Annotated in this window: 51 protein-coding genes (2 of these 51 cut by a window edge); 28 read left to right on the top strand and 23 right to left on the bottom strand. The window is 61.2% G+C overall.

Going from position 1 to position 57,671, the window contains the following annotated elements; all coding sequences use genetic code 11:
• The 9 genes from bamA to rpsB all read right to left on the bottom strand — a co-directional run.
• Positions 1-800: the beginning of an outer membrane protein assembly factor BamA gene (bamA, locus tag GM668_RS21925; protein ID WP_155441080.1), read on the bottom strand. Its footprint begins 1,537 nt before the window's first position; 800 of the gene's 2,337 nt are visible here — the first part of the coding sequence; the start codon lies at positions 798-800; its stop codon lies beyond the left edge, outside the window.
• Positions 801-882: 82 nt separating this feature from the next.
• Positions 883-2,229, bottom strand: a complete 1,347-nt coding sequence (rseP, locus tag GM668_RS21920; protein ID WP_155441079.1) for an RIP metalloprotease RseP — start codon at positions 2,227-2,229, stop codon at positions 883-885.
• A 43-nt stretch (positions 2,230-2,272) separates the two neighbouring features.
• Positions 2,273-3,457 carry a 1-deoxy-D-xylulose-5-phosphate reductoisomerase gene (ispC, locus tag GM668_RS21915; RefSeq protein WP_155441078.1) on the bottom strand — a complete coding sequence of 395 codons (1,185 nt, stop codon included), beginning with the start codon at positions 3,455-3,457 and terminating at the stop codon, positions 2,273-2,275.
• 19 nt (positions 3,458-3,476) lie between these two features.
• Positions 3,477-4,313 (bottom strand): phosphatidate cytidylyltransferase, encoded by an 837-nt coding sequence (locus GM668_RS21910; protein ID WP_155441077.1) that lies wholly within the window; start codon positions 4,311-4,313, stop codon positions 3,477-3,479.
• On the bottom strand, positions 4,313-5,065 hold the full coding sequence (gene uppS / locus GM668_RS21905; protein ID WP_155441076.1) for an undecaprenyl pyrophosphate synthase: 753 nt from the start codon (positions 5,063-5,065) through the stop codon (positions 4,313-4,315). The genes GM668_RS21910 and uppS overlap by 1 nt, the downstream gene beginning before the upstream one ends.
• 151 nt (positions 5,066-5,216) lie before the next feature.
• Positions 5,217-5,777, bottom strand: a complete 561-nt coding sequence (gene frr / locus GM668_RS21900; RefSeq protein WP_155441075.1) for a ribosome recycling factor — start codon at positions 5,775-5,777, stop codon at positions 5,217-5,219.
• A 27-nt stretch (positions 5,778-5,804) separates the two neighbouring features.
• Positions 5,805-6,521, bottom strand: coding sequence for a UMP kinase (gene pyrH, locus GM668_RS21895; protein ID WP_155441074.1), 717 nt, complete (start codon positions 6,519-6,521; stop codon positions 5,805-5,807).
• 126 nt (positions 6,522-6,647) lie between these two features.
• Entirely contained in the window at positions 6,648-7,559 is a 912-nt protein-coding gene (gene tsf, locus GM668_RS21890) for a translation elongation factor Ts (RefSeq protein WP_155441073.1), read from the bottom strand.
• Between the two features lie 166 nt (positions 7,560-7,725).
• Positions 7,726-8,478, bottom strand: coding sequence for a 30S ribosomal protein S2 (gene rpsB / locus GM668_RS21885; RefSeq protein ID WP_155441134.1), 753 nt, complete (start codon positions 8,476-8,478; stop codon positions 7,726-7,728).
• A 267-nt stretch (positions 8,479-8,745) separates the two neighbouring features.
• Here rpsB and map point away from each other — a divergent pair, with 267 nt between their 5' ends.
• From map to GM668_RS21865, 4 genes are all read left to right on the top strand, one after another.
• Positions 8,746-9,564, top strand: coding sequence for a type I methionyl aminopeptidase (map, locus tag GM668_RS21880; RefSeq protein ID WP_155441072.1), 819 nt, complete (start codon positions 8,746-8,748; stop codon positions 9,562-9,564).
• Positions 9,565-9,599: 35 nt separating this feature from the next.
• Positions 9,600-12,167 carry a [protein-PII] uridylyltransferase gene (locus GM668_RS21875; protein ID WP_155441071.1) on the top strand — a complete coding sequence of 856 codons (2,568 nt, stop codon included), beginning with the start codon at positions 9,600-9,602 and terminating at the stop codon, positions 12,165-12,167.
• A 32-nt stretch (positions 12,168-12,199) separates the two neighbouring features.
• Positions 12,200-12,937 (top strand): pseudouridine synthase, encoded by a 738-nt coding sequence (locus GM668_RS21870; protein WP_260115602.1) that lies wholly within the window; start codon positions 12,200-12,202, stop codon positions 12,935-12,937.
• A gap of 237 nt (positions 12,938-13,174) precedes the next feature.
• Positions 13,175-13,846 carry a flagellar brake protein gene (locus GM668_RS21865; protein ID WP_155441132.1) on the top strand — a complete coding sequence of 224 codons (672 nt, stop codon included), beginning with the start codon at positions 13,175-13,177 and terminating at the stop codon, positions 13,844-13,846.
• Between the two features lie 33 nt (positions 13,847-13,879).
• On the opposite strand, the gene GM668_RS21860 is transcribed toward GM668_RS21865, so the two are convergent.
• The 4 genes from GM668_RS21860 to GM668_RS21845 form a co-directional block, all read right to left on the bottom strand.
• Entirely contained in the window at positions 13,880-15,322 is a 1,443-nt protein-coding gene (locus GM668_RS21860; protein ID WP_155441070.1) for an ATP-binding protein, read from the bottom strand.
• Positions 15,319-15,984, bottom strand: coding sequence for a response regulator (locus GM668_RS21855; protein ID WP_155441069.1), 666 nt, complete (start codon positions 15,982-15,984; stop codon positions 15,319-15,321). The genes GM668_RS21860 and GM668_RS21855 overlap by 4 nt, the downstream gene beginning before the upstream one ends.
• A 74-nt stretch (positions 15,985-16,058) precedes the next feature.
• A complete protein-coding gene (locus tag GM668_RS21850; RefSeq protein WP_155441068.1) occupies positions 16,059-16,460 on the bottom strand; it encodes a hypothetical protein in 402 nt (133 codons plus the stop codon).
• A 71-nt stretch (positions 16,461-16,531) separates the two neighbouring features.
• Complete coding sequence (locus GM668_RS21845; RefSeq protein WP_155441067.1) at positions 16,532-16,981, bottom strand: YybH family protein; 450 nt, start codon at positions 16,979-16,981, stop codon at positions 16,532-16,534.
• Positions 16,982-17,082: 101 nt separating this feature from the next.
• Between GM668_RS21845 and GM668_RS21840 the strand changes: the two genes are divergently transcribed.
• Entirely contained in the window at positions 17,083-17,403 is a 321-nt protein-coding gene (locus GM668_RS21840) for a DUF2288 domain-containing protein (protein ID WP_155441131.1), read from the top strand.
• Positions 17,404-17,583: 180 nt separating this feature from the next.
• Here GM668_RS21840 and GM668_RS21835 read toward each other — a convergent pair whose 3' ends face one another.
• Positions 17,584-18,564 carry a choice-of-anchor A family protein gene (locus GM668_RS21835; protein ID WP_155441066.1) on the bottom strand — a complete coding sequence of 327 codons (981 nt, stop codon included), beginning with the start codon at positions 18,562-18,564 and terminating at the stop codon, positions 17,584-17,586.
• An 87-nt stretch (positions 18,565-18,651) separates the two neighbouring features.
• A complete protein-coding gene (locus GM668_RS21830; RefSeq protein ID WP_155441065.1) occupies positions 18,652-20,595 on the bottom strand; it encodes a bifunctional 2',3'-cyclic-nucleotide 2'-phosphodiesterase/3'-nucleotidase in 1,944 nt (647 codons plus the stop codon).
• Positions 20,596-20,761: 166 nt separating this feature from the next.
• Between GM668_RS21830 and prfB the strand changes: the two genes are divergently transcribed.
• The 3 genes from prfB (at position 20,762) to lysS (ending at position 24,119) form a co-directional block, all read left to right on the top strand.
• A protein-coding gene (gene prfB / locus GM668_RS21825) for a peptide chain release factor 2 (RefSeq protein ID WP_155441064.1) occupies positions 20,762-21,866 on the top strand; the annotation gives its coding sequence in 2 pieces (ribosomal slippage) (positions 20,762-20,842 and positions 20,844-21,866; 1,104 coding nt in all).
• Between the two features lie 3 nt (positions 21,867-21,869).
• On the top strand, positions 21,870-22,556 hold the full coding sequence (locus tag GM668_RS21820) for an HAD family hydrolase (RefSeq protein ID WP_155441063.1): 687 nt from the start codon (positions 21,870-21,872) through the stop codon (positions 22,554-22,556).
• An 18-nt stretch (positions 22,557-22,574) separates the two neighbouring features.
• On the top strand, positions 22,575-24,119 hold the full coding sequence (gene lysS, locus GM668_RS21815) for a lysine--tRNA ligase (protein ID WP_155441062.1): 1,545 nt from the start codon (positions 22,575-22,577) through the stop codon (positions 24,117-24,119).
• Between the two features lie 43 nt (positions 24,120-24,162).
• Here lysS and ppnN read toward each other — a convergent pair whose 3' ends face one another.
• Positions 24,163-25,533 (bottom strand): nucleotide 5'-monophosphate nucleosidase PpnN, encoded by a 1,371-nt coding sequence (gene ppnN / locus GM668_RS21810; RefSeq protein WP_155441061.1) that lies wholly within the window; start codon positions 25,531-25,533, stop codon positions 24,163-24,165.
• 301 nt (positions 25,534-25,834) lie between these two features.
• Here ppnN and GM668_RS21805 point away from each other — a divergent pair, with 301 nt between their 5' ends.
• Together GM668_RS21805 and GM668_RS21800 are read left to right on the top strand one after the other, a co-directional pair.
• Positions 25,835-27,343, top strand: coding sequence for a peptide MFS transporter (locus tag GM668_RS21805; RefSeq protein WP_371868755.1), 1,509 nt, complete (start codon positions 25,835-25,837; stop codon positions 27,341-27,343).
• Between the two features lie 69 nt (positions 27,344-27,412).
• Positions 27,413-28,189 (top strand): hypothetical protein, encoded by a 777-nt coding sequence (locus tag GM668_RS21800; protein WP_155441060.1) that lies wholly within the window; start codon positions 27,413-27,415, stop codon positions 28,187-28,189.
• A 25-nt stretch (positions 28,190-28,214) separates the two neighbouring features.
• On the opposite strand, the gene glpD is transcribed toward GM668_RS21800, so the two are convergent.
• Both glpD and GM668_RS21790 read right to left on the bottom strand, forming a co-directional pair.
• Positions 28,215-29,807, bottom strand: a complete 1,593-nt coding sequence (gene glpD, locus GM668_RS21795; RefSeq protein WP_229499693.1) for a glycerol-3-phosphate dehydrogenase — start codon at positions 29,805-29,807, stop codon at positions 28,215-28,217.
• 82 nt (positions 29,808-29,889) lie between these two features.
• Positions 29,890-30,804 carry a helix-turn-helix domain-containing protein gene (locus GM668_RS21790; RefSeq protein WP_155441059.1) on the bottom strand — a complete coding sequence of 305 codons (915 nt, stop codon included), beginning with the start codon at positions 30,802-30,804 and terminating at the stop codon, positions 29,890-29,892.
• A gap of 87 nt (positions 30,805-30,891) precedes the next feature.
• Between GM668_RS21790 and GM668_RS21785 the strand changes: the two genes are divergently transcribed.
• From GM668_RS21785 to fos, 6 genes are all read left to right on the top strand, one after another.
• On the top strand, positions 30,892-32,298 hold the full coding sequence (locus GM668_RS21785; protein WP_155441058.1) for a cytochrome P450: 1,407 nt from the start codon (positions 30,892-30,894) through the stop codon (positions 32,296-32,298).
• A gap of 9 nt (positions 32,299-32,307) precedes the next feature.
• Entirely contained in the window at positions 32,308-32,751 is a 444-nt protein-coding gene (locus GM668_RS21780; protein ID WP_170305757.1) for a GNAT family N-acetyltransferase, read from the top strand.
• A gap of 177 nt (positions 32,752-32,928) precedes the next feature.
• Complete coding sequence (locus GM668_RS21775) at positions 32,929-33,963, top strand: sensor histidine kinase (protein WP_371868754.1); 1,035 nt, start codon at positions 32,929-32,931, stop codon at positions 33,961-33,963.
• A complete protein-coding gene (locus GM668_RS21770; protein ID WP_229499691.1) occupies positions 33,960-34,742 on the top strand; it encodes a LytR/AlgR family response regulator transcription factor in 783 nt (260 codons plus the stop codon). The genes GM668_RS21775 and GM668_RS21770 overlap by 4 nt, the downstream gene beginning before the upstream one ends.
• Entirely contained in the window at positions 34,732-35,826 is a 1,095-nt protein-coding gene (locus GM668_RS21765; protein WP_155441057.1) for a S41 family peptidase, read from the top strand. Before GM668_RS21770 ends, GM668_RS21765 begins: the two co-directional genes overlap by 11 nt.
• 73 nt (positions 35,827-35,899) lie before the next feature.
• Complete coding sequence (fos, locus tag GM668_RS21760; protein WP_155441126.1) at positions 35,900-36,310, top strand: fosfomycin resistance glutathione transferase; 411 nt, start codon at positions 35,900-35,902, stop codon at positions 36,308-36,310.
• Here fos and GM668_RS21755 read toward each other — a convergent pair whose 3' ends face one another.
• Complete coding sequence (locus GM668_RS21755; RefSeq protein WP_155441056.1) at positions 36,311-37,258, bottom strand: LysR substrate-binding domain-containing protein; 948 nt, start codon at positions 37,256-37,258, stop codon at positions 36,311-36,313. It lies immediately after the preceding gene.
• A 108-nt stretch (positions 37,259-37,366) separates the two neighbouring features.
• On the opposite strand from GM668_RS21755, the gene GM668_RS21750 reads away from it, so the two are divergent.
• On the top strand, positions 37,367-38,401 hold the full coding sequence (locus tag GM668_RS21750) for an NAD-dependent epimerase/dehydratase family protein (RefSeq protein ID WP_170305756.1): 1,035 nt from the start codon (positions 37,367-37,369) through the stop codon (positions 38,399-38,401).
• On the opposite strand, the gene GM668_RS21745 is transcribed toward GM668_RS21750, so the two are convergent.
• On the bottom strand, positions 38,343-39,623 hold the full coding sequence (locus GM668_RS21745) for a metal-dependent hydrolase family protein (RefSeq protein WP_155441054.1): 1,281 nt from the start codon (positions 39,621-39,623) through the stop codon (positions 38,343-38,345). The two genes, GM668_RS21750 and GM668_RS21745, sit on opposite strands and share 59 nt — an antisense overlap.
• A gap of 121 nt (positions 39,624-39,744) precedes the next feature.
• Here GM668_RS21745 and GM668_RS21740 point away from each other — a divergent pair, with 121 nt between their 5' ends.
• From GM668_RS21740 to GM668_RS21710, 7 genes are all read left to right on the top strand, one after another.
• Positions 39,745-42,072 carry a penicillin-binding protein 1A gene (locus tag GM668_RS21740; protein ID WP_371868753.1) on the top strand — a complete coding sequence of 776 codons (2,328 nt, stop codon included), beginning with the start codon at positions 39,745-39,747 and terminating at the stop codon, positions 42,070-42,072.
• 154 nt (positions 42,073-42,226) lie between these two features.
• A complete protein-coding gene (locus tag GM668_RS21735) occupies positions 42,227-43,141 on the top strand; it encodes a lipase family alpha/beta hydrolase (RefSeq protein WP_155441053.1) in 915 nt (304 codons plus the stop codon).
• Positions 43,142-43,153: 12 nt separating this feature from the next.
• Positions 43,154-44,083 (top strand): lipase secretion chaperone, encoded by a 930-nt coding sequence (locus tag GM668_RS21730; RefSeq protein ID WP_155441052.1) that lies wholly within the window; start codon positions 43,154-43,156, stop codon positions 44,081-44,083.
• A gap of 162 nt (positions 44,084-44,245) precedes the next feature.
• Positions 44,246-44,944: a hypothetical protein gene (locus GM668_RS21725; RefSeq protein ID WP_155441051.1), complete on the top strand. Its 699-nt coding sequence runs from the start codon at positions 44,246-44,248 to the stop codon at positions 44,942-44,944.
• Entirely contained in the window at positions 44,941-46,998 is a 2,058-nt protein-coding gene (locus GM668_RS31290) for an MFS transporter (protein ID WP_155441050.1), read from the top strand. The genes GM668_RS21725 and GM668_RS31290 overlap by 4 nt, the downstream gene beginning before the upstream one ends.
• Positions 46,995-47,987 carry an ABC transporter substrate-binding protein gene (locus GM668_RS21715; RefSeq protein WP_155441049.1) on the top strand — a complete coding sequence of 331 codons (993 nt, stop codon included), beginning with the start codon at positions 46,995-46,997 and terminating at the stop codon, positions 47,985-47,987. The genes GM668_RS31290 and GM668_RS21715 overlap by 4 nt, the downstream gene beginning before the upstream one ends.
• Complete coding sequence (locus GM668_RS21710; protein ID WP_155441048.1) at positions 47,984-48,652, top strand: hypothetical protein; 669 nt, start codon at positions 47,984-47,986, stop codon at positions 48,650-48,652. The genes GM668_RS21715 and GM668_RS21710 overlap by 4 nt, the downstream gene beginning before the upstream one ends.
• Positions 48,653-48,670: 18 nt before the next feature.
• Here GM668_RS21710 and GM668_RS21705 read toward each other — a convergent pair whose 3' ends face one another.
• Both GM668_RS21705 and GM668_RS21700 read right to left on the bottom strand, forming a co-directional pair.
• Positions 48,671-52,084 carry a DUF4214 domain-containing protein gene (locus tag GM668_RS21705; RefSeq protein WP_155441047.1) on the bottom strand — a complete coding sequence of 1,138 codons (3,414 nt, stop codon included), beginning with the start codon at positions 52,082-52,084 and terminating at the stop codon, positions 48,671-48,673.
• A 69-nt stretch (positions 52,085-52,153) separates the two neighbouring features.
• On the bottom strand, positions 52,154-54,649 hold the full coding sequence (locus tag GM668_RS21700; protein ID WP_170305755.1) for a protein kinase domain-containing protein: 2,496 nt from the start codon (positions 54,647-54,649) through the stop codon (positions 52,154-52,156).
• Between the two features lie 81 nt (positions 54,650-54,730).
• Between GM668_RS21700 and GM668_RS21695 the strand changes: the two genes are divergently transcribed.
• Complete coding sequence (locus GM668_RS21695) at positions 54,731-55,528, top strand: PP2C family protein-serine/threonine phosphatase (protein ID WP_170305754.1); 798 nt, start codon at positions 54,731-54,733, stop codon at positions 55,526-55,528.
• Between the two features lie 51 nt (positions 55,529-55,579).
• On the opposite strand, the gene GM668_RS21690 is transcribed toward GM668_RS21695, so the two are convergent.
• Positions 55,580-55,969, bottom strand: a complete 390-nt coding sequence (locus tag GM668_RS21690) for a DUF4280 domain-containing protein (RefSeq protein WP_155441044.1) — start codon at positions 55,967-55,969, stop codon at positions 55,580-55,582.
• 57 nt (positions 55,970-56,026) lie between these two features.
• Between GM668_RS21690 and GM668_RS21685 the strand changes: the two genes are divergently transcribed.
• The 3 genes from GM668_RS21685 to GM668_RS31620 form a co-directional block, all read left to right on the top strand.
• Positions 56,027-56,827: a serine/threonine-protein kinase gene (locus tag GM668_RS21685; protein WP_170305753.1), complete on the top strand. Its 801-nt coding sequence runs from the start codon at positions 56,027-56,029 to the stop codon at positions 56,825-56,827.
• Complete coding sequence (locus GM668_RS21680; RefSeq protein ID WP_170305752.1) at positions 56,824-57,528, top strand: GAF domain-containing protein; 705 nt, start codon at positions 56,824-56,826, stop codon at positions 57,526-57,528. Before GM668_RS21685 ends, GM668_RS21680 begins: the two co-directional genes overlap by 4 nt.
• A 133-nt stretch (positions 57,529-57,661) precedes the next feature.
• Positions 57,662-57,671: the start of a methyl-accepting chemotaxis protein gene (locus GM668_RS31620; protein WP_155441041.1), read on the top strand. The gene runs 1,625 nt beyond the window's last position; the window shows 10 of its 1,635 coding nt (coding positions 1-10); it begins with the start codon at positions 57,662-57,664; the stop codon falls past the right edge of the window.

The raw sequence follows: 57,671 nt of genomic DNA, 5'->3' as shown, positions 1-57,671 counted from the left end.
TAAATGTCTTTCTTGTCCGGCGTGATGGAAACCTGGGTCGAATCGACCTGCATTTCAATGTAGCCGCGGTTCAGGTAATACGATTTCAGCGATTCCAGGTCGCCCGTCAGCTTGGTCTTCGAATACTGGTTGGCTTTTGTGTACCAGCTGAACCAGCCTCCCGTATTCAATGCGATCTGGTCGCGCAATTCGCTGTCGGAAAACACTTTGTTGCCGACGAAGTTGATTTGCTTGATCTTCGCGACATCGCCTTCATCGACGGCAAAGACGATATTGACGCGGTTACGCTCGATTGGCGTCACGGTGGTCGTGACTTTCACGCCGTACAGGCCGCGCGACAGGTACTGGCGCTTCAATTCCTGCTCGGCGCGGTCCACCGACGCCTTGTCGAAGGTCTTCGCTTCGCCGACGCCGATATCTTTCAGCGCCTTGACCAGCGTATCTTTTTCAAATTCCTTGGTGCCCGTGAAATCCACCTTGGCGATGGCCGGACGTTCTTCCACGATCACCACCAGCACGTCGCCGTCCTGTTCCAGGCGCACGTCCTTGAAAATGCCCGTCGCATACAGGGCTTTGATCGTGGTAATGCTCTTGCTGTCATCGAAAGTTTCGCCTACGCGCACCGGCAGATAGCTGAACACGGTGCCCGCTTCCGTACGCTGGATGCCTTCGACACGAATGTCTTTGACGGTAAACGGGTTAATGGCATAGGCACTGCCGGAGCATGCCGCCAAAACAGCGGCGCCGATCAAGCTGCGGCGAAAGGATGGCAAAGCAAAACGTTCGGAATGTAATTTCATCGGCAAAAATCAGTGATTCAAATTCTTCGGTTGACGTCGTAAAACGAATAACGCCGTGCGCCGTCCCGTAAATACCGCGTATTTACAGTAACCGCACGACGTCGTTAAATACGGCCAGCGCCATTAATGTGACCAATATTCCCACGCCTATACGCTGCGCTATATCGCCTACGCGTTCCGGCAATGGACGTCCGGTCAAAACTTCCAGCGAATAATACAGTAAAAGTCCCCCGTCCAGAACGGGAATCGGCAGCAAATTCATAACACCAAGGCTGATGGAGATGAATGCGATAAAGCCGATATAGCTGGTCATGCCGATGCGGGCAGTCTGCCCCGCATAATCGGCAATGGTGATCGGGCCCGTCACGTTTTTCCACGACACTTCGCCCGCCAGCATTTTGCCGATCATTTTCACCGTCATGACGCTGGTATCCCACACCTTCACGGCGCCCTTCACCACGGCTTCGACTGGACCAGCCTGGACTTCGATCATATCCGTGGGCGCGGCGACATACGCGCCGATCTTACCGACTGTTACAGATCCCTTGGTTTCCGCGTCGGGCGTGACGGGTATCGTCAGCACGCGGCCATCGCGCTCCACGGCAAACAGCAGCAGCTTGCCGCCGGACGAGCGCACGGTATTGGTGAAGGCCACCCAATCCTGGACCGGCTGGCCATCGATGGCCACCACCAGGTCGCCGCTGCGCAAACCGGCTTTATGGGCGGCGCTGCCGGGCAGGATGTCGCCCAGTTTCGCGGGCGGACGGGCCAGCGCGATGCCGAGTTTTGCCGCCACGTCCGATTCCATATCCATGCCCGTCAACGCGTCGGCGTGCAGCGACAATTCCAGGCGCCCGCTGCCCGGGCGCTCGACGTCGATCACGGCCCCCTTCTTATCGATCACGGCCTGGATCAGGTTCCAGCGCACTTCCGACCACACGCGGACTTTTTCGCCATTAATCGCGGTAATCAAGTCATTGCCCCGCAAGCCGGCAATGCCGGCAGCGGAAGCGGCGGGCGGCGGCGCGATTTTCGCGGCCGGTTCGGCCACGCCCACCATATACAGTCCGGCAAACAGCGCAATCGCCAGCAGGAAGTTGGCAATCGGGCCCGCTGCCACGATGGCGATGCGCTTCCACACGCTTTGGCGCGTGAATTCGCGGGCCAGGTCTTTTTCCGGCAACCCTTTCAAGTCGCAGTCGCGGCCATCGAGCATTTTCACGTAGCCGCCCAAAGGCAACGCCGATACCGCCCATTCCGTCTGGTCCGGCCCGACCTTGCGCGACCACACGACCTTGCCCATGCCGACGGAAAAGCGCAGCACTTTCACGCCGCACCAGCGCGCCACCAGGTAATGGCCAAGTTCATGGAAGATGATCAGTGTGCCCAGTGCAACGGCAAAGGCGACGATGGTTTGCAACAGGTTCATGATGGTCAACTGGCTGCGCTGCCGCAGCCGCCCTGCAAGGGTTTCAAGGTTTCAGCAAACCGGCAATCACGCGTTCCGCCGCGGCGCGGGCTGCGGCATCCTGCGCCATCACTTGCCCGATACTGCCGGCCGCGCCATGCGGCAATTCATCCATCACGCGCGCAATCACGCGGTCGATCTGGCGGAAGCCGATGCGCTCTTCGAGGAATGCCGCCACGGCCACTTCATTGGCCGCGTTCAGCAGCGCCGGCGCCGTGCCGCCCGCACGCAGTGCGTCGAATGCCAGCGCCAGGCATGGGAAACGGTTGAAGTCCGGGCGTTCGAATTGCAGCGTGCCAATTTGCGCGATATCGAGTTGCGCCACGCCGGACGCGATGCGCTCCGGGTAGGCCAGCGCGTGCGCGATCGGCGTGCGCATGTCGGGGTTGCCCAGTTCCGCCAGCACGGAACCATCGCTGTACGACACCATCGAGTGAATCACGGATTGCGGGTGGATCACCACTTCGATCTGCTCCGCCGGCGTGCCGAACAGCCAGTGCGCTTCAATGACTTCCAGCCCCTTGTTCATCATGGTGGCGGAATCCACGGAAATCTTGCGGCCCATCACCCACTTCGGGTGCTTGCACGCTTCGTCCGGCGTGACGTTTTCCAGCGTGGACACGTCGCGCTTCAGGAATGGGCCGCCGGACGCCGTCAGCAAGACCTTCGTGACGCCGGCCGCTGCCGGCACGCGGCCATAGCCGTGCGGCAGGCACTGGAAGATGGCATTGTGTTCCGAGTCGATGGGCAGCAGCGTGGCGCCATGGTCGCGCACCGCGTCCATGAACAGCTGGCCAGACATGACCAGCGCTTCCTTGTTGGCCAACAAAACTTTCTTGCCGGCCTTGGCGGCGGCCAGCGTCGGCGCCAAGCCGGCCGCGCCGACAATGGCCGCCATCACGGTATCGGTTTCCGCCGCGCTGGCAATGGCGCACAACGCCTGTTCGCCATATTCGACTTCCGTGCGCAAGCCCTGGGCGCGCAGCAATTCCTCCAATTTGGCCGCCGCTTCGGCCGTGCCGACCACGGCGCGCGCCGGTTTGAATTGCGTGCACTGCGCGGCCAGTTCTTCGACACGGCTGTGCGCCGACAGCGCATAGACGGAATAACGGTCAGGATGGCGCGCCAGCACGTCCAGGGTAGAGACGCCGATGGAGCCGGTGGCGCCAAGTATGGTAATGCGTTGCATGGGGTATTCCTTCAAGACCTCAAGAGATCCACGCGGTGATCAGCGCCGCCATCGGCAGCACAGGCACCAATGCATCGATGCGGTCCAGCACACCGCCGTGGCCAGGCAGCAGGTTGCTGCTGTCCTTCATGCCGGCGCGGCGCTTCAGCATCGATTCAAACAAGTCGCCAATGATGCTGGCAGCGGTGATCAGCACCAGCAGCAGCACGGTCATCAGCCAGCCTTTATGGGCTTGCAATTGCACGGCAAACGTATCCTGCAGCCATGGGGCGTTCGTGCTGAACACGATCGACAGCACGCACAGCACCAGCACGGCAATGCCGCCGCCTATGGCGCCTTCCCACGATTTACCGGGAGAGATCGATGGCGCCAGCTTGCGCTTGCCAAAGGCTTTGCCGGAGAAATACGCGCCGATATCCGCGATCCACACGATGGCCATGGCCGACAGCAAATACGTGGCCGAATGGCGGAACAGCACGACAATGGCGGCAAAGCACGAAATCAGTGCAATGCAGTACAGGAAGCCCAGCATGTGGCTGCCTTTGCTGTCGATCGGCGGCAAGCCCAGTTTCAGGGCCGGCGCAAAGCGCATGGCCCAGAACATGACGCCCAGCGCCATCCAGAACGTGGACGAGGCGTTCATGTCGCGCAACAGGAAGGTATAGCCAAACGCCGCCGTCAGCGCGGCGGCGTTGAGCCACGGGCGCGGCGCCTTGAACAGGCGCGACGCTTCCCACAGGGCGGCGCCAAGGAAGGCCAGCACGACAGCGTTAAACGCTGGCGCAACATTGAAAAACAGTACGGGCAGCAATACCGCCAGCAAAATCACAGCGGTGATGATCCGGGTCTTCAGCATTAGTTGGTCTTTTCTGCCAATTGATCACCGGTACGGCCGAAGCGGCGTTCGCGGTTTTGGTACGACGCGATGGCTTTGTCGAATTGCTCTTCAGAGAAATCTGGCCAGAACGTGTCAGTGAAGTACAGTTCCGTATAGGCGAGCTGCCACAGCAGGAAGTTGGAAATACGCTCTTCGCCGCCGGTGCGGATGAATAAGTCCGGTTCCGGCGCATACGCCATGGCCAGGTGCGGCGCCAGCTGCTCTTCGGAAAAATCCGTCATGCCAGGATGGGCCGCCACCATTTTGCCTATGGCCTGCATGATGTCCCAGCGTCCGCCATAGTTGGCGCACACGGTCACCGTCAAGCCCGTGTTGTTGGCAGTCTTGCGTTCAGCCTGGGCAATCATCTGGCGCAGCTTGTCATTGAAGCGGGACAGGTCGCCGACGACTTTCAGGCGGATGTTATTGGCGTGCATCTTGGCGACTTCGCGCTCCAGCGCAGTCACGAACAGGCGCATCAGCAACGACACTTCTTCTTCCGGACGGCGCCAGTTTTCCGAACTGAACGCAAACAGCGTCACATATTCCACACCGCGCGTGACACAAGCCTCCACCACGGTGCGTACCGTTTCCACGCCTTTGACGTGGCCGGCGACGCGCGGCAGGAAGCGCTTGGTTGCCCAACGGCCGTTGCCATCCATGATGATGGCGACGTGGCGTGGCACTTTGTGCGCTTCCGGTACCGCAGTCGTCGAACTCGAATATTTCATGAACTCTTATACAGCCAATAAACGTTGACACTCAATGAAAACGGCGCCGTCCACGTAGGGCGGATTAGCGGGAACCGCGTAATCCGCCATGCCGGCGCCGCCACAACGCATGGCGGATTACGGCTATGCCTAATCCGCCCTACGGTAACCGTCAAACGGTCATGATTTCCTTCTCTTTTTCAGCCAGCAGCTTGTCGATGTCGACGATCGCCTTGTCGGTCAGCTTTTGCACGTCGTCGGCGCCACGGCGCTCGTCGTCTTCCGAGATGGCTTTATCCTTGACCAGCTTTTTCAGCGATTCGTTGGCGTCGCGGCGGATGTTGCGCACGGCGACTTTCGCGTCTTCGCCTTCGCTCTTGACCAGTTTCACCATCTCTTTACGGCGCTCTTCCGTCAGGGCCGGGGTCGGCACGCGGATCATGTCGCCCTGCGTCGACGGGTTCAGGCCCAGGTCCGAATCACGGATGGCTTTTTCAATGGTGGCACCCATTTTCTTTTCAAACGGCGCCACACCGATGGTGCGGGCGTCGATCAGGGTCAGGTTGGCCACCTGGTTGATCGGCGTCGGGTTGCCGTAATACTCGACCATCACGTGGTCCAGCAGGCCGGTGTGGGCACGGCCGGTACGCACCTTGGCCAGGTCGCCCTTCAGGGTCTCGATGGACTTGGCCATACGGTCCTGGGCGTTCTTCTTAACGTCAGCTACGGACATTGCTTGCTCCTGTGTCTAGCAAATAAATTAAACGTGAACCAGTGTACCTTCATCTTCGCCGTTAATCACGCGCATCAATGCGCCAGGCTTGGTGATGGAAAACACTTTGATTGGCAATTTCTGGTCGCGGCACAGTGCAAATGCGGTGGCATCCATCACTTGCAAGTGTTTCGCGATTGCTTCATCGAAGCTGATCGTGGAGAACAGCGTCGCGTTGGGATCTTTTTTCGGGTCGGCCGTGTAAATGCCGTCCACCTTGGTGGCTTTCAGCACGACTTCGGCGCTGACTTCGGAACCGCGCAGGGCTGCGGCGGTATCGGTGGTGAAGAATGGGTTGCCGGTGCCGGCGGCGAAAATCACGACCTTACCCTCTTCCAGGTATTGCAGTGCTTTCGGGCGCACATACGGCTCAACCACCTGTTCAATGGAAATCGCGGACATCACGCGGGCCGTCACGCCGACGTGGCGCATCGCGTCGGCCAGGGCCAGCGCATTCATCACGGTGGCCAGCATACCCATGTAGTCAGCGGTCGCGCGGTCCATACCCTGGGCGCCAGGGGCCACGCCACGGAAAATATTGCCGCCGCCGATCACCACTGCCAGTTCCACGCCCATTTTCGCGACCTCGGCCACATCAGCGACCATACGTTCGATCGTGCCGCGGTTGATACCGTAAGGATCATCACCCATCAGGGCTTCGCCGGACAATTTGAGGAGGACGCGCTTGTAGGCTGGTTTTGACATGAGCTGGGGCTCCTAAGTAGGTTTTTATTCGGGTGAGACTATACTGCACCATCTGCCGCCACACGGTAGAGACGGATGGGTCTTGCTTAAAAAAACGGGCCGCTTGGCCCGTTTTCTTTTTGACGCTTAGGCCTTGTTGGCGGCCATTTGCGCTGCAACTTCAGCAGCGAAGTCGTCGACTTTCTTTTCAATGCCTTCGCCAACCACGTACATCGTGAACGATTTCACGGTGGCGCCGGCGGCTTTCAGCATTTGCTCAACGGATTGCTTGTCGTTTTTCACGAAAGCCTGGTTCAGCAGCGACACTTCTTTCAGGAACTTCTGTACCGAACCTTCCAGACGCTTGGCAACGATTTCCGGCGACTGGGCTGGCTTGCCTTCAGCAGCAGCTTTAGCCGCATCTTCGTCAGCTTTAGCCTGGGCAACCGAACGCTCTTTTTCGATCAGTTCGCTTGGCACCTGGTCAGCGGACAGCGACACTGGTTTCATTGCAGCAATGTGCATTGCCACGTCTTTACCCACTTGCTCGTCAGCGGCGTCGAATTCAACCACCACGCCGATCTTGGTGCCGTGCAGGTACGAAGCCAGCTTGGAAGCGGTTTCGAAACGCTGGAAGCGGCGGATCGACATGTTTTCACCGATTTTACCAACCAGTGCCGAACGCACTTCGTCCAGGGTCTGGCCGGATTCGGTTGGCAGCGCCAGCAGGGCAGCCACGTCAGCCGGGTTCTTTTCAGCAGCCAGTTTGGCGGCGGTTTGAGCCAGCGCCAGGAATTCGTCGTTTTTCGCAACGAAGTCGGTTTCCGAGTTCACTTCCACCAGGGCGCCAACGCCGCCGGCGATGTAAGCAGCCACCACGCCTTCAGCGGTGATACGTGCCGATGCCTTGGCAGCTTTGCCGCCCAGTTTTACACGCAGAATTTCTTCTGCTTTGTTCATGTCGCCGTCTGCTTCGGTCAGGGCTTTTTTGCATTCCATCATTGGTGCGTCGGTTTTCGCACGCAGTTCACCAACCATCGCTGCAGTAATCGCTGCCATGTATTTCTCCTGTAATTCTGTGAGGGGGTATGGGGCTGCGGAAACTCACTTGCTTCCAGCGCCACGCCATACGCTGTCGTTAAAAAAAAGGGGGAGCTGAAGCCACCCCTTTTAAACTGCTGATTTTACTGAATCAATATTTCAGTCTTGCGACTAAAATGATTAATTAAGCCTGTTCGCTGACTTCGACGAACTCGTCGCTGGACGCGGACTTGATCGTTTCCAGAACTTCGGCGGTCGAGTTGGCACGGCCTTCGAGGATTGCATCGGCAACACCGCGAGCGTACAGCGTGATCGCTTTCGAGGAGTCGTCGTTGCCTGGAATGACGTAGGTTACGCCTTCTGGGGAGTGGTTGGTGTCGACCACGCCGATCACTGGGATGCCCAGCTTAGCGGCTTCGGTGATCGCGCCTTTGTGGTAGCCAACGTCGACCACGAAGATCGCGTCAGGTACGCCGCCCATGTCCTTGATGCCGCCGATGGATTTCTGCAGCTTGGCCATTTCGCGGGTGAACATCAGCGCTTCTTTTTTCGACAGCTTCTCAACGGAACCGTCTTCGATGGCAGCTTCCATGTCTTTCAGGCGCTTGATCGAGGTCTTGATCGTTTTGAAGTTGGTCAGCATGCCGCCCAGCCAGCGCTGGTCAACGTAAGGAACGCCTGCGCGCTGCGCTTCAGCGGCGATGATGTCGCGTGCTTGACGCTTGGTGCCCACCATCAGGATGGTGCCACGGTTCGAGGCCAGTTGGCGAACGTGCTTCATCGCCTCCTGGTACATGCCCATGGTTTTTTCCAGGTTGATGATGTGGATCTTGTTGCGGTGACCGAAGATGAACGGAGCCATCTTTGGGTTCCAGAAACGGGTCTGGTGACCGAAGTGGACACCGGCTTCCAGCATTTCACGCATAGTTACGGACATTATAAACTCCAGGGTTATGTCTGGAATCCGCCCAGCCACCCTTGCATCAGCCATGAAGTTGGCCAATTGGGCACCCTTTTTGAACGGATTCGCGTTTAAGAAAAAGTGGTTTTTACAACATTGCTCAAAACCGAATTCAAGCAACCCGAGATTATACGTCAGAGTGGCGTTCACGGCAACCTTCACTCTCTGCCCGCTCTGCTATGGGCCGTCGGCTATAATCTTATTCGTAAACATTGATCGTTTTAATAAGCGAATAAGCAAAACATGCCCATCACTATTCACACCCAGGCCGACATCGACGGCATGCGCCTGGCAGGCCGCCTTGGTTCCGAAGTCCTGGATTACATCACCCCGTTCGTCAAAGCGGGCGTGACCACTGGCGAACTGGACCGTCTGTGCCACGAGTACATGACGAATGTACAAGGCACCATCCCTGCCCCGCTGAATTATTGCCCGCCCGGCTATACGCCTTACCCGAAAGCCATTTGCACGTCCGTCAATGACGTGATTTGCCATGGCATTCCGGGCGACAAGGTGCTGAAAAATGGCGATGTCGTCAATCTTGATATTACCGTCATCAAAGATGGTTATCACGGCGACAACAGCCGTATGTTCTTCATCGGCGAACCATCGATCCTGGCCAAGCGCCTGTCGGACACCACGTATGAATGCATGTGGCTGGGCATCGCCCAAGTGCGTCCGGGCGCCCGCCTGGGCGATATCGGCCATGCGATCCAGCAACATGCGGAAAAAGCCGGCTACAGCGTCGTGCGCGAATTCTGCGGCCACGGCATCGGCAAAGTATTCCATGAAGAGCCGCAAGTGCTGCACTATGGCCGCCCAGGCACGCTCGATGAGCTGAAACCTGGCATGATTTTCACGATCGAGCCGATGATCAATGCGGGCCGCCGTGAAATCCGCGAAATGGGCGATGGCTGGACCATCAAAACCAAGGACCGCAGCCTGTCCGCGCAGTGGGAACACACGGTACTGGTGACGGAAACCGGCTACGAAGTGCTGACCTTGTCGGCCGGCTCGCCGCCTCCGCCTGCCTTTATTACGCAATCCGCCCGCGCCGCTTAAATATCATTCCGTTACCGCCGATGCCGCACGCCGCCATGAAGAAAGAGTTGCGCGAGCAACTCAAGGGCCAGCTGAAAACTGGCCGCCAGATGGTTATTGAAGGATTCCGCCAGGACGGCATGCCGGAAAAGCTGCTGCGGCGGCTGCGGCAGGTGGTCGATGAAGTCCTTGTCATTGCATGGAATGAAGCGGCCCTGCCGCCCGAATCCGCACTGGTGGCGGTGGGCGGCTTCGGCCGGGGTGAACTCTTCCCCCACTCCGATGTGGATTTGCTGATTTTGCTGCACCAGGCGCCCGACGCGGAAACGCGGAGCCGCCTGGAGGAACTGGTGCAACTGCTGTGGGACCTGGGCCTGGAAATCGGCTCGTCGATCCGCACCGTCGATGAATGCATGGAAGAGTCGAAAGCCGACATCACCGTGCAAACCAGCCTGCTGGAATCGCGCCTCGTGTGCGGCAACCCGGCGCTGTTTGACGAATTGCGCGTCCGCTACGACGCGGCCATGGACCCGCAGGCATTCTTCCACGCGAAAATGCTGGAAATGAAGCAGCGCCACGCGAAATATGAGGATACACCGTTTTCGCTGGAACCCAATTGCAAGGAAAGCCCGGGCGGCTTGCGCGACTTGCACGTGATCCTGTGGCTGGTCAAAGCCGCGGGCCTGGCCAATTCATGGCGCACCCTGGCGACCAATGGCTTGATCACGCCGACGGAAGCGAAGCAATTGATGGAAAAAGAGCGCGCCTTCAAGGATATCCGCGTACGGCTGCACTTGCATGCGGGCCGCCGCGAAGACCGCCTCGTGTTCGACGTGCAGACCGCCATTGCGGAATCCGTCGGCTTGCACGCGACCGGCAGCGGCAACCACGTGCGCCGCGCCAGCGAGCACTTGATGCAGCGCTACTACTGGGCCGCGAAAACCGTGACGCAATTGAACACGATTTTGCTGCAAAACATTGAAGCGCAACTGTTCCCGCAGGAAGGCGCACCGGTTCCGATCAATGAGCGCTTCAACGAAGTCAATGGTTTTATCGACATCGTTGCCGACGACACGTTCGAGCGTACGCCCTCAAGCATGCTGGAAATCTTCCTGCGCATGACGGAACGCCCGGAATTGAAAGGCATGACGGCCCGCACGCAGCGCGCGCTGTGGCACGAACGCTTCAAGATTGATTCGGCTTTCCGCCGCGATCCCGTAAACCGCGCGTACTTCCTGCGCATCCTGCAGGCGCCGGTCGGCATGCTGCATGCGCTGCGCCGCATGAATGAAATGTCGATCCTGGGCCGCTACCTGCCTAACTTCCGCAAGATCGTGGGCCAGATGCAGCATGACCTGTTCCACGTGTACACGGTGGACCAGCACATCCTGATGGTGGTGCGGAACATGCGCCGCTTCACGATGACGGAACACGCGCACGAATACCCGTTCTGCAGCCAGCTGATGGCGAACTTCCCGAACCACTGGCTGCTGTATGTGGCAGCGCTGTTCCACGATATCGCCAAGGGCCGCGGCGGCGACCACTCGAAGCTGGGGGTGGCCGACGTCGTGCAATTCTGCCAGGACCACGGCATTTCGCAGGAAGATACGGAACTGGTCAGCTTCCTCGTCGAGCAGCATTTGACGATGTCGCACGTGGCGCAAAAACAGGACATGTCCGATCCGGACGTCATCGAGGCGTTTGCCAAGACGGTACGCGATGAGCGCCATTTGACGGGCCTGTATCTGCTGACGGTGGCCGATATCCGCGGCACCAGCCCGAAAGTGTGGAATGCGTGGAAGGCCAAGCTGCTGGAGGATTTGTATAAAGTCACCTTGCGCGTGCTGGGCGGCGAACCCCACTCGGCTGACCGCGAATTGAAAAACCGCCAGCAGGAAGCGCTGGCCACCTTGCGCCTGTATGGCTTGCATCCGCAAGCGCACGAAGCGCTGTGGCAGCAGCTGGACATGGCGTACTTCCTGCGCCACGATTCGTCCGACATTGCATGGCAAACGCGCGCGCTGTACGAGAAATTCAACAGCGCGACGCCAGTGGTGAAATGCCGCCTGGCGCCGATCGGCGAAGGACTGCAAATCGCCGTCTATGTCAAAGACCAGCCGGATTTGTTTGCCCGCATTTGCTCATACTTCGACCGCAAGAATTTCTCCATTCTCGACGCGAAGATCCATACGACACGGCACGGCTATGCGCTCGACACGTTCCTCGTGACGGAACAAAGCTTTGCCAACAGTTACCGCGACATCATCAGCCTGATCGAACACGAATTGTGCGAACTGCTGACGAACCAGTCGCCGCTGCCGTCGCCCGTCAAGGGACGCCTGTCGCGCCAGTCGCGCACGTTCCCGATCCAGCCGACCGTGGATTTACGCCCGGACGAAAAAGGCCAGTATTACCTGCTGTCGATTGCCGCCAATGACCGCACCGGGCTGCTGTATGCGATTGCCAATGTCTTGACCAAATACCGTATCAACTTGCATACGGCGAAAGTCATGACCTTGGGCGAGCGCGTGGAAGACGTATTCCTGGTCGATGGCGCGGCATTGTCGAACCAGCGAACGCAATTACAAGTTGAAACCGAATTACTGGAAGCACTGAAGATTTAAATACGATGTCAGAAGAATCAAAAAAAGACGAGATGCTGCGTCTCTCCAAACGCATGTCCGAACTGGGCCTGTGCTCGCGCCGCGAAGCGGATGAATGGATCGCCAAAGGCTGGGTCCGCGTGGACGGCAAAGTCGTCAGTGAGCTGGGCACGAAGGTGCACCCGAGCCAGCGCGTGACAGTGGAACGCCAGGCCGCTGCCGAGCAATCGAAACGCGTCACCATCCTCATCAACAAGCCAGTGGGCTTCGTCAGCGGCCAGGCTGAAGATGGCTACAAGCCGGCGGTCGCGCTGATCAAGCCGGAAAACCGCTGGGAAGAAGACCGCTCGACGGAGCGCTTCCACCCTACCCAGCTGCGCAGCCTCGTCCCTGCCGGGCGCCTGGACATTGATTCCGTCGGCTTGCTGGTATTGACGCAAGACGGCCGTGTGGCGAAGAAGTTGATTGGCGAAAACACGGACGTCGACAAGGAATATCTGGTGCGCGTACAGTACCTGAAAGGTGGCAAACTGCCTGAGGCTGATTTGCGCAAGCTCAACCATGGGCTGTGGATGGATGGAAAGCCCCTGCTGCCTGCCAAAGTGGTTTGGCAAAATGACGACCAATTAAGCTTCACCTTGCGCGAGGGCAAGAAGCGGCAAATCCGCCGTATGTGCGAAATGGTCGGGTTGAAAGTGATTGGCTTGAAACGGGTGCGTATTGGCAAAGTCCGTTTGGGCAACTTACCCGAGGGTAAGTGGCGCTATTTGCTGCCTGACGAACACTTTTAACCACACTTTGTCCGAGGCACGTATATTTACTTTCTGTTTGGCAAGCGAAACGCTGGACTAATGTTTAAACTAGGGTGAAAATCCGTTCCCTATCAAAGAGATACCGCGACCAATAAGTGAGACCCTTAAGCGAGACCCAAGGTTGTGAACGATCCCATTCCTAATGACATGCGCAAAGGCCCGCCACGGCCGCAAGACTCCGTGGAGCCGATTGCCGCTGGCGCCAAGCCGCACGAAATGACGGACCCGGACGATATCGGCGACTCGCTGACGATATTGGCGGAAAACGGCGACGGCATTACGATTTATCCCTCATCGACTACTGACGTGCTGCTGGGCCGCATCTTGTCAGTCGACCCAGAGCTGCCGCATTTCGTGCTGGAACTGAACGAAGGCATGCAAATCCCGCCGGGCGAAGCCACGTTCGTCACGTGGCTGCGCAGCGCCAAACTGCAATTCAAGCTGTCGCATGAAGCGTGGACTGCGCAGCCGGAACAGCCGCACTTGATTCCGCTGGAATTCCCGGAAAAATGCCTGGTGCTGAACCGCCGTTCATCGGCGCGCTTGGAAACGCCACTGGGCGTGTATTTCACGGCGTCGTTTGTCATGAATGGCAAGCCGCACGAATTGCAGCTGTATGACTTTTCGCTGGGCGGCGTGGGCATGCGCTGCGCGCCGCGCGATGCGCAAGGCTTGCACGTGGGGCGCAAATTAAACCGGGTGCGCATCGAGCTGGGCGAAGACACTGTCATCATTGCCGACCTGGAAATCAGGCTGGCCCGTACCTACCGCTCATTCCTGCTGGGTGAACAGGTGCAGATTGGCTGCCAGTTTTTGAATTTGTCGCCCATGATGCAGGAAGAGTTGGCACGGCAAATCGACAAGCTCAATTCGCGCATCAAGCGCTGACAGTTTGCTGCCCGCGTTATCGCTCCGTGCCCGTCACGGGGCAGGCAACCACACGTTGACTTTCAACCCGCCCTGCTCGCCATCGAGCAATTCAATCCGGCCGCCATGCAGCCGGGCCGCGGCCAGCGCTATGGCCAGGCCCAGGCCGCTGCCGCCCTGCGTCTGCTTAGGCGCCCGGTAAAAACGGTCAAATACCCGCGACCGCAATTCCGGCGCAATGCCCGGCCCCTGGTCTTCCACCGACAGTACGGCCCAGCCTTGCACATGCCATAACCCCACCCGCACGACGCCGCCATGCGGGCTGTATTTGATGGCGTTGTCGACCAGGTTGTCCGCCAGCGATACAAGGCTTTCGCGCCAGCCATCGATGGCCACGCCGGCTGCCGCCTGCAACTCCAGCTCCACACCACGCGACGCGGCCAGCCCGGATAGCACGGCCAGCCGGTCTTGCAGCAGCTCATCGAGCTGCACCCGCGCACCGGCATCGATCCGGCTGGCCGCAGCATCGCTGCGCATCAGCACCAGCAATTGCGACACCAGACGCGCCGCCCGGTTGCCGCTGCTGATAATCCCTTCCAGCAGTTCGCGCTGGCGCCATTCCCACGTCTGTCCGTGCAGCGCTTCCACGTTGACGCGCATGGCTGCCAGCGGCGTGCGCAATTCGTGGGCCGCATCGGCAATAAAGCTGCGCTCGCGGGCGCTGGCTTCCGCTACCCGCGCCATCAGCGCGTCGATACTGTCAACCATGGCGGCCAATTCCTGGTGCTGGCCACGGTAAGACAATGGCGCCAGGTCTTGCGGTCCGCGCGACGCGACTTCCTGCGCCACTTGCCGCCACGGCCGCAGCGCAAGGCGGATCGACAGCCACGCAGGCAACAGCAGGAATGGCAGGGAAATCACCATCGGCGCCAGGTAATAGCCATGCGACGCCAGCGTGATAAACATATGCCAGCCGCCGCGCGGCACAAACATGGCGACGCGGGCGCCCGTGACGTCGGCCACCACCCGCACACGCCACTTCAGGCGCCCGTCATCATAGTCGCGCACGGCGTCGCTGGCGGCATTGGCAACGAAGCTTTCCGCTTCAGCGCCCTGCGGCAAATGCGGAGAACGGTAAACCACGGCGCTGCGCTGCAATACCAGCAAACCAGGCGCCAGTTCCGATACGCCTTCCGCTTCCGCATAACGCTGGTGTATGGCCCGGTCCAGCGCCGCCAGGCTGTGATACTGGCGCGCCGGGGAGTCCGCCAAATGGTCGGCGACCGTGGCAATCGCGTGGTACACGCTGGTTTCTTTTAAAACCGGCGTATCGGTGCCATTTTCCGTGGCCGCATAAATAAAGACGCCGGTCCACAGCAATGCCAGCAAACCCATTTGCGCAACCAGCAGGCGGCGCACGAGACTGGGCTCCGTCAGCGCGCGCCACGCGAGCGACAGCCAGGATGCGTGGGGCGCCTGGACTGCAGCCTGCATCATTCGCTCCCCGGCTGGTCTATGACATAGCCGACACCGCGCACGGTACGCACGTAGCCATCGCCTATCTTGCGGCGCAAATTCGCCATGTGCACGTCCAGCGTATTGCTGCCCGACTGCGAGCCAGGCAGCGCCTGCTCTTCCAGGCTGCGCCGCGTCACCACGCGGCCCGCCCGCATCATCAGCATTTTGAGCAATTCATATTCGCTGGCCGTCAGCTCCACCGCCGCTCCCTGCACGGACACGCGCCGCGTGGGCGCATGCAGCGCCAGGCCACGGACCGCCAGCGCTTCGCCATCGAAACCAAAGCTGCGCCGCGCCAGCGCCCGCACGCGGGACAGCAATTCCGCCAGTTCGAATGGTTTGACGAGGTAGTCATCGGCGCCGCTGTCGAGGCCGCGCAGGCGGTCGCTGAGCGCATCGCGCGCTGACAGGATCAGCACCGGCATACCCTGCCGCACACGGCGTATGTAAGACAGCAGTGTCAGGCCATCGCCATCGGGCAGGCCAAGGTCCAGCAGCACCAGATCGCAGCCGCCTGTCTCGAGGTGGCGGCGGGCATCATCAAGCGTACGCACCCAGACCGCATCCATGCCCTGGTTCGCCAGCGCAATGCGTACGCCATTGCCCAGGTCCAGGTCGTCTTCAATCAGCAGTATCTTCATCGCCGCTATTAAAGCACGGCGACCTGAAGAATACCTAAAGGCTGCGGGTCAGCGCTGAATCTCAGGGCTGAAACTCAGCGCAGCGATGCCAGCTTGCTGCGCATGTGCTGCTGGTCGTCCAGCAGCATGGCTGCGTGGGCGGCTTTTAACGTCAGTACGTCGCGTTCCATTTCATGCGTACGGGGCGCCGGCATGGGCGGCAACGGCCTGGTGCTGGGCTGCATCATCGCGGCGCCCGGCAATTCGCCATCGTTCAGCCTGATGCGGGTAATGGCAGGCCGGTATGGCTGCGGCGCGGGACTCTCCAGCATCGCCAGCGCAGGCTCGGGCTGGTCCCGGGCCAGCGTAACGGTCACGCCATCCGCTTCAGGCGTGACCATCAATTCCCCTACTTGTACCTGGCCCGCTGCCGGGCCGATCGAAAATGCCAGTACGCAAATGCGCAACACGAGACGGGTGGCGGTATAACGGTCCATGGCTGCCTCCTCCTGTTGATGCAGCCATGGTGCACTCGCGTCCGCTTGTTTTCTGTGCGGACCCGCACGCACTACTTTTTACAGTCGCAGACTTCCTGTCCCTTATCGAACACAATGCGCCACTTGCCCGGCGCTTCCTGGCGCCATACGGAATTGAAACGGCCAATCAATTTGCCCTTGGGATCGTACACCGGGCCCGATGAGTGAGCCAATACGCCGGAATCAATCACTTCTACCTGATCGGGCTCCCATGAAAATGGCGCATCCTTGCCGTCGTAGAATTTCTTCCAGAATTGCGTCACCTGGGCCGGGCCGCGCAACGGCACGGGCCCGGAATAGAAAATGGTCTCTTCCGACAGGAATGACGTGAACGCGGCCAGGTCGCGCGCTTGCATGGTGGCGGCAAAGGCGCGCTCCGTATCGGCCACCTGTTGCTTTAACTCGGCATTGGCCGGCGCCGCTTGTACGCCGGTCAGGGCAACAGCCAGTGCAGCGCCAGCGGCAACGAGGGAATAGCGCATTGCGTCTCCATTTGATGAGTTACAGGAAACGCCATACTACGCGCGGCGCCATGCACCCGGCAAGTGGCTCTGCGGCGGCAGGATCGGGTATCATGTCGCCCATGCAAATGAAACCTGAAAAAGACATCGAACTTCACACCAAGGTCAACCGCGAAACTGCGCGTGTGGCATGGTCTGAACTGATCAAACACTTCGCGTCCGGCACCGTGATCTGGGTCGCCGATGAACTCGACCTGATTGACGTGGCGGTGCGCATTGCGCATGACGATAAAACCAGCGTGACAGCGTGGATGGCAGCCGGCCAGGTGGCCAAAGTATCCGATGAACAGGCGCGCCGCTGGACGGAAACCGACGCTGTCCTGTGGGCCAGCGTGGTCAGCCCCTTCATCCTGGTGCAGCAGCAAAAAGGCGCACGCCACTGATCAGGCAGGCGGGGTGGCCGAGCCCCCTGTCCGCGCCGCAGCCTGGGAAAAACTGCCGCCTGCACTTTGCCAGCCCTCGCGCCGCAAGCGGCGCCTGCTGGCAGGCTCGCAATCCACTGTTCGTTAATTGCAAATAGATGATTAATAAAGCTGCGCTTCCTTGCGCAGCCCTGGCTGCCTCTACCTGGCCTTGCGCCTGCGGCGCGCCAGCCAAGCCATCAAGCCTGCGCCAGCCGCCAGCAGCGCAATCGCCGGCGGTTCGGGCGCCTGGCCGCCCTGCTGGTTCGGGAATTCGTACACTGCGAAACTTTCATAGCCGATTTCCAGCGCCGAGGACAGCGAACTGGCAATCACATTGCCTTCCAGGTGACCCGTGCCCTTGACGTCGGCCTTGTTGGCCAGCACCGAACCCCAGCTGAAGGTATTGACGTCGACAGCCGTGGCATTGAGCACATTGAACAACACCCGGTCACGCAGCGCTTCCAGTCCGCTCTGCCCGCCCGAGAATTCCACGGCCCCGCCACTGAGCACGTTGATGACGACATGCGCCCCCGGTTTCACGTCCGTTAATTGCAGATTCTTTACTTGCGCAGAATTCAAGTTAAAAATCTGCAAATCCGACTTGCCATCGCCCTTCAGCAGCGTATTTTCACCCTGCTGCGTCACGGTCCCGTTCGCGGCCAGTGCCGCCAGCGACGAACTCAAGTCCAGCATCCTGCTTTTTACCGCGCTGAAATCAATGCCCGTCGAACCCTGGCGCAAATCCAGGTACGTCACCGTGGACTGGTTGGCGCCCGCATACACGGCGTATCCTGCCTGCTTCGTATATTCCGTGACGGGTCCGATGCTGGCATTCGTGTCCACCTTGGCGGCGGGGCCGTTATAAATTGCGCCATGGCCCAATTGAAGATTGCCGCCCACGACCACGCTGGGACCGGTGTTGCCATAGGGCGTACGGTAGCCAAACGAGTATGCGTCGGCCTGCAAATTGCCGCCGACCGCCACCCGGCCCTCGATATCGGTCACCTTGCTGGCATTGCCGTAAATAAAAGCGCTGTAGCCGGACGCCACACCGAAGTCAATGCTGTTCAGTACGGCGGCGGGCGCCTGGCTGGCGCAGGCTGCGCCCAGCACGGCAATGGCAAGGTGGCGTAAGGTCATCGGGGTGGCCAAATTCTGAGGAGCCCGGATTTTAGCACCGATCTGCCACCGCCACATCCAGAAAATTAATACCAAATATAGACCACTTTAATCCACGGCCAAGTCTACCGCATAGACGGCATAGCCCTTGCCATCGTCAGGCCGCAATTCCCGCACATTGCCGAGGCCCGCATCACGGGCCACCTGCAGCATGCCCGGCGCCGAATGGATCACCACCGGCCCGCTGGCGTGCACCGGCTGGAAGCGCCAGCTGCGCGCGCTGCCATTGGCGGCACGGTTCAGCGCCTGCGCGTGGCGGATGTAGGCAATCAGCACGTCGCGGCTGGCGTCGGGTGACGCGAAAATGGTCTTGCTGCCATCGAGCCCAGGGAAATTGCCGCCGCCGCTGGCGCGGTAGCTGTTGGTGGCAACGATGAATGGCATCTCGTCCGCCACCAGCCGGCCCTGGTAAGCCAGCCCTTTGATACGGTGGCCCGGCGGCTGCGTGACGTCGATGCGGTATTGCAGCCTGCTGTCCGTCACCATGTCGAAGTTGTAGCCGGCAAACGCTTCGTTGACCAGTTCCTGCTCATCTTTGCGGGCCGGATCAATGGTATTGAACCGCTCCGCGGCTTTTTCCAGCCACGCCCTCAACTGGCTGCCCGTGATTTTCACGCCGTGCAGCGCATTCGGGTACAGGTACAGGTCCGCCGCATTATTCAGCGCGAGGCTTCCTGCTTTCACATCCGTATAGTCGCCCGGCCCCGCCATCCCGCTTTTAAATGGCGCGGACATCGACAATACAGGCAGCCCGGCATACTGCGGCAGATTGGTTTTCACATGCGCGGCCAGAAAAGCCGTCTGCGCCTGGTTGACGGGCTCAATGGCGCTGACGTCGCCAATATCGGCAAAGTACGTCGCCATGCGGTAATCCGTACGCCCCAGCGGCGCCTGCACGTAGCGCATGGCTGCCGCATGTTCGTTACGCACGAGCGCGGCAATCGCCGGGTCCGGTGCGGTCTGCGCCGTCACGCTGCGCACCTGCGCCACCGTGCGGCCGCGGTCCACCACCCAGCGCCCCTGCTCGCGCTTCAGCGCCAGCCCGATGACGCCCAGTTGCTTGCCCCACTGGCCGGCCATAACGGCCGGCACGCCAAATACCGTGCCTTTGACCCTGTCCACGCCCGGCAGGCGGTACGCCGGCGCGGTCCCCGACGCATTGGGGAATACCTGGTGCGCATGCCCGGTCAGCATGGCGTCGATGCCCGGCACTTGCGCCAGGTGCCAGCTGCCGTTTTCCATCTCCGGACTGTATGCCGCGTCATCGAGGCCGCCATGCGACACGGCCACGATAATGTCGGCGCCCTCCGCACGCATTTGCGGAATGACTTTGCGGGCAGTTTCAACGATGCCCTCGGCCACGGCCTGCCCATCCAGCGCTTTGCGGTTCCACTGGTTGATCACGGGCGTCGTCAATCCCACGATGCCAACTTTGACGGTTGCCGGCACTTCGCGGCCGTCCGGGCCGGTGGCATGGACCCGTTTATCGGCGATGATATATGGCCGGAACAGCGGCTTGCCCGTGCTGCGGCTGTGGACGTTGGCCAGCACCAGCGGGAAGGCGGCGCCCGCGCAGCCCTGCCCTGCCGCGCGCATCAGGAAAGGCAAGCCATAATCGAAGTCATGGTTGCCCACCGTGCCTGCATCGAAGTGCAGCGCATTCATGGCCTTGTGTATGGCCAGCGGCTCGCTGCACGGCAGCACGCCGGCGCCCGCCTGGTAATCGGCCAGCGCATTGCCTTGCAGGGTGTCGCCGTTATCGATCAGCAGGTTATCGGGAAATTCCGACCGCGCCTGCGCAATCAAGGTGGCAGTACGCTCCAGGCCATAGGTGGGATCGGCAGCCAGCTTGTAATAGTCATAACCCAGCACCGCGGCGTGCAAGTCCGACGTTTCCAGCAGCGCCAGCGTGGCGCGGGAACCATCCGGCACGCCTTGCGGCAGCACGGCACAACCTCCCAGCAGGAGCATGAAAATCGGGGCAACGCGCATGGTTTTGTCCACTTGGCAAAAAGGTGTGCGGGATGATACGCCCAAGCGCAGTTTAAAGTAAGCGCTGTTCAAGCGAAAACATGCCCGAATCATGCCTGTTCACTCCCGGGAAGAGCCCGGCTTGGGGTATAATCCAAGGTTTGATTTCACAACGAAGAAGACATAAATGGAAGCCGAACGCATCAATGCCCTCTCCGCCCTGCTCGCTGATCTGACGACCCGCGAAGCTGAACTTCGGAGGTATCTTTGACTTTACTGTCAAGTCGGAGAAACTCGAGCAAGTCAACGGGGAACTGGAAGACCCGAACGTCTGGAATGACCCTAAACGCGCCCAGGACCTGGGCCGCGAAAAGAAAGCACTGGAAGCCATCGTACTGACGCTGGAAAAAGCGGATCAGGACTTGCGCGACATGGCTGACCTGTTCGCCATGGCCAAGGAAGAAGGCGATCACGACACGCTGGAATCGATCGCGCTGGACGCGGAAGAAACCAAAAAAGTCATCGAAGGCATGGAATTCCGCCGGATGTTCAACAATCCGATGGACCCGAACAACTGCTTTATCGACATCCAGGCCGGCGCCGGCGGCACCGAAGCCCAGGACTGGGCCTCGATGCTGTTGCGCCAATACCTGCGCTATTGCGAGCGCAAAGGCTTCAAGGCCGAGGTCATGGAACAATCCGACGGTGAAGTTGCGGGCATCAAGACCGCCACCATCAAGGTGGAAGGCGATCACGCGTACGGCTTCCTGCGCACGGAAACGGGCGTGCACCGCCTGGTGCGCAAGTCGCCTTTCGATTCGGCCAATGGCCGCCACACGTCGTTCACGTCGCTGTTCGTGTATCCGGAAGTCGATGATTCGATCGATATCGAAATCAACCCGGCCGACCTGCGTATCGATACCTACCGCGCATCGGGCGCCGGCGGCCAGCACATTAACAAGACCGATTCCGCGGTGCGCCTGACGCACGGCCCGACCGGTATTGTCGTGCAATGCCAGAACGACCGCTCGCAGCACCGCAATAAAGCGGAAGCCATGGAAATGCTGAAGGCCAAGCTGTACGAACTGGAACTGCGCAAGCGCATGAGCGAGCAGCAAAAACTGGAAGATTCCAAGACCGACGTGGGCTGGGGCCACCAGATCCGCTCGTACGTGCTGGACCAGTCCCGCATCAAGGACTTGCGTACTGGTTTCGAAACCGGCAACACGAAAAACGTGCTGGACGGCGACCTGGACGACTTCATTTCCGCTTCGCTGAAGCAAGGCGTTTAAACGATGGCCCGCCGCGCATTTATCTTTGACATGGATGGCACCATTGTCGACAACATGGACTTCCACATGAAGTCCTGGCTGGAATTCTTTGCCCGCCGCGACATCGTGCTCGACGCCGACGCATTTTTCCGCGATACGGCCGGCCGCCAGAGCCATGAAATCATGAGCACGTACTTTGGCAAGCCATTTACCAAGGAAACGTCGCGTGAACTGGACGATGAAAAGGAAGCGCTGTACCGCGAACTGTACGCGCCGCACTTGAAAACCGTCGAAGGTTTCATGGAATTGATAGCCAAAGCCAGGCAGCAGGATGTGGCGCTGGCCGTGGCGACGGCGGCGCCGAACGACAACATCACGTTCACGCTCGACGGCCTGGATTTGCGCAAGCATTTCAATGCCGTGGTGGGCGCTGCGGATGTAGCGCGCGGCAAGCCGAATCCTGACGTGTTCCTGCTGGCGGCCGAGCGCTGCGGCGTGGCGCCAGCCAACGCGATTGTCTTTGAAGATGCGCCGCTGGGCGTGGAAGCAGCCCGCCGCGCCGGCATGCGCGCGGTGGTCCTGACCACCACCTTGCCGGCTTCCGCGTTTGCGGAATTCGATAACGTGATTGCCATTGCCCGCGATTTCAGCGAACTCGATATCGCCGCGCTGTTCGCCGCAGAATGTGCCGGCGGCGTGCAAACGAATTAAAACTATTTGGACCCCATAATGACTACGGAAAACCTGGATCAGCAAGATAACAACGTTCCTGTCGCACAGGAAGAAAACAAGATCATCGCCGAGCGCCGCGCCAAGCTGGCTGCCATCCGCGAAAAAGGCGTGGCTTTCCCGAACGACTTCAAACCTGAACACAAGGCTGCCGACCTGGCCGCGCAATATGGCGATAAAACCCGCGAAGAACTGGAAGCCAATCCAGTGGAAGTGGTGCTGGCCGGCCGCATGATGCTCAAACGCGAAGCCGGCAAGAAGGCCGCTTTCGCTACGTTGCAGGACGCGTCGGGCCCGCGCTGCGACGGCCGCATCCAGATTTACGCCACGCTGGACGCCACCGGCGAAGAAGCCATGGCCAACCTGCGCACCTATGACCTGGGCGATATCCTGGGCGTGAAAGGCACGCTGTTCAAGACCAAGACCGATGAACTGACCATCAAAGTCACGGAACTGCGCCTGATCACCAAGTCGCTGCGCCCGCTGCCGGACAAATTCCACGGCCTGGCAGACCAGGAAACCAAGTACCGCCAGCGCTACGTGGATTTGATCACCAGCGAAGAAACCCGCCGCACGTTCAAGGCCCGTACCGCCGCGATGTCTTCCATCCGCCGCTTTATGGAAAAGAACGATTTCATGGAAGTGGAAACGCCGATGCTGCACCCGATCCCGGGCGGCGCGGCAGCCAAGCCATTCATCACGCACCACAACGCGCTGGACATGCAAATGTTCCTGCGTATCGCGCCTGAGCTGTACCTGAAGCGCCTGGTGGTGGGCGGCTTTGACCGCGTATTTGAAATCAACCGCAACTTCCGCAATGAAGGCGTGTCGATCCGCCACAACCCGGAATTCACGATGATGGAATTCTACGCGGCCTACACCGACTACAAATGGCTGATGGACTTCACGGAAGCCGTGATTCGCCAGGCCGCCATCGATGCGCACGGCACCGCGACGCTGACCTATGGCGGCCGCGAACTGGACCTGGCCAAGCCGTTCCACCGCCTGACCATCGTGCAAGCCATCAACAAGTACGCACCGGGCTACACCGATGCGCAGCTGAACGATGCGGAATTCATCAAGGCGGAATTGCTGAAGTTCGGCGTCAAGCCGCATGCGCACTCGGGCCTGGGCGCGCTGCAACTGGCGCTGTTCGAAGAAACCGCCGAAGCGCAGCTGTGGGAACCAACCTACATCATCGACTATCCAGTCGAAGTGTCGCCGCTGGCCCGTGCGTCGGACACCCGTCCCGGCATCACCGAGCGTTTCGAGCTGTTCATGGTGGGCCGCGAAATCGCCAACGGCTTCTCGGAGCTGAACGATGCGGAAGACCAGTCGGCACGCTTCCTGGCGCAGGTGGAAGCCAAGGATGCGGGCGATGAAGAAGCCATGTACTACGACGCCGACTATATCCGCGCGCTGGAATACGGCATGCCGCCCGCCGGCGGTTGCGGCATCGGCATTGACCGCCTGATGATGATCATCACGGACTCGCCGAACATCCGCGACGTGCTGCTGTTCCCGCACTTGCGCAAGGAAGACTAAGCGCCCCAAGTAAAATGGCCCGTCATCGAGACGGGCCATTTTTTTACTGGATCACCTTATAGCACGGCGTATACGCCTTGCCCGCCAGCTTCATCCGGCTCTGCGCCACAAACGATGCCAGCAGCGCATCCATCGGCCCCATGATTTCCGTTTCACCGTGCAGCTCGAAGTGGCCATACTTCTCGATTGCGCGGATACCGTCTTCCTTCACGTTGCCCGCCACCACGCCCGAGAATGCGCGGCGCAGGTTGGCCGCCAGCATGTGCACCGGCTGGTTCTTGTGCAAGTTCAGGTTGCGCATGTTTTCATGCGTCGGCGCGAACGGGCGCTGGAATTCCTGGTCGATCTTCAACGCCCAGTTGAAGTAATACGCATCACTGCGCGCCTTGCGGAATTCACGCACTTCCTTGATCCCCGCCTGCATTTCACGCGCGACCAGTTCCGGATCATCGATGATGATCTTGTAGCGGGCCTGCGCTTCTTCGCCCAAGGTGGTGCCGATGAAACGGTTAATCTGGGCAAAGTAATCGCGCGACGATTCCGGACCCGTGAAAATCAGCGGGAATGGCGTGCCCGCGTTATCCGGGTGCAGCAAGATACCGAGGATATACAGGATTTCTTCCGCCGTACCCGCGCCGCCGGGGAACACGATAATGCCGTGGCCTGTGCGGACAAACGCTTCCAGCCGCTTTTCAATGTCCGGCATGATGACCAGGCTGTTGACGATCGGATTCGGCGATTCGGCCGCAATAATGCCCGGCTCGGAAATGCCCAGGTAGCGGCCCTGGTGCGTGCGCTGCTTTGCGTGGCCTATCGTGGCCCCTTTCATCGGGCCTTTCATGGCGCCCGGACCGCAGCCCGTGCAGATATCAAGTGCGCGCAAGCCCAGCTGATAGCCCACTTCTTTTGAATAGTTATATTCGGTGCGGTTGATGGAATGGCCGCCCCAGCACACCACCAGATTCGGATTCAAATGCGGCTTCAACACACCGGCATTGCGCAGAATATGAAAAACCGCGTCGGTAATGCCATCGGTGCGCGTCAAATCGAATTTCGGGTTATCCGTTACTTCATTGGACACAAACACGATATCGCGCAGCACCGAGAACAAGTGTTCGTGGATGCCTTTAATCATTTTGCCATCGACGAATGCAATCGACGGCGCACCGCGGATTTCCAGCTTGATGCCCCGTTCCCGCTGCTTGATATCGATTTCAAATGATTTATAACGGTCCAGCAATTCCTTTCCATCGTCGATAGTGCTGCCGCAATTAAGCACCGCGAGGGCGCAATTACGGAAGATGTTATACAGCCCGCCCTTCCCGGAATCGAGCAACTTGACGACTTCCGCCTTGGTCAGCACTTCCAGCATGCCTTCAGGGGAAATCAGGGTATCGACAACGTCATGTTCCATGATACGGCCATCCTTTTTGAAGTTCTATTTTGCAACTATTGACCCTGCGACACCAATATACGCCAAACGCGACGCTTTAGGGCCTCAGATTGATAGCGTGCGCCTATCAATTCCACTTATGCCGTTGCAACTGTCGCCACAATGCTGCATCGCAGCGAGCGATTTTCTGGACTTGCGCGTAAGGTAGATTACAATGGCGCACCTGTTGGGATATGGGCCATTCAGAAGCGTGTTACCAACGCGCTTTTCCAGTGCCTGATCCCATATTTTTTTATCAAAACAAAATTAGGAGAGGCACCATATGAGCGGTGCAACGATGCAGAAAGCGGCGGAGATCCAGCCGCCCGAGTATAAACAGTTGATGGGCCACCCTGCCCCGCTGTGGATGCTCTTTATGACCGAATTCTGGGAACGTTTCGCGTTTTACGGTATTCGCTGGGCGCTGGTGCTGTATATCGTCGCTCAATTCCACGGCGGCAATGCCGCCGGCCAGGCAGATGCGAACCTGACCTATGGTTCCTACCTCGCCCTCGTTTATGCTGCCGCACTGTTCGGCGGCTATGTGGCTGACCGCGTAATCGGCTACCAGCGCTCCATCCTCGTCGGCGCCGTATTCATGGCAGCAGGTTTGTTCATGATCGCAGTCCCCGATCCAACTCTATTCAAATTCGGCCTGGCAACCATCATTGCTGGTAACGGTCTGTTCAAACCGAATATCTCGACCATGGTCGGCAAGCTGTACAGCGCTTCCGACTCCCGCCGCGATTCCGGCTTCACCATCTTCTACATGGGCATCAATACGGGCGCACTGATTGCTCCGGTGCTGACCCAGGTATTGGCTGAAAAAGTGTTCGGCGTCGATGGCATGCCGTCTTATAAAGTCGTGTTCATGGCTGCCGGTGTCGGCATGCTGATTTCGCTGGTCTGGTTCCAGATCGGCCGCGCAGGCTTGAAAGGCATCGGCGCGCCCGATCCGCAAGCACAGAGCATGGCCCGCGTCGTCTACGTGGTGCTGGGCTGCTTCGCCGTGATCCCGGTGGTGTATTTGCTGCTGTCGCTGGGCGGCCAAAAGCTGCAAATGGTGTTGACCGTGCTGTTCCTGATCCTGGCCGGCATGCTGCTGGCGGAAGGCTTCCGCAACGGCAAAGTCGCGCGCGACAAAGTCATTGCCATGATGGTGATCTTTACCTTCAACATCATGTTCTGGATGTTCTTTGAACAGGCCGGTTCGTCGTTCACGTTCCTGGCGGAATACATCGTGCGCCGCGACTTCAGCGGCTGGACTTTCCCGACCGCGTGGTTCCAGATCTTCAACTCGCTGGCCATCATCTCGCTGGCGCCAGTGGTTGCCGCAGTGTGGGTATTCCTGGCCAAGCGCAACGCCAATCCTTCGATCCCCCGTAAATTCGGCCTGGGCATCCTGCTCAACGGCAGCGCCTTCGCACTGCTGTGGTTCGCACTGACCGCACTGGTCGGCGCCGACAGCAAGATTCCATTCTGGACGCTGGTTATGGTGTACACGCTGCAATCGGTGGGTGAGCTGTGCCTGTCGCCTATCGGCCTGTCGATGGTGACCAAGCTGGCGCCTACCCGCCTGGTGGGCCTGGGCATGGGCGGCTGGTTCCTGTCGACCGGTATCGGCAACAACCTGTCCGGCATCTTCGCTTCGCACGCTTCGGGCGAAGGCGGCATGTCGGTGGCGACGGCGCTCAATGCCTACACCCAGGGCTTCTGGATCCTGATGATTGGCGGCGGCCTGCTGTTCCTGATCGCCCCGCTGATCAACAAGCTGATGCACGGCGTGAAGTAATTCACAGCCTTGCGTGACTGAACGGCGGCCCATCGTGGCCGCCGTTCTGCCTTTCAAGCCGGAGCCGACATGGGACCAACGCTGTTGCTGAAACTTTTCCTTGCCCCCGCATTGATCGGCGGCGTCACATTGGCAGGACGCCGCTGGGGTCCCACGGTTGCGGGCTGGCTGTCGGCCTTCCCCATCGTGGCGGGTCCCGTCTTGCTGACCATGACCGCGGAACAAGGACCGGCTTTTGCCGCCACCGCCGCGCAAGGCACGCTATGCGCGGTGCTGGCCGTGCTGGCGTTCAGCGTCGCGTATGCTCGGGTGGCGGCATCGCATGGCATTGCCGCGTCCATGCTGTCGGCGCTGGCCGTGTATGCACTGGCGGTGGCGGCGATCCAGAAGCTGCAAGCACCCGTATATATTTGCTTTGCATTGGTCGTGGCGGCGCTGATGGTGACGCCGTACCTGTTCCCGGACATGCCGGCGTCTAAGCCAACCGGCAAGCCGGCATCAGGCGGCGATCTGCCTTACCGCATGGCGGCAGCCGCGTTGCTGGTATTGGCAGTCAGTTATGGCGCTGCCGCCATGGGCCCGCGCCTGTCCGGCATCTTTGCCATGTTCCCGACCATGAGCACGGTATTGGTCGGCTTTTCCCATGCGCGCCAGGGCAATGCGTTTGCCATTGCGCTGCTGCGCGGCATGGTGCCGGGCTATTACGCCTTTGCGGTTTTCTGCCTCGTGCTGTCGCAACTGCTGCATGAAGGAGCGGTCGTGCAGGCGTTTGGCGCCGCGTTCGCGTGCGCACTGGCCGTGCAATTTGCCACGAAATCCGTCATGACGCGGATGCAGGCACGCTGAACCCGCGGCCGGCATCGCGCTGCGCTTATGGGGACACTGGCGCCTTGTAAGCGCAGCCTGCCGCGCCCGCGTCAGCGCTTTGCATGGTGTTGGCGGCCAGCCACGCATCCAGGCGCGCGGCGGTATCGGGCGGCGTGTGCAAGCCCAGCTTGGAACGGCGCCACAGGATGTCTTCCGCCGTCCTGGCCCATTCATAGCGGCGCAGGTACGCGATTTCCGCCATATACAGGCCGGGCGCGAATGCTTCCCCCATCTCCGCCAGCGACGTGCGGCCATCGAGCAGCGTATGCAGGCGCGTGCCATAGGCGCGGCAATAGCGCGCCGCCAGCGCGGGCGGCAGCCATGGATACTGGTCCTTGATTTTCTGTTCCCACTCGCCATAGCGCAGTACGGCGCAATTTTGCGGCGTATCGCCAAACAGGTCGCCGCCCGGCAGGCACGCTTTTTCCGTCCAGCCCGGACGCGGGCTGCCCAGCGCCTTGCAGACCAGGTCCACGGCTTCTTCCGCCAGTTTGCGGAACGTCGTGATCTTGCCGCCAAAGACATTGAGCAGCGGCGCGCCTTGTTGGTCCAGCGAGAATTTATAGTCGCGCGTTAACGCCTTGGCAGAACGCTCTGTGTCTTCCAGCAATGGCCGCACCCCGGAATACGTCCATACGACATCGGACGGCGTGATGGCTGTTTCAAAGTATTCACCGGCCAGCCGGCACAGGTAATCGGTTTCACTGCCGTCGATGGCCACCGTGTCCGGGTCACCGTTGTAATCAAGGTCCGTGGTGCCGATCAGCGTGTAATCGTGTTCATAGGGAATGGCAAACACGATGCGGCCATCCGGATGCTGGAAGATGTACGCATGGTCATGTTCAAACAGGCGGGGCACGACGATATGGCTGCCCTTGACCAGCCGGAGCGGCCGCGTGCGGCGCTCCGGCAGCGCCATGCCCAGGACGTTCATGGTCCACGGCCCGGCCGCATTGACGACGCATCGCGCACGCACCACCTGTTCGGCGCCATCTTCGCTGCGCAACGTGGCTATCCATGCCTCGCCTTCACGCAGCAGGCGCGTGCACGCGGTGCGGGTGCGGACAGCCGCGCCTTTGCGGCACGCATCCATGACGTTCAGCACGACCAGCCGCGCATCGTCGACCCAGCCATCCGAATACACGAAGCCCTTGGTGTATGCCCGTTTCAGCGGGCGTCCGGCCGGGTGGCAGCGCAAATTCACGCCTTGGGAACCAGGCAGGATTTCGCGCCGCGCCAGCATGTCGTACAGGTACAAGCCGGCGCGGATCATCCAGGTGGGACGCAAGCCTGCGCGGTGCGGCATCACAAAACGCAGCGGACGCATGATGTGCGGAGCGCTGCGCAGCAAGACTTCCCGTTCTATCAGCGCTTTGCGCACCAGCTTGAATTCGTAGTACTCCAGGTAGCGCAGGCCGCCGTGGATCAATTTACTCGACGCTGACGACGTGTGCGACGCCAGGTCATCCTTTTCGCACAGGACGACGCACAGTCCCCGTCCGGCCGCATCCCGCGCGATGCCCGCGCCATTGATGCCGCCGCCCACCACCAGCAAATCGCACTCGATGTCGTACCCTGCCGCCATGCTGCCATCCATAAAACTGTTGCTTTAGAATAAAGATACGCGATGTCGCGATGGCTTGCAAATACTGTGACGTGACCGGTCCGCGAAAGCGTGGCTACATCCACAGCCGGTATAGCCAGAACGACTCGTCTTCAATAAAGCGCTGGGCAAATTCACCCGGAGGAAAGCCTGTAATCTGGCGCGACACGCGGCTCATGTGCGCCTGGTCGGAAAAGCCTTCCTGCAGCGCCAGGTCGGCCCAGCTGAACGGCGTGCCCGCTTCGTACAGGTCGCGCGCGGCAAAGAACAGCCCTTCCGTGCGCACCAGCGCCTGCCATTCGCGCAGCGAGCGGCCACTGTAAGACTTGATGCGGCGCTCCAGCTGGCGCGGGCTGACATCGCGCTGCCATGCATGCGCTTTCAGCGCCAGCCGCTCCACCCAGTGGCGGCCCAATTGGCGCACCGACGCCAGTGCCGACGCCTCGCCGTTGACCGCCCGCCACCTGTTGGTTAATTGCTGTTCCAGTACCGCCATTGCTTGCCCATCGTCCCGCGCCTGCAGCAAACCGTTCAAGAGCGGCGCCCAGCTGGAATCAAGGACGTCTTCGGCCGGTACGAAGCGGTCATGCAGCGTGGCCAGGTCGACGCCGAACAGCGCGTGCGCCACATCGGCGGGAAAACACGCCATAGCGCCGCGCCCTGTCGTGGGCGCCCAGCTGGCCAGCGGCTTGGACTGGCTGCCGGACAGCATGACCGGTGACGCGAAGGGTTCCCACTGTGGCCCTGCCGCAGTGTCTTGCACCAGCCCAGGCTCGATACTGTCGAACCACGACAGCGTAATCAACGGGGATGCGGGAAAGTGTGACAGCCGCTGCGCGCTGTCCAGCGCCAGCCCGCGCGTATCGCGGCTGATCAGTGCTGCCAGCACGCCTTGCAAGGCAGGCGGCGCCGGGTACAGGCGGTTGTGCGGTGCGCCGTGCGTGAAACGGGGTGCGCGTTCCCATTGCGCGGGACAGGTAACGGAATTCATGGGCTTCGAGTATACCAAGCAGGCAATCGCAGCGCGATGTCGTTTCCGTTCAATACGGCCGGTAAATCGCGGCGGACAATCCCGCTTATGAAAACCACAGCCCAATGCCCCTACCACAGCACAGGCGACGCGCCTGCCGTCAAACTGAAACCGCCCGGTGCATGGCCGCCCGGACCCCAACCCGGCATCACGGGGTGGGGCCTGTTGCGGCAAATGTCGCGCGATCTTCTCGGCGCCATGCGCCGCTGGCAAGCGTCGTACGGCGGGCTGGTCCACTTGCGCATCTGGCCGGAACACCAGATCGTCGTGACGGATCCCGCGCTGGCGCGGGAACTGCTGGTGCAGCACCATCAGGCGCTGATCCGCTGGGAACGCGGTATTGAAGTATTTTCACAGCTGCATGGGCACAGCGTGCTGATCGCAGAAGGCGAACCGTGGCGCGTCAAGCGCTTGGCGCTGCAGCCGAACTTCGCGCCCAAGCCGTCGGCAGCGCTGGTTCCGGCCATTGCCGCCCGCGCTGAACGGGCCTTGTCCGCGTGGCTGCCGGGTGCATGGCCGGTTGAACAGGCGCTGACGACACTGACGATGGAAGTCATTGCCGGCATGGCGTTTTCCGGCGATATCACGGCTGAAGCGCCCGCCGCCGCGCAAGCCTTGCATGACGTATCGGTGGCGGCCAACCGCGAGTTTTTCTGGCCATTCAACCTGCCCCGCTGGCTGCCATCGCAACGCGCCAAGCACCGGGCCATGGCGTACATCGATGCCTTGATCGCACGGCACATCCATGCCCGCGTGCAGGCGCCGCGCGACAGCTGGCCGGATGATTTGCTGAGCCGCTTGCTGGCGCTGCATGCGGACGATGCGGCGGCATGGCCATTGTCCGCCGTGCGCGATGAGTGCATGACGACTTTCCTGGCCGGCCACGAAACGGCTGCCGCAACAATGACGTGGTGGATGTGGTGCATGGCGGCCAATCCGCAAGCACAGCAGCAGGCGCGCGATGAAGTCCGCCGGCATCTGCAAGGCCGTGCGCCGGTGGCGGCCGATATCGCAGCGCTGCCGTACGTGGCAGCCACGTTGCAGGAAACCATGCGGCTCTACCCTGCCGCCCCCGTGCTGATCAGCCGCCGCTCCACGGCGCCGATCACACTGGGCGGCTGGCAGATCCCCGCTCGTACAATCTTTACGGTACCGGTACAATTGATGCAGCATGATGCGCGGTGGTTCCCGGAGCCGCAGCTGTTCCGTCCCGAACGCTTTCTGGACGACGCACAGCATGCGCCACGGGGAGCCTACATGCCATTCGGCACCGGGCCGCGCATCTGCCTGGGCCAGCATCTGGTGATGGCGGAAATGACCGTGATTGCAGCAATGGTGCTGCAGCGCTTTGCACTGGCGCCGGTGGAAGGCGTAGCGCCGCCGGTGCCAGTGATGAATGTGACGCTAAGGCCGCAACAGCCGCTGGCGCTCCAATTGACCAAACTACAGCGATAAGGATAGAGATTGAAGGAATACGCAATTGTCATCAGCGGCGAAGCCGATACTGCACTGGAACAAATGATCGGCGACGGGCTCGACGCGTACAACCAGCAAGCGCTTGGCTACACGGACCGGCGTCCCCTTTCCGTGGTCGTCCGCGATCCAGACACTGGCGACGCCATCGGCGGCATCACCGGCAGGACTTCGCTGGGACTGGCGTTTCTGGATTTGTTTTACTTGCCGGACTCCCAGCGCGGAGCGGGGCTGGGCACAAAAATCCTGCAGGCGTTCGAAGATGAAGCGCGCCGGCGCGGCTGCAGTTCTGCGGTGTTGTACACCATCAGCTTCCAGGCGCCGGGTTTTTATGAAAAAAACGGGTGGGTGCGTTTTGGCGAGATCAGCTCGGAGCGGGAAGGCGTCAGCCGGGTGTTCATGACCAAGAAACTCGACCTGCCACAGCGTGCCTGATCCGACCGGCTGGACCGCAAGATTTGCACGGTTCGCCGCAATGGACTCGACCCGCAGCCGGGCCATCGTCTAAGGTAAAGACTTTCATACCTGAGGACGTTCCATGCGTGCATTGCTTTCTATTCGCTGGGTGATTGAAACGCTAGAATTGCAGAATTGCATTTCTGGAAACCCCGCGTGAAAGTCGACACCCCTTTATTCGTTCCCGTGCTGGCCGCGCTGCCGGTGTCAGTCTGCATGCTCATCCTGGGCTTACCCGCCGTCAGCGACCACTATATCGTCGCCTTTCGTACGCTGTTCCTGGTCGCCTGCCTGCTATGGCTTATTCCGCTGACGCTGCTTCAGCGCGCGATGTGGCGCCGCGAGTGGCCGTGGCTGCGCATGGGATTGATCCTGCTGGTGGTCACCTACGCCATGGCCCTGACGAACGCCCTGCTGGGGCAGAGTTTCGGGATCGTGATTGGCATGGAAACGGGCTACCAGTGGGGCAGGCTGGCGCGTGGACTCGATAGCTGCTGGCTGGCGCTGATCGCCTTTTGCGCGGTCCACGCGATGGGCGGCTATTACCTGTCGCTGCAACAGGTGCGGCTGCATCTGGCCCAGGCGCAAGGCGCCGCGCGCGATGCCGAATTGCGGGCGCTGCGCCTGCAGGTCAATCCCCACTTCCTGTTCAACTCCCTGAACGCGGTATCCGCGCTGGTGTCGGCACAATCGAACCGGGAAGCCAACCGCATGCTGGCGTCGCTGTCCGATTTTCTGCGCGCCACGCTGGCGCATGACGGCCGCCACGAACATGCGCTGGCCGATGAACTGGCACTGCTTGACGCTTACCTGGCCGTCGAAAAGGCGCGGCTCGGCGAACGCCTGCGCCTGACGATGAAGGCCGGCCCCGACTTGCTCGACAGCGTCGTGCCGTACCTGATTCTGCAGCCGCTGGTGGAGAACGCGATCAGGCACGGCATCGCACCGCTGTCCACGCCCGGGCGGCTCGATATCCTGGTCGAGCGTGACGGCCAGCGCCTGCTGATCGACGTGCGGAATGACGGCCGGCGGCAGCCGCAGCCGGGCAGCGGCATTGGCCTGGCCAACGTCAAAGAGCGCTTGCGCCACCTGTATGGGGTGGAGCAGCAGGTGGATGCTGGCTGGGGTATAGACGGCCGCTTCCAGGTGCGCATCGCCATGCCGCAGCGCGCCATGGAGGTGGGACCATGAACATCCGCGTCGTGATTATCGACGACGAGCCGCTGGCCAGGCTGGCCGTCAAGGTCAGGCTGGCGCGGCGCGGCGCCTTCGAGCTGGTGGGCGAATTCAGTGACGGCGCCAGCGCTGTCGAAGGGATTGTGGCGCTGCAGCCCGACCTGGTGTTCGTCGACGTCGAAATGCCAGGCAAGTCCGGCCTCGAGGTGCTGGCCGCGCTGCCGCCGGCGCAGCGTCCGATGGCCATCCTGCTCACCGCCTACGACAGCTTTGCGCTGCAAGCCTTTGAACTAGCCGCCCTCGATTACCTGTTGAAGCCGGTCGATGACGAACGCTTCGACGAAGCGCTTGACCGCGCACAGCAGGCTTTTCCCTACCGCAGCCCGGGACGTACCGCGGCGCCGGCCGCCGAACCGGCGCTGCAAAGTTTCACCGTGCGTGTCGGAACACGCACGGTGGTGGTGCCGGTTGCGGAAGTTGAGCGCATCGAGGCGGACGGCGACTATGCTTCCCTGCACGCGAATGGATCGACGTGGCTGGTGCGCGAACGCTTGCACACCCTGGCCAAGCAGCTCGATCCGCGCCAGTTTCATCGCATACACCGCTCGACGATCGTGCGGCTGGACATGATCGCCGAGCTGCGCTCGCTGACCAACCGGATGCGTTGCTGCGCATGCGCGACGGCAGTGTCCTGCGCGCCAGCCGCACCTATATGCCCGCCCTGGCGGCGGCGCTGCAACAGCGCTAAACAAGAACCGATTCGCAGTCCAACTTGGAGAATGTATGTTAGGTAAAAAGAAGATCGTCGCAGGCGCTGTATTGAGCATGCTGTTGCCGTTGTCCGCCTTCGCGGCGGAGGATGCCCCGTTGAATGCCTCCGACCGCGCTGCGATCGTGCAGACGCTGGTCGAAAAAATCAATGCAAATTACATCGAACCCGCCGTGGCTGAACGGGTTGGCCGTGCGATTGCAAGCAAGCATGCAAAGGGGGGCTATGCATCCGCCACCAGCGCGAAAGCCTTGAGCGAAGCGCTGGCGACGGACTTGCGCGAGATCAGTGGCGACAAGCACTTCGGCGCCAGGGTGGTCGAAGGATTCCGTGAGTCCACCAGTGCTTTCGAACCGCTGAGCCGTACCCAGGTCGACGAATGGCACGACGCGGTCGTGCGGGGCGGCTATGGTATCGAAAAGATCGAACGCCTTCCCGGCAACGTGGGCTACTTCGAGCTGCGCAATTTCGGCAACCCGACATTCGTTGGCCAGGCATACACCGCTGCGATGATGCTCTTGGCGGGAACGGATGCGCTGATCATCGACTTGCGCCGCAACGGCGGCGGCACCCCGATGAGTTCGGCGTACCTGATCAGCCATTTTTTCCCGGTCGGCGACCGCCGGCACCTGAGCGACATGTACGTTCGCCCGGACAATACGACGGAGCAGTTCTGGACTGTGCCGACCGTCGCGCAGCGTTACGACAAGCCGGTGTACGTGTTGACGTCGCCACGCACCTTTTCCGCCGGGGAGGATTTCGCCTACGGTATCCAGGCGCAAAAGCGCGGGACGGTGGTCGGTGAAACCACCGGCGGCGGAGCCAATCCCGTGGGGTGGTACAGCGTGGGGCATGACATTGCTGTTGCGGTCCCGGACTCGCGCACAACCAATTTCGTCACCAAAACCAGCTGGGACAAAGCCGGCGTGAAACCGGACATCGCGGTGCCGGCGGCGCAGGCACTGCAAGCGGCGCACGCCGCCATCTTGCGCAGCCTGGCCGCGTCCGCAAAGGACGACAAAGCGCGCACCGAGCTGCAACGCCTGCTCGCCATGGTGGAAAAGGGTGAAACCGATAAGCCGGTCTATATCCTCAGGGGCGAGCGTTAATCGGTCAACCTTGCTCTCGACGAAGCCGTCCCGGATGACGGCTTCCGGCCCCCGTCACTCTTCCAGGATCGCTATGCTCACCAGCTTTAATCACCTGACGCTCGCCGTCTCCGACCTGCCGCGCAGCTTCGACTTTTACTCGCGTCTTTTGAATTTCCGGCCCGCCGCCATGTGGGAAACCGGCGCCTACCTGTCCCTGGGCGAGCTTTGGCTATGCTTGTCCTTATCCAGCGGCCAGCGCATCGAACCGCCCTCGTCCTACACGCATTACGCATTTTCGATCCAGCAGCAGGATTTCGACGCATTCAGGCAGAAACTGCTGGAGAACGGCGTGCGTCCATGGCAGGAAAACCGCAGCGAAGGCGACTCGTTTTACTTCCTTGATCCCGACGGCCATCAATTGGAAGCGCACGTGGGATCGCTGGCGTCGCGGCTGGCCGAATGCAAAATCAAACCCTACAAAGGCATGCAGTTCTTTGACTGACTACCCAGCCTTCCTGTGCAACTCCGTCTCTTCTTCAAACAGCGCCTCAAACTCCGCCAGCGCCGCCGCCATCTGCGCCACCTCTTCCACCAGCCAGCACTTGAACGCATCGATTTTCGCCATGCCCTGCTTGTTAATGTTGGTCAGCAGCCGGTAGCCGGATTTGTAGGGAATCGGCTTGCCGTGGATTAGCCGCAGCGCACCTTTGCGCACGTCTTCATACACGATGCTCCATGCGCCCAGCGCCACGCCCTGCCCCGCCACGGCCGCCTGCGTCAGCACGCCCCAGTGGCTGTAGCCTTTTGAAATGTCGTAGCAGCCGGCCGGCAAGCCGTTGGCGGCCATGTAGCGGTGCCAGTACAAATTGCTGCCTTCATCCAGCAGCGGCAACGTGCGCAAATCGTCCAGCGTGAATTCCGTGCGGCCGGCCGGCAGCATGTCCGGGCTGTAGACTGCCACCAGCCGCTCAGGGAACAGCACGCCGGGGTCGCCCGCTTCATAGCCGCCATAGCGGATCGCCACATCCACCGAATCATCTTCCAGGCTGACGATACGGTCGCTGGCGTCAAGCCGGATATCGAGTTCCGGATGCAGCCGCGTAAAATGCGTCAGGCGGGGCGCCAGCCATTTCAATGCAAACGAATGCGTGCTGGAGATACGCAGCACCTTTTCTTCGCACGAGTTTTGCAGCGCCGCCGCTTTCATGCGCAAGTCCGCCAGCACGCGCGCAACCGTGGCCGCAAAATCCCGCCCCTTTTCCGTCAATTCCACATTGCGCGGATGGCGCAGGAACAGCAGGAAGCCCAGCTCTTCTTCCAGGTGCCGGATCTGCTGGCTGACAGCAGCCGGCGTCTTGTGCAGTTCTTCGGCCGCCAGCTTGAAACTGCCCAGCCGGGCGGCGGCTTCCAGATCAATCAGCCCGGACAGGCTGCGTAAGGGTTTGGCCATGATGAATTAGATTTTCTTATGCTAAGACCGGCAATTTTCTCGTTTGTGCAGCGCGCCATGCAGGCGCAGAATGAAGCCATCACTCGTCGCACACAACAGGAGATTAACATGAGCAAGAATATCTTGGTTATCGGCGGTACAGGCGCGATCGGCGCCATGTTGGTGGAGCAACTGCTGAAAGCGGGCCACGCCGTGGCCATCGCCAGCCGTGGCCACACCCGCGATGGCTTCGGCGCGCAAGTCCGCCGCATCCACGTGGACCGCCATCACCGTGCCGCCATGCAGGCTGCCTTTGCCCATGTGTCCTTTGACGTTGTGATTGATTTGCTGAACCGCTCGCCACTGGATGCGCAAATTGCGCTGGACGTTTTCAAGGGCAAGACCAAGCGCTATGTGATGGCGTCGTCGATTGCCGTGTACCGCCAGCAGATAGGCTGCCGCAACGAACCTTTCGATGAAGCGGCACTGGACTTGTCCCGCGAAGCGATTGACTGGCAGCGCGACTGGCTGGAACCGGTCGACGCCCGCGAAAACTTCGCGCCGGGCCTGCGCCAGGCGGAAGCGGTCATGCAGGGTGATGGCGGCTTGCCGGCGGTATCCGTGCGGCTGGCCCATGTGCTGGGCGATACGCCATCCCCCCATGACCCGCTGGCCTATTACGTGGGACTGGTGCAATCAGACCAGGCGCTGCTCTATGCAAACGGCAAGGCCACCACGTCGTTCATCGACGTGGCGTCGGCCGCATCGTTCCTGCACTGGAGCGCCATGCAGGCGTTCACCGGCCCGGTCAATGCAGCCAGCGGCGGCCAGTTGTCGGCATTGGGCTTGCACCGCCGCGTGGGCGACGTACTGGGCATGCCGGCGCGGGCGCTGCCCCTGTCCACGCAGGGCAACTTGAGCCCGTTCGACTTGCCGCACCCGCTGCTGCTCGATACGGAACGCGCCGCGCAACTGGGCTACCGCTTCAACCGCCTGGATGGCTGGCTGGACCTGCTGATCCACCAGTACCAGCCGGATCTGGTCAGCGCGCCGGGCGACGTTCCCGAACAGGAGGCCGCCACGGCGCAGGTACCAGCCGAGCTGCTCAGCGCTTGTAAACCACACCGTCCTTCATTACAAACGTCACTTTCTGCAGCACGGTGACATCGTTTAACGGGTCGCCGCTGACCGCAATCAGGTCGGCGGCGTAGCCCGGCTCCACGGAACCGAGGCGGCTGCCCTGGTCCAGCAGTGCCGCCGCATGCAGCGTGGCCGAACGGATGGCTTCCAGCGCCGGCATGCCGGCTTCCACCATGTAGGCGAATTCTTTTGCATTGTCGCCATGCGGGAACACGCCCGCATCCGTACCGAACGCGATTTTCACGCCGGCCTTGTAGGCTTTGGCGAACGTGGACTGGATCAGCGGGCCGATGGCGGCGGCTTTCGGACGCACTTGCGGCGTGTAGTATTCCGGTTCCTTCGCCTTGTCCGCCACGTAACGCCCCGCGCTGATGGTCGGCACGTAATACGCGCCAGTCTTCTTGAACAGCGCAATGGCTTCATCATCCATATACGTGCCGTGCTCAATGGAATCAAGGCCCGCCCGCAGCGCGCGCTTGATGCCTTCCAGTCCATGCGCATGGACCGCCACGCGGAAGCCGTAATCCTTCGCAGTCGATGCGATGGCTTTCAATTCCTCGTCCGTGAATTGCGAATTCTGGCCGCTGTTGGCCTGGCTCAGCACGCCGCCCGTGGCGGTAATCTTGATCAGGTCCGCGCCTTCCTTGTAGCGGGCCCGCACGGCTTCGCGCGCCTCGTCCGGGCCGTTGATCACGCCGTCATAGGGTGTCGGGCGCCCCTTCGCCTTGCCCAGTTCGCGCGACAGGCCATTGGAATGGTCGCCGTGGCCGCCGGTGGTGGCAATCATCGTGCCCGCCGTGAAAATACGGGGACCGGGAATCGAACCGGCTGCAATGGCGCGCTTCATGGCGATGTTCAAGCCATCCGTGGCGCCCAGGTCGCGCACTGTCGTGAAACCGGCTTTCAGCGTGCGCTCGGCAAACGGCACCGAGCGGTACGCTTCATCAGCCGCATCCAGCGACAGCGTGCTGCGCAGCGCTTCCACCTGGCGCTGGGTTTCCGACGCCAGGTGCACGTGCATGTCGATCAATCCCGGCAGGCAAGCCTGCGACGACAGGTCGATGTCGCCCTTGGCCGCGCCGGTCGGCGCCGCGCTTTTGACGATGCCGTTTTCCACACTGACTGTGACTTTTTCCCGCCACACGCCTGCTTTCACATCCAGCAAACGGCCGCAATCCACATTTTGTACCGCTGCATTCGCACTTCCCACCACCAACAGCAAGCCCAGGGCCGACATCGCGCGCATTGTTTCTCCTTTGCAAAAAAAGCAAGAATAGCATGGCGATTCCGCTCCAGGGGGAACCGGTTTGTAACGCAGTTTTTCCATCGGGCGCGTAGTCTATAATGGCCGCTCTTTGCAACCACAGGTGTTTGTCTTGAATTCCACTTTCCTGAAACGTGCCCTGGCTATTGGCGGTATTGCGGCCGGCGCCGGCGCCGCACTGGTGGCCGGCTATATGCTGTTCGTGATTGCCCCGGATTTGCCAGCCATTGATGCCGTCACTGATTACCGGCCGAAGATTCCATTGCGCATTTATACGGCGGACAATGCGCTGATCGGCGAATTCGGCGAAGAACACCGTAATTTCGTGCCGGTCAAGGAAATCCCGGACTTGATGAAGAAAGCCGTGCTGGCCATCGAAGACAAGCGCTTTTATGACCATGGCGGCATTGACTGGATCCGCATGCTGGGCGCCGTCAAAGCCAACTTGCGCGGCAGTTTCCGCCAGGGCGGCTCCACCATCACGATGCAGGTGGCCCGCAACTTCTTCCTCAGCCGTGACAAGCAGCTGGGCCGCAAGCTGTCGGAAATCGTGCTGTCCTATAAGATCGAGTCGGCGCTGACGAAGGACCAGATTCTTGAGCTGTACATGAACCAGATTTACCTGGGCCAGCGTTCCTACGGCTTCGCCAGCGCATCGCAAGCGTATTTCAGCAAGCCTTTGACCGACTTGTCGATTGCGGAAATGGCCATGCTGGCCGGCTTGCCGCAAAACCCTGCGCGCAACAACCCCGCCGTGAATCCTAAAGCTGCCCGCAAGCGCCAGCATTTGATTTTGAAGGCCATGCGCGAGCAGGACTTGATCAATGAAAAACAGTACCAGGCCGCGCTGAAAGAAGTGCTGCACGTGTCGACCAAAGGCCAGGAATTCGAAACCCACGCGGAATACGTGGCGGAACTGGCGCGCCAGCAAGTGTATGCGGAGTTCAAGGAAGAGTCGTACACGCGCGGCATCAGCGTGTATACAACCATCTTGAAGGCTGACCAGGATGCCGCATATGAATCCGTGCGCCGCAATGTGCTGGCCTATGACCAGCGCCATGGCTACCGCGGCCCGGAAGCATACATTGACTTGCCGGCGGACGAAGATGAGCGCGAAGACGCCATAGACCAGGCATTGCAAAAGCGCCGCTCCAGCGACCGCTTGATTCCCGCCGTCGTGACCAGCGTCAGCGCGAAAACCGTGCAGGCTGAAACCATCGATGGCGAAGACATTGACATCTCGGGCGACGGTTTGAAACTGGCTGCCCCGGCGCTGGCTGCCGCGGCCAAGCCGGAATTCAAGATCCGTCCGGGCGCCGTCATCCGCGTCATCAAGTCCGGCAGCGGCGGCAGCGCGCGCTGGGCCATCACGCAAGTGCCGCAAGTGGCGGCAGCGTTCGTATCGATCGACGCCAACACGGGCGGCTTCCACGCGCTGGTGGGCGGCTTCGACTTCAACCTGCAAAAGTTCAACCACGTGACGCAGGCGTGGCGCCAGCCTGGCTCGTCGATCAAGCCGTTCATCTATTCCGCAGCGCTGGAAAAAGGCTATTACCCGGCCACGTTGATCAACGACGCCCCGCTGTCGCTGGACGGCGGCGACAGCGCGTGGAATCCGCAAAACGATGACAATGTCTATGACGGCCCGATCACCATGCGCACGTCGCTGGCCAAGTCGAAAAACGTCACGACCGTGCGCCTGCTGCGCGCCATCTCGGTGCCGTACGCCCATAACTACCTGCAAAAGTTTGGCTTTGACTTGCCTAAGCACCCGCAAAACCTGACCATGGCGCTGGGTACCGGTTCCGTCACGCCGCAGCAGCTGGCGGGCGCTTATGCCGTCTTTGCCAATGGCGGCTACCAGGTGCAGCCTTACCTGATTGCGAAAATCGTCGATGGCGATGGCAAGGTGATTTCTGAAACCAAGCCCCCTGTCGTAACACAGGAAAGCAACCGCGTACTGGATCCGCGCAATGTGTTCCTGGCCGACCAGATGATGCGTGAAGTGGTGCGCAGCGGCACCGGTGCGCAAGCCTATAAGACCTTGGGCCGCCTTGATATCGCAGGCAAAACCGGCACCACCAGCGATGCAATGGATGGCTGGTTTGCCGGGTATGGCGGCGGCGTGGTCGGCGTGGCATGGATGGGCTACGACGATCCGAAATCGCTGGGCGGCCGAGAATTCGGCGCGACCCTGGCGCTGCCGATCTGGCTGGACTATATGAAAGTCGCGCTGCAAAAACGTCCGCCGCAAGAATTGCCGGCGCCGCAAGGTCTGGCGCAGCGCGACGGCGAGTGGCTGTACAGTGAGTATCTTGAGGACAACACTGTGCGCGCCATTGATCTCGACTTGCAAGCCTTGCCAAGCGGAGAGGCAGCAACGGCCGGTGCTGCGCCGCCGCAGGGCGAAGTCAACCAGCCGCATCAGTAAAAAAGCAGTTTAGTTAACAATACAACGGTTGGCTTGCCCTGCGAGCCAACCGCATGTCACTGGAAGCCAGCACGATCGTGCACTTTTTGTGCGGTGCTACATTCGTTTCAGCCCGACGCCAGTTGGGCCGACAACATCAACGAATGGAGACCACATGAAAAAACGCTTTTGGAAGACGCTCGCGCTGTTCCTGATCACCATCACAGCCCTGCCCGCCCCATCCTGGGCCGCCGGCTATACGCAAACCAAATACCCGATTGTGCTGGTGCACGGCCTGTTCGGCTTTGACAGCCTGGGTCCTGTCGATTACTTCTACGGCATTGCTTCGGGCTTGCGCAGCGGCGGCGCCACCGTGTACACGACGTCGGTTTCCGCCGCCAATTCCACGGAAGTCCGCGGCGAACAATTGCTGCTGCAAGTGAAGCAAATCCTGGCCGCCACCGGCGCCGCCAAAGTTAACCTGGTCGGCCACAGCCATGGCGGCCCGACCGCCCGCTATGTCGCCTCCGTACGTCCCGACCTGGTGGCGTCCGTAACCAGTGTGGGCGGCGTCAACAAAGGCTCGAAAGTCGCCGACATCCTGATCGGGGCGGTTCCCAATGTGTCGTATGACATTGCCAATGCACTGGCCGGGTTGATCAGCCTGATTTCCGGCAGCCCGACCTTGCCGCAAAGCTCGATGGGCGCGGCAAAATCGCTGTCCACGGCCGGCTCGCTGGCATTCAACGCCAAACACCCGCAAGGCATCCCCACCAGCGCATGCGGTGAAGGCGCTTACCAGGTCAATGGCGTACAGTATTTCTCGTGGAGCGGCGCACGCTCGTACACCAACGTATTGGACGCGCTCGACCCGTTCCTGGCCGTGACGTCGCTGGCCTTTGGCGGCGAGAAAAACGACGGCCTCGTTGCCAGCTGCTCCAGCCACCTGGGCCGCGTGATCCGCGACGACTATGCGCTGAACCATGCCGATGAAATCAACCAGCTGGTCGGCATCGGCAACCTGTTCGAGACGGATCCCGTGACGATCTATCGCCAGCAGGCCAACCGCCTGCAGGGCCTGGGCCTGTAAGGAGGGCAGCGCATGAACGCGAAATCCAACCGCGCCGCCGCCGTTGCCGCCATTATCACCATGGCCATGCTGGGAGGCTGGCTGTATGCACGCGGCGACGCCGCGCAGCCAGCGCCGGCCACGGCATCCGGCGAACACTATTTCGCGTTCGTGCGCTCGATGGAAGGAACCAAGCCCGATGGCGACGTCCGGCTCGACGCCAGCGATGCGCTGGTCGTCGATGCGGAGCTGGGCCATTTGTTCGACTATTACCTGGCTGCGCAGGGCGAAACCAGCCTGGTCTCCGTGCGGGCGGAAGCGGAGCGCGAACTGTCGCGCCGTTTGAAGCCCGCCGCGGCAGCTGAAGCGAAGCGCCTGCTGGCTGCCTACATTGAATACAAGCGCGCATTGGGCACGCTGGAAAAAAACCTGCGCCCCGTCGGCAACCTGGCGAAAGATGCGCGCGCCCGCCATGACGGCATGCTCGCATTGCGCCGCCAGTATTTCACCGTCAAGGAAATACAAGGCTTGTTTGGCGAAGCCGATGCCGAGGCGGAGGACACGATCGCCCGCCTGGAACTGGACATGGACCGCAGCCTGCCCGCCCCCGAACGCGCACGCAGGCTGGCCGAACTCGACGCGCGCCTGCCTGCCAGCGTGCGCGCACAGCGCGACGCGCCCATGCGCATCGTGCGCCTGGAACAGGAGGTGGCGCAGCGCCGCGCGCAAGGCGCGGACGACAATGAAATTTACCGCCTGCGGGCGGCAGCCCTCGATACGGGCGCGGCGGCCCGCCTGGCCGACGTGGACCGCGAAGAAGCGGCATGGCAGCGCCGCATGCAAACTTACCTGGCCGAGCGCAAGCAATTGCTGGCACATGCGGGCGACGCCAGTGCGCAACAGGCGCTGCGCAATGCGCATTTTTCACAGGAGGAACAGCGCCGGCTGGGGGCTTACGAATAAGTATTTACCAATCAGTGTTATCAATAAGTATTACTAAAAATCAATAAATTATGGCGCCATTGCCACAAATGCCTAGCACAATAATAGATAAGCAATATTGAGCAAACTCAACAGTGCTACAATTTTTGCAATCTCAGCAGTTGCGGTGTTTGCAAAATGGCGATGTCACGGCTCAGCGTTACGATTACTGCACCGGTCATATTGATATCGGTGCTGGCGATCGCCCTGACGGTGTTTCTCAACATCGGCAAGCTGGACCGCACACTGACGGAACTGGAAGATTCGCGGCTGCGCTTTACCGTCAACGGACTGCGCGAAAACCTGGAAACCGGGCTGGACCTGGGTTTGCCCATCAATGGCCTGGGCAATGCCCAGGCCGCGATTGAATTCGAAGCGGCCCAGGACGCGGGCATTGTCGCCATCATTGTGCGCGACACGGCCGGTGTTCCCGTCTATTCCACCGGGCGCAAGCCGGACAACGGCGACATCCGCATCGCGTCGCCGCTGTCGAGCGACCTCGGCGTTGTGGCTGGCTCCGTCGAACTGCATTATTCCCGCGCCGGCCATGATGCATTCATGTCCGGCATTGCCACGCAATTGACCCAGGCCGGCGTGGTGGCCACGCTGCTGACCGGCATGCTGGCGGCGCTGGGCATCCGGCTGTGGGTGCGCCGCATCCGGCGTACGCTGGGCACCATCGAACATGCGTTTGATCCAAGTACGCCAGCCGTGTCCAGGCCCGACCGGCAAGCGGAAGAACTGGCGGCGGAAGTCAACCGCGCCGCCGGCCAGGCCGGACAGGATTTGCAGCAAGCGCACGCCGCCCTGTCAGGGTCCGATGCGGCCGGAGCACGGCTGTGAGTTCGCACCGGCCACCTGCGGAACGCCTGTACGCACGCCCTGTAAGGCAACTGTTTGTCTTTGTGCTGGCGTTGCTGGTGCTGGTGCAGACCGCGCTGTCGCTGTATGCGTGGTCGCTGTCGGAACAGCGGCTGTTGCCGGAACTGGGACGCAAGGCGCATACGACGGGCGTGGAATTGTCCACGCAGATCGTGCGGGCGCTCGGCTATGGCATTCCGCTGCAGCGGCTCGAAGGCGTACCGGAATATTTTGCCGAAGTATTGAAGGAAAACCGCGACCTCGCCTACCTGCGCGTGACGGACCGCGCAGGCGCTGTCCTGTATGGCAGCACCACGGCCGACACCACGGCGCCGGAACGCTTCCTCGATACGGCGCTGCCGCTGCAATTGCAGGGCAAGACTGTCGGGCATTTGCATGTGGGCGTGGACCACCGCTACCTGGCGGCCCGTATCCGCGAACTGCGCTACGACATCGGCATCGTGCTGATCACCAGCCTGCTGATCGCCTTTGAAATCCTGTGGTTCATCGTCACGCTGAATTTCACGGCGCCCATGCGCCACATCGTCACCATGATGGCGCACATTGCGGCGGGCGACTTCCGCCAGCGCCCGCCTCCGCCGCCCGGCGCCCCCATCGCCGGGCATTTGCACGGCCTGGCGGAAAACGCCAACCGCAGCTACGACGCCGTGCTGCGCGACGCGGAAGCACAGCGCCGGCTGGCGCCGTTGGCAGCGGCGCAGGCCGAGCCCGTGCTGCGGCGCCTGAAGTCCCTGTACACGTTCGGTTCCACCAGCGAAGGCGACCTGGTAGCGCATCGTGTCGTACTGGTGCGCGTGCTGAGTTTCCTGTTCATGTTTGCGGAAATGCTGTCGCGCTCTTTCCTGCCCGTATATGCCGCTTCACTGCCCGCGCCGGGCCTGGACAGCGGCATGCGCGCCAGCCTGCCGATCACGGCGTTCCTGCTGGGCGTGGCGCTGACCATGCCGTTTGCCGGCGCATGGTCGGACCGGCTGGGACGGCGCAGCAGCTATATCGCGGGCGCGCTGACCGTGATGGCAGGGCTGGCCGTTACGGGCCTGGTGCCGGATTACCTGGCGCTGGTGGTTGCCCGCGCCGTGACAGGCGCCGGCTATGCCGTCATGTTCATGGCGTGCCAGGGCTACGTCTTCGACCATACGGATAGCAGCAACCGGGGCAAAGGCATGGCGCTGTTCGTAGGCGCCATCATGGTGGCGGAAATCTGCTCTCCTGCCGTGGGCGGCATCCTGGCGGACCGCGTCGGCTACCGCATGGTGTTCCTGCTGGGCGCGATGGTGGCGCTGGGCGCGGCAGCGCTGGCGGCGGTGGTGTTGCGCGCCACGCAGAACCCGGAACGCGCAGCGGCGCCTGCCGGTAACAGCGCGGCGCCGCTGCCCGGCGCCAGCTTTGCGCTCGTCAGCCGGCTTGCCCGCAACCGGCGCTTTGTCGCGCTGTCGTTCTTGTCCGGCATGCCGGCCAAATTCCTGTATTCCGGCTTCCTGATCTTCCTGGTCCCCGTGCTGCTGTCCACGCTGGGCCATTCGAAATCGGAAATCGGCCGCTACACGATGCTGTATGGCCTGTCATCCCTGGCGCTGGCGCCTGTCTTTGCCCACCTGGCGGACCGCTACAACGCTTACGCGCGGTTGGTGGCGGCCGGCGGCGTGCTGACGGGACTGGGCTTGCTGCCCGTGTATTTCGGCGCCAGCGGCGACTTCGTCATGCTGGGCATTGCGGCGCTGGGCGTGGGCCAGTCGATGAGTATTTCAGCCCAGCTGGTGCTGGTGGCGCGCGTCACGCGCGAAGAAGCACGCGATGCGGGCACCGGCCCGATTGTCGGCCTGTTCCGCCTGCTGGAACGGCTGGGCGCCGCGGCGGGGCCGCTGGTCACCGGCATGCTCGTGGCGCGCTACGGCGCGCCGCAAGCCATGCTGGCGCTGGGCGCGTTTGCGCTGCTGTCATCGCTGGCGTTTGTACTGGTTTTCATGGCCGCCACCCGCGTGGACGCAGCCAATGCGGAAGGAGCGGCGGCATGAACTTCAAGCGGCGCACGTTGCTGGCAGCGGCTGCGGCGGCGCCGTTCGTGCAGGCGGCGCCATCGCCGGACAAGCCCTACCGGATTTACATGATCCTGTACCGGGGCGAAACCGACGTCGAGCGCGGTTTCCGCAATTACTTCGCCACCCGTAACATTCCCGTTGAATTGATTACGCGCGACGTCGCACAAAACATCGCCCGCGTGCCGGACCTGGTCGCCGAAGCGCGCGCGCTGAAAGTCGATTTGATTTATACGTGGGGCACACCCGTGACGCTGGCCGTAGTGGGCCGCCACGACGATGCCGTCAAGCCGGTCAAGGATATTCCCGTGGTCTTCACCATGGTATCGTCGCCGGTCGGCGCGGGTTTCGTCAAATCATTGGCGTCGTCCGGCCGCAACCTGACTGGCGCTTCGCACGTGGTGCCAATTGAACAGCAGTTGACGGCCATCCGCACGTACCGCCGTTTCGACCGCATCGCCGCCATCTACAACCCGGCCGAAGCCAATTCGCTGCCGAACATGAAGGCCCTGCGCAAGGCGGCAGCGCAGGAAAATCTGCAGTTGGTGGAACGCCCGGTGCCGCTCGACGCGGGCGGCCAGCCGCTGGCGGCGTCATTGCCGCAACTGGTCAAGCAGCTGGCCGCGGATGGCGTCCAATTGCTGTACATCGGCCCGGACAGCTTCCTGGCAGCCAACCGCAAAGCCCTGACGGAAGCAGCGCTGGCGTACCGCCTGCCGACGTATTCGGCGGCGGAAGTGATGCTGCGCGACGGCAAAGCCTTGTTCGGGCTCGTATCCGGCTATGAAGCCGTGGGCCGCCTGACCGCGTACAAGGCGGCGCAAATCCTCGTTGAACGGCGGGCGCCATCGTCCATCCCGATTGAAACGCTGGCCCGCTTTTCCTACATCGTGAATATGTCCGTGGCGGCCGAACTGGAACTGTATCCGCCATTAAAAGTCATTAACTTTGCGGAGCTACTCAAATGAATTGCTGCGAAGATGACGTGGTGTTCACGTGGCGCACCATACGTGAAGATGAGGCGCGGGAAGTGCACGCGTTGCATGCCCACGTAGCGTCGCTGACGCCGGCCGGCATGGTGCGCCCCGATCCGCTTGCCCATTTCCAGCGCCACGTGGCGGAGTGCGGGCGCATTCTCGGCTGTTTTGCCGATGATGAACTGGTGGCCTATGGCGTGCTGGGATTGCATTCGCCGACGGTCGATCACATGGGCACATTGCTGGACCTCGATGCCCAGCAGCGGGCCCGCCTGTGTGTGCTGGACGGCGCCGCCTGTCTGCCGGAATGGCGCGGCCGCCGCCTGCACTGCGCGGGAATCGAAGAGCGCATGGCGCTGGGCCGTGAACTGGGGCGCACGCTGGTCGCGGCGACCGTGGCGCCGGAAAACATGCGCAGCCTGCGGGGCTTGCTGAAGGAAGGCTTTACGGTGCGGCGCTATGCCATCGTGTATGGCGGCCTGGCGCGGCTGGTGGTGCAGCGGGATTTGCTGCTGCCGCCGCCCCAGTCCAGCATGACGCAGATGCACGTGGCGGCATGCGACCACGCGGGCCACCAGCGCGCAATGGCCGATGGGCTGCAGGGCACGCGCTGCTGGCAAGATCCGTCGCAGCAGTGGTTTGTCGATTATGCGTGAGCCAACAGCCGGCAGCTTTCAACCATACGGGATGTAGCTAAAGCCATTGGCAATCAGCTTCGCCACGGCGTCGTGGTTTTCCTGGCTTTCGCTGAAATACGCCAGCGCTTGCTCGCGCGGCAGGCCATCATGCAGCACGCCGGTCCAGTAAGCGGCGCCGCTTGCATCTGGCGCGCGGTGCAGTACGTTGCTGTACAACAGATCAACAAATGATGCATCGGTTGGATTGGCCCCGTACAGCTTCTGGAATTCCGCACCTGCCATGAAATAACGGGCGGCATCGTTCAGCGCCATGCCCTTGTCCAGCTGAGCCATCCAGTAGCCGACACCTGTTTCATCCGGCGTACGGTTGAACGCGGCCTGGTACAGGCGGTAAGCTTTGCCTGCGGTTCCCTCGATGTCCAGCGCGACGCCGAAGCCACTACCTGCAAACATCAGCCGCTCAACGTTGTCCAGCGCAGCATTAATGACTGGAGACATATAGCGGGAGGCAATGGCGAACTTCCCGCCGCCCGCCCCGGTGATCGTGAAATCGGTCGTCCTGCCTGGAAGGAAAGCGATATCGGTTCCGGCGCCGCCATCCAATGCCCCAGCCTTGCCCGCGCCATTCAAATAATCGTTGCCATCCGTGCCTGTGTCCAGCAATGGGCGAGTGGTAAAACTGAATGACATCGGGCCACTATAGGGATTGCCCGCCATGTCAGTAATGGTGCCGGGCTTCAGTGCCAGCGCATAAGTCATACCGGGATCGAGCCGGTACGTGGGATCAAGCACCAGTTTATTCCCGGCGGCGAACTGCTTGTCGGAGTAGACTGTCGTTACACCGTTGACGCTGACAACTCCTTGCGGTCCTTTCAGCTCGATGGAGCGGCCATCGATTTTTACCCGCTCATCAAACGTCAATGTGATGGTGTCAAACAATTCCAGCCTGGCGTCGCCGCCATGCGATACCGCTGTCAGCTCGGGACCTTTTCTGTCATTGGTAATGTCCGTCACTTGCACGGTATAGCTGCCGTCCGCGGCGGCGCCGCCATCAACTTTGACAAAATAATCGCCGTTGCGGTCTGCCTTGAACAGCATCGCTGGCTCGGAATAGCCTCTATAAGAACTCGGCCCGTCGACGCTGGAACCGTAGCCATAAGCGTCGACAATACCAAGCCCAAGCGCCTGGGCTTCAAGCGAGCCATTACCGCTCAGGCGCCCCTGCAATTCAACCGCATAGGTATGACCGTTCTGCAGCGCCACCTTATACCAGTCGGCGTCATATTTTGATTCCAGCATGCCCTGGACCGGCGCCCCTGTCTGCAGCACGGCCTTGGTAGCGTTGCTGGCCGGGATAGTGTCGCCTCCGACCGGCTTAAGGCGCAGCGTATAGTCGCCGGTGGTGCCCCGGTCGCCCGTCACCGTGACATAGTATTCGCCGGCGGACTTGGGCTCGAACAATGTCGTTTCGCGATAGTTGGGACCGCTCTTGCGCAGCAGGCCGGTGGCTCCCTGGTCATCGGTGACTGTCACCGGCAGGTTCATCGCAATGCCCTTGCTGTCGAGCAGCTCCACGACGTATGCCTTGCCCTCGGCAGCCGTGAAACGGAACATATCCGCATCCTGGGCCAGTTCCAGCCGTCCTTTGGCCGGTACATCGGCAACCAGCGTCCCCGCAGTGGCGCGGGTGGTCCCGTAATCGTCCTGCTCACCAATCCGCGCAGATACTCCGTAGTGCGCCGGCATGTTGTCCCAGCTCGACCAGGGAGTAGCGCGGACATAATACGTACCCGAATTTTGTGGCACGAAGTTCATCGTCGGAACCTGATCGGAATTCAAGCCGGTCGGCTGCTCGGCCAGCGTGTTGCCTTGGCTGTCGACCAGCTTCAGGGAGGGACCGCTGCGTTTGAAGAACTCGGTGCTGTCGAACGATACACTGGTGAACCAGTACGTCACGCCGGCCGTCAGATCAACAGCAAGCCAGTCGACATCGGCCATGCTTTCCAGCGTGCCCCTGGCACTGCCACCGACCTGCAGGATGCCTGCGGTATGGCTGTTGCCGGTATAGTCATCAGGCATAGCCACTACTTTGAAGGTGTAGGGAAGATCCGTTCCGGACACGTAGCCAAAATACGTCCCGTCCGCCGTTGGCGTAACGTTGAACTTTCCACTGGCCTCTGAATAGCGGCCGGAGGCGACTTCCTTTCCAGTGGCGTCTTTCAGCAGCAGCAGCGGCTGCCGCGCTGCCGGGGTCCCGGCAGCGGGCATACCCGCCGCTTCGACCGCATACGTCACCCCCGCCTGCAATTCCACCTTGAACACGTCAACATCACTGCCCTGCAAGGCCCCGCTGACCGGCTGGCCCAGCGCCGCTGCCGCCGCATGGGCCGCATCGTCGCCATATTCGTCCAGTATCCCGGCCTCCGCCTGCACCGTATAAGCGCCGCTCTCTGCAGGCGGCTTCTCTGCGTATGACGCCAGCGAGATGACCACATCCCCTGTACTGTCTGCCTTAAAACTGAAACCGCCAGTTGCCTTATTGACTTCGAGATACCGGTCGCCGCTCCCATCTGATACGCGATAGTCCAGATGATGTTTATCGGCATCGATTCCCGACACCTTGACCGTGTAGACTTTTCCGGCCTCAACCGGCATATGGAATGCATCGGTATCGTAGGAATAATCGATTTTGCCGGACTGCGCCGCGCCGCCTGGCAGCAACTTGCCGGTGGTCGCCGGGGTGCCGCTGTAATCATCGGCCAAAGCCGACATCAGCAGCGTGTAGCTGCCCTTGTCATTGCCCTGCAGAGAAACATAGTAGTCGCCCGCCATGTCGGGTTCGAACGGATAACTGTATTTCAGCGGTTTGCCGTTCAGGTCATAGAAGTCCACTGCCGATGCGGACATGGCGTCTGCGGCTGTGCCCCGGGGCGTACGGAATTGCAAATGCTGCCCGGGCTCAGCGTGAAACCGATACCAGTCGCGGTCACCCGCATAGTCGAACAGGCCGGAGACCGCAACATTCAATGCCAGCTGTGGCGCACCATTGCCCTGCGATGGCACGGCGTCGGGCGCGGGTGTGCTCATCGACAGGCCATAGTTGCCGTTGCGTTCGGACGACAGCACGTCCACATAATATGTGCCGCTGGACACCGGCGTGTATTGCACATACACCTGTCCATACATCGCATACGTCGTCGACGAGGCCAGTTCCAGCCCTTGCCCGTCACGCAGTGCCAGACTAGAGAAATTGAAGTCCGGGTAATATCCCGCCGCCATGCCATTGACGTTCAGCTGGAACTGGTAGGTGGTGCCCGCTGCCAGTTCGACTTTGAACCAGTCGTGATCCGTGCCGGCGGAAGCTGAGCCGATCAACGTAGCACCGATAGTGAGTACACCGGTGGTGGATGAATCTGGGGCGTAGTCGTCGCTCTGGACTGGAATAGGCATGGCAATGATACCGATACGAAAAAAGGCCGCATCTTATCATTTTCCAAATGACAACATTCTCACCAATAATCACGCCGACGAACCCGCGTCGTCATGCGGCTGGTGCCCCAGCTTGCCCCGCTGGCGCTCCCGTTCGCGCTGGCGCAGCACATCGATCATCACGTTGAACGTGCGCGCCAACTGGCCGATTTCATCGGTACTGGTGACCTGGATATTGGCGCGGTCATAGTCGCCTTCTTTCAGCGCATTGGCCGCATCCGTCAGTTTCACGACGGGCCGCGTGATGCTGCGGGCGAACAGCACGGCCAGGATCAGAAACACCAGCCCCACCACAACTACGCTGTACAGCACGTGGCTGAACAGGCGCTTCAATGGTTCTTCGAAACGGGTGCGCGATTCCGTCACGCCCACCACCCAGTTGTGTCCCTGCACGGGGGCGTAGCCGGCGTGTTCATCGACGCCGGACAAGGTCGAATGGAAGCTGATGTTGCCGGCTTTTTTTGCGCCTATCAGTACCTGCGCCAGTTCCGGCATATCCACGCTTTCAATCCGGTGGCGCCGGAAACGCTGGTCCGCGACGATTTTTTGCAGCGTCGCTTTCGGCAGCGGCGCCAGGCTGCGGTATAGCTGGTTCGGGTCGGGATGGTGCACGATGATGCCGTCGCCATCGATCATGAATGGCACGCGGGTACTGCCCGCGCTGACTTCCGTCAGGATGGCGGAAATGGTCGCCCCCTTGATGCGCAAGACCACGACACCGACCACCTTGCCCAAGTCGTCAAACACGGGATTCGCGTAATACACGCCCGGCTTGCCCGCCGTGGCGCCGATGATCACGCCGGTCATGAATGGCTGCCCCTTCATGGCTTCCTGGAAGTACTGGCGGAACTTGAAATTCACGCCCGCCACGCCCGGCTCGCTGGACACCAGCGCCGTGCCTTCCTTATCCATCAAGAACATCAGGTGCGCATCGGGATTATTCCTGATCAGGTTGGCCAGCTTGTCGCTGACAACCGCCTTCTTGGCTTCCGTCGGCGCGCGCAGGTAGTCAATGAAATCGCGGTCCGTGGCCAGGTAATTGGCCAGGTAGCGGCTGTCGGAAATCAGTTGCGAAATCCGCCCTGCCGTCGCTTGCGCCAGGCTTTCCAGGTTGCGCAATTCGCTTTGCTGCACGGCAGCCACACTGCCGTTCACGTTGTAATACGCGGTGATGATCATCGGCAGCAGCGCCGCCAGCACCATGGCCATCGTCATCTTGACCACCAGCGGCCACGACGCCGGGCGCAACAGCGACTTGGCCAGCCGGCGCACGCCCAGCCGCACCTTGCGCGTATCCGGCTCGCCCACGCGCAGCGCTTCCTGCAAGCCCAGCGTACCCGCGTGCGATGCGAACAGCCGCTGCGCAAAGGCGCGGATGCTTTGCGGCCGGTCTTCCGGCTGCACCGACAGCGCCCAATCCACCGCGCCAAGAAACTCTTCGCTGTAGCGGCCTTTGCCTGCCTGCAGCGCCGGTATGAATTCCGCCGTCCCGTCATCGCGTTCCGGCGCCGGCGCCGGCTTCATTCCCGTGATCATCCAGTACAGCGTGGCGCCCAGCGCATAGATATCGGTCCACGGCCCCTGAACGCCGCCCTGGTATTGTTCCAGCGGCGCGTAGCCAGGCGTAATCACGTCGGCCAGCGCCTGCACGCCGCCCACGGTCTGGCGCGCCGCGCCGAAGTCCAGCAGCACCCAGCTGCCGTCTTCCTTGCGCACGTAGACATTGTCCGGCTTGATGTCCCGGTGCAGGAAGCCTGCTTCGTGCATCAGCGACAGGCCATCCATCAGCGGATGCAGCAGCGACAGCAATTGCTGCTCCGGCATTTGCTTATGGCCTTCCCACCACTGCTTCAGCGGCTCGCCCTGCTCATACTCCAATACCATGTATGCGGTATGGTGCGCTTCAAAAAAGCGCGCCACGCGCACGATATTCGAATGGCGGAACGTCGCCAGCGTGCGGGCTTCGACCAGGAAGCATTCCAGGCCATTCATGTAAAAGTCGTGATCTTCCGGCCAGCGCGGCGCCACGGATTTGTCACTGGCCCGGGTGGCGAATTCCGCCGGGAGGTATTCCTTGATCGCCACCTTGACGTTTAAATTGATATCGGTGGCGACATACGTGATGCCAAAGCCGCCTTGCCCCAGCACCGCATCGATGCGGTATTCGAACAGCTGGAAACCCGGCGTCAGCGCCAACGGACTGGGCTCGCCAGGATGGAACGAACGGTTTGCGATGGTCGGCAGGCGCGGGACCGACATCCGCCCCGACATGGAATCGGCCTGTGCACGCCGCTGCCTGGACACCGTGCTGCCGGCGTCCAGCGGTTCAGTGGGAATGTCGCTGCCGCCGTCGCGCGCCACACCGGCGCGCCGTTCAGCGGCCACCACGGCTTCCAGCGCCGCCACGCGGAGCGCCAGACTGGCGGCACGCTCCCCGGCCGGGGCTTTACGCCCCACCGTATCGCTTGCTGCCGGCGCCTGCGGTACATCCGCCGCGCCATCGATGCCGTGTTGTTTCTCTTCCATGCACCAGTTCTCCCATTGCGTCACCGCGCATGCTAGCATGCGGTCCTGAGCTTTGTAATATTTTCAATGGCAGGAGACACCTTGAGCACCTGGAAGCAATTATCCCCGTCAGCATTGCATCATCTTGACATGGGCGTCGCCTTCGGCCTGACAGATGTAGGTACCATCCGAGAAGCCAACCAGGATAATTTCTTCATTGCCCCGGAACTGGCCCTCGTCGTTGTCGCCGACGGCATGGGCGGCCACGATGCGGGCGAAATCGCCAGCGCCGACGCCATCACGCTGGTGCACGGCTTTATCCGCACTGCCCAGTCCCAGGCTGCTCCTGCTGCCACCGACGCCGCCTTGCATGCAATGACGACCCTGCACGACGCGGTGGAATTTGCCAATGAGCGCATGTACCGCACCAACCGCGCCAACCATCAGCCGGAAGGCGCCGGCATGGGCACGACACTGACCGGCATGTGGCAGCCGGCGCCCCACGGTCCCCTGTTTATTTTCCACGTTGGCGACAGCCGCCTGTACTGCTTCCGCCATGGCCGCCTGACCCAGCTGACGCGCGACCAGACGCTGTATCAGCAAGCGCTGGAAGCCGGCATGAAGGAACCACTGCCCGCCCGTAACCTGCTGCTGCAAGCCATGGGCCCTGCACGCGACGTGAAACCGGACTTGCAGACCCAGGTGGTAGCGCCGGGCGACGTCTATCTGCTGTGCAGCGACGGCCTGTACGGCAATTCCACCCCGGAAGCCATTGCCGGCATCCTGGCGCGCGCCACCAGTGACAACTTGCCGCAATGCTGCGCGGATCTGGTGGCCATGGCCAAGCGCGACGGCAGCCGGGACAATATCACGGCCGTGCTGGTGCGCTGTAACGGCTAGCGTATACCCGCTTATCTGATTATCCGCTTATCTGATTATCCGCTTATCCGCTTATGGAATCATGGTGGTGACGGAACCTGCCATGGAAAAACCGATCACGCCGCCCCAGTTGCACATGCACTTGGCGACATTATCCAGCGCCGGCATATTGGCGATCAGTACCGTGGGTGCACCCGGCACCCACGGCGCAGCAATCACAGGCAGGCATGGCATCGGCGTCAAGACACCCAGCGCAGCGGCAGTGGCGGCTGCGACCATCGGATTGGCGGGTGAATTGCACATGCCGAAAGGCGGAATATTCAGCATCGGCACGTTGTCCATGATATTCGCGGCAGGCATATTTTCCGCCATCACCAGGTTCTTCGGCAGCACCACCATGGTGGACGGCGCAACGCCGAAGGTGCACGTCATCATGGCGCCCATCACGACCTGGTTAGACATAGCATTCCCCCAAAGGCTGAACGGCATGCGCGCCGGATGCCTTATTATAAAGGTTATATGGATACATTGACGCAGCTGGGCCGCTACCATTTGTTGCGCGTGCTGGGGCGCGGGACATCGGGCCTGGTCTATGAGGGCCTGGATCCGGCGCTCGGCCGCCAGGTTGCCATCAAGGTCATCCCGCTGGCGCAGCCTGAAGACGGCGCGCGCTTCATGGCGGAGGCGCAGGCCGTGGCGCGGCTGAACCACCCGCACATCGTGACGGTCTACGACTTCGGCGAACAACAGGGCGCGGCTTACCTCGTGATGGAATTGATTACCGGTGAAGACCTGGCCAGCTATTTCGACGACAGCCAGCAGTTTTCATTGGAATTCACGCTGGAAGATTCCGTGCGCATCGTTTGCGAACTGCTCGATGCGCTCGATTACGCGCACCAGCAGGGACTCGTCCACCACGACGTCAAGCCCGCCAACGTGCTGCTGACGGACCAGCTGCGCGTCAAGCTGACCGACTTCGGCATGGCGTACACGCCCGGCTATATGTCGCCGGAACAAATCATGGGCCAGGAACCCGGCGCGCAGGCCGACCTGTTCGCCGCCGGCATCATCCTGTATCAATTCCTGACCGGAACCCACCCGTTCAAAGGCGCCAGCCTGCTCGCGCTGCAGCAGCACATTGCCTATGGCGCCGCTGCCGCGCCCAGTACGCTGTGCCCCGCCATCGGCACAGCGTTCGATCCCGTCGTGCAGCGCGCACTGGCCAGGCAGCCCGCTGCACGCTACCCAACCGCATGCGCCTTCCGCGACGCGCTGCAGCACGCGCTGTCCATTACACCCAGCAAAGGGCCCGTGCAATGACGTCCGCCGAAGACACGCTCGCGTTCTTCCGCCGCTTGCAACAGTTGATCAACAAAATACACGCCACGCATGATATCGATGGCATCACGCCGGACTTGTCCGCTGAACTGTGCGGCCTGCTGGGCTGCGACCGGCTGACTGTCTACCAGCTGTCTGCCGACAAGGCCAGCCTGGTATCGAAAATCAAGACAGGGCTGGCCGCCTTCAAGCCATTGAAGCTGCCCGTTTCCAAACACAGCATCGCCGGCTATGCCGTCATGGCGGGCCGCACGCTGAACTTGCATGACGTCTACGACGAAAGCGAATTGCATCGCATCGACCCGGAACTGAACCACCAGCATGGCGTCGACCGCCGCACCGGCTACCGCGCGCAGCAAATGCTGGCCGTGCCGATCGCCGATGAACAGGGAACCCTGCTGGGGGTGCTTCAGCTCATCAACAGCCGCCACGGCGGCCCGTTCGATGCGCTGGTCGAAGAAGGCGCGCAATACATCGCCGATGCGCTGGCCATTGCCATGGCCGCGCCTGCGCGCCCGGCACCGGATGCCCAGGCCGACCCGCAGCAGATCGCCCGCGCCATCGCGCTGCTGCAGCACACGGCAAGCCAATGCGGCATCACGGGACTGCAGGTTGTCACGGAAACAGGCAGCCGCGGCGAAACCCGCTTTACGATGACAGGCACGCTACCTTCCCCACACTAGCAGGAATACAACATGATTTAATAATTCAACAATCAAATCTGCGGACATCCGCTGTAAACAGTGGCCCCTGCGGCAATTGTGTCCTAAAGTCGATCTGCCGATTGCAATCATTAAGTCATATACAGGGGGTGTAATGCAAATCA

It is taken from the genome of Pseudoduganella ginsengisoli (assembly GCF_009720865.1).
Taxonomy (GTDB): Bacteria; Pseudomonadota; Gammaproteobacteria; order Burkholderiales; family Burkholderiaceae_D; genus Rugamonas; species Rugamonas ginsengisoli.
This window is presented reverse-complemented; position numbering and strand designations above follow the sequence as displayed.

What these genes read in the sequence shown, in the direction of transcription:
- ispC (WP_155441078.1), bottom strand. Translation starts at nt 3,457, where the DNA reads ATGCAACGCATTACCATACTTGGCGCCACCGGCTCCATCGGCGTCTCT.
- map (WP_155441072.1), top strand. Translation starts at nt 8,746, where the DNA reads ATGCCCATCACTATTCACACCCAGGCCGACATCGACGGCATGCGCCTG.
- GM668_RS21860 (WP_155441070.1), bottom strand. Translation starts at nt 15,322, where the DNA reads ATGATGCAGGCTGCAGTCCAGGCGCCCCACGCATCCTGGCTGTCGCTC.
- GM668_RS21840 (WP_155441131.1), top strand. Translation starts at nt 17,083, where the DNA reads ATGCAAATGAAACCTGAAAAAGACATCGAACTTCACACCAAGGTCAAC.
- GM668_RS21830 (WP_155441065.1), bottom strand. Translation starts at nt 20,595, where the DNA reads ATGCGCGTTGCCCCGATTTTCATGCTCCTGCTGGGAGGTTGTGCCGTG.
- glpD (WP_229499693.1), bottom strand. Translation starts at nt 29,807, where the DNA reads ATGGATGGCAGCATGGCGGCAGGGTACGACATCGAGTGCGATTTGCTG.
- GM668_RS21855 (WP_155441069.1), bottom strand. Translation starts at nt 15,984, where the DNA reads ATGAAGATACTGCTGATTGAAGACGACCTGGACCTGGGCAATGGCGTA.
- GM668_RS21680 (WP_170305752.1), top strand. Translation starts at nt 56,824, where the DNA reads ATGACGTCCGCCGAAGACACGCTCGCGTTCTTCCGCCGCTTGCAACAG.
- GM668_RS21790 (WP_155441059.1), bottom strand. Translation starts at nt 30,804, where the DNA reads ATGAATTCCGTTACCTGTCCCGCGCAATGGGAACGCGCACCCCGTTTC.
- pyrH (WP_155441074.1), bottom strand. Translation starts at nt 6,521, where the DNA reads ATGTCAAAACCAGCCTACAAGCGCGTCCTCCTCAAATTGTCCGGCGAA.
- GM668_RS21705 (WP_155441047.1), bottom strand. Translation starts at nt 52,084, where the DNA reads ATGCCTATTCCAGTCCAGAGCGACGACTACGCCCCAGATTCATCCACC.
- GM668_RS21845 (WP_155441067.1), bottom strand. Translation starts at nt 16,981, where the DNA reads ATGCGCTATTCCCTCGTTGCCGCTGGCGCTGCACTGGCTGTTGCCCTG.
- GM668_RS21785 (WP_155441058.1), top strand. Translation starts at nt 30,892, where the DNA reads ATGAAAACCACAGCCCAATGCCCCTACCACAGCACAGGCGACGCGCCT.
- rseP (WP_155441079.1), bottom strand. Translation starts at nt 2,229, where the DNA reads ATGAACCTGTTGCAAACCATCGTCGCCTTTGCCGTTGCACTGGGCACA.
- GM668_RS21850 (WP_155441068.1), bottom strand. Translation starts at nt 16,460, where the DNA reads ATGGACCGTTATACCGCCACCCGTCTCGTGTTGCGCATTTGCGTACTG.
- GM668_RS21910 (WP_155441077.1), bottom strand. Translation starts at nt 4,313, where the DNA reads ATGCTGAAGACCCGGATCATCACCGCTGTGATTTTGCTGGCGGTATTG.
- uppS (WP_155441076.1), bottom strand. Translation starts at nt 5,065, where the DNA reads ATGAAATATTCGAGTTCGACGACTGCGGTACCGGAAGCGCACAAAGTG.
- GM668_RS21700 (WP_170305755.1), bottom strand. Translation starts at nt 54,649, where the DNA reads ATGGAAGAGAAACAACACGGCATCGATGGCGCGGCGGATGTACCGCAG.
- GM668_RS21735 (WP_155441053.1), top strand. Translation starts at nt 42,227, where the DNA reads ATGAAAAAACGCTTTTGGAAGACGCTCGCGCTGTTCCTGATCACCATC.
- GM668_RS21820 (WP_155441063.1), top strand. Translation starts at nt 21,870, where the DNA reads ATGGCCCGCCGCGCATTTATCTTTGACATGGATGGCACCATTGTCGAC.
- frr (WP_155441075.1), bottom strand. Translation starts at nt 5,777, where the DNA reads ATGTCCGTAGCTGACGTTAAGAAGAACGCCCAGGACCGTATGGCCAAG.
- ppnN (WP_155441061.1), bottom strand. Translation starts at nt 25,533, where the DNA reads ATGGAACATGACGTTGTCGATACCCTGATTTCCCCTGAAGGCATGCTG.
- GM668_RS21715 (WP_155441049.1), top strand. Translation starts at nt 46,995, where the DNA reads ATGAACTTCAAGCGGCGCACGTTGCTGGCAGCGGCTGCGGCGGCGCCG.
- GM668_RS21755 (WP_155441056.1), bottom strand. Translation starts at nt 37,258, where the DNA reads ATGGCCAAACCCTTACGCAGCCTGTCCGGGCTGATTGATCTGGAAGCC.
- GM668_RS21710 (WP_155441048.1), top strand. Translation starts at nt 47,984, where the DNA reads ATGAATTGCTGCGAAGATGACGTGGTGTTCACGTGGCGCACCATACGT.
- lysS (WP_155441062.1), top strand. Translation starts at nt 22,575, where the DNA reads ATGACTACGGAAAACCTGGATCAGCAAGATAACAACGTTCCTGTCGCA.
- fos (WP_155441126.1), top strand. Translation starts at nt 35,900, where the DNA reads ATGCTCACCAGCTTTAATCACCTGACGCTCGCCGTCTCCGACCTGCCG.
- GM668_RS21770 (WP_229499691.1), top strand. Translation starts at nt 33,960, where the DNA reads ATGAACATCCGCGTCGTGATTATCGACGACGAGCCGCTGGCCAGGCTG.
- GM668_RS21800 (WP_155441060.1), top strand. Translation starts at nt 27,413, where the DNA reads ATGGGACCAACGCTGTTGCTGAAACTTTTCCTTGCCCCCGCATTGATC.
- GM668_RS21765 (WP_155441057.1), top strand. Translation starts at nt 34,732, where the DNA reads ATGTTAGGTAAAAAGAAGATCGTCGCAGGCGCTGTATTGAGCATGCTG.
- GM668_RS21690 (WP_155441044.1), bottom strand. Translation starts at nt 55,969, where the DNA reads ATGTCTAACCAGGTCGTGATGGGCGCCATGATGACGTGCACCTTCGGC.
- GM668_RS21805 (WP_371868755.1), top strand. Translation starts at nt 25,835, where the DNA reads ATGAGCGGTGCAACGATGCAGAAAGCGGCGGAGATCCAGCCGCCCGAG.
- GM668_RS21685 (WP_170305753.1), top strand. Translation starts at nt 56,027, where the DNA reads ATGGATACATTGACGCAGCTGGGCCGCTACCATTTGTTGCGCGTGCTG.
- GM668_RS21835 (WP_155441066.1), bottom strand. Translation starts at nt 18,564, where the DNA reads ATGACCTTACGCCACCTTGCCATTGCCGTGCTGGGCGCAGCCTGCGCC.
- GM668_RS21875 (WP_155441071.1), top strand. Translation starts at nt 9,600, where the DNA reads ATGAAGAAAGAGTTGCGCGAGCAACTCAAGGGCCAGCTGAAAACTGGC.
- GM668_RS21725 (WP_155441051.1), top strand. Translation starts at nt 44,246, where the DNA reads ATGTCACGGCTCAGCGTTACGATTACTGCACCGGTCATATTGATATCG.
- rpsB (WP_155441134.1), bottom strand. Translation starts at nt 8,478, where the DNA reads ATGTCCGTAACTATGCGTGAAATGCTGGAAGCCGGTGTCCACTTCGGT.
- tsf (WP_155441073.1), bottom strand. Translation starts at nt 7,559, where the DNA reads ATGGCAGCGATTACTGCAGCGATGGTTGGTGAACTGCGTGCGAAAACC.
- GM668_RS21750 (WP_170305756.1), top strand. Translation starts at nt 37,367, where the DNA reads ATGAGCAAGAATATCTTGGTTATCGGCGGTACAGGCGCGATCGGCGCC.
- GM668_RS21745 (WP_155441054.1), bottom strand. Translation starts at nt 39,623, where the DNA reads ATGCGCGCGATGTCGGCCCTGGGCTTGCTGTTGGTGGTGGGAAGTGCG.
- GM668_RS21865 (WP_155441132.1), top strand. Translation starts at nt 13,175, where the DNA reads ATGACGGACCCGGACGATATCGGCGACTCGCTGACGATATTGGCGGAA.
- GM668_RS21870 (WP_260115602.1), top strand. Translation starts at nt 12,200, where the DNA reads ATGCTGCGTCTCTCCAAACGCATGTCCGAACTGGGCCTGTGCTCGCGC.
- GM668_RS21730 (WP_155441052.1), top strand. Translation starts at nt 43,154, where the DNA reads ATGAACGCGAAATCCAACCGCGCCGCCGCCGTTGCCGCCATTATCACC.